We start from the raw sequence: 56127 nt of genomic DNA, 5'->3' as shown, positions 1-56127 counted from the left end.
CGAGGCCCAGCTGCCGACGTCGGGCACCGTGCTCCAGGAGGGCGACCAGCTGACCGTCGCCGTCACCGACGAGATCGCCGGCCGGCTGCACGAGGTCGTGGAGCGCGGTCCCCAGGCAGGCGGTCACTGATGCGGGTCGCACGGGGGAACCGAGCATGAGGGTCGCCATCGTGGGCGCGGGCGCGGTGGGCCGGTCCATCGCCGGGGAGCTGCTGGGCAACGGCCACACCGTCATGCTCATCGAGAAGGACCCCCGCAAGGTGCGCACCCGCGCGGTGCCCGGGGCCGAGTGGGTGCAGGCCGACGCGTGCGAGGTCTCCTCCCTCGAGGAGGCGCAGCTGGCCACGTGCGACGTCGTGGTCGCGGCCACCGGCGACGACAAGGCGAACCTCGTCGTCTCGCTGCTGGCCAAGACCGAGTTCGCGGTCAACCGGGTGGTGGCCCGCGTGAAGGACCCGCGCAACGAGTGGCTCTACACCGAGGCGTGGGGCGTCGACGTCGCCGTCTCCACCCCGCGGGTGCTCGCGGCCCTGGTCGAGGAGGCGGTCACCGTCGGCGACGTCGTCCGCCTCATGAGCTTCCGCAAGGGGGCGGCCAACCTGGTCGAGATCACTCTCGCCGAGGACACCCCGTGGGTCGGCAAGCCGCTGCGCGAGGTCCCGCTCCCCCGCGAGACCGTGCTGACCGCCATCCTCCGCGGCGACCGCGTGATCACCCCCACCCCCGACGAGCCGCTCGAGGCCGGGGACGAGCTGCTGTTCGTCACCCACGCCGAGGTGGAGGAGCAGCTGAAGACGGTGCTCGCACCGGACAGCGCCGACCTCGTCTGAGAGAGGACCCCGGTCCTCCTCACCGCTCGCAGGCTCGCGGCGAGCCCTCTGGACCCGGCCGTTCAGGCCGCGGGGGGCCGCTTCGGCGCCCTGGGGACGTCGTCGCTGCGGTGGCGGTGCAGCCGGGAGACCACCCACAGCGTCACGACGATCTCGAGGGCCGTGACCGGGAGCCCGAGCACCAGTGACACGGTGCCCAGAGCCGTGACGTCGTCCTCCGACATCCGGTACAGCACCCACTGCACGATGCCGCGCAGGGCGAAGACCCCGCCCCACAGCACCGTCAGCCAGCTGTAGGCCCGCAGCATCCGCGGGTCCTCGCGCCAGTGCCGCTCGGGCTCGGGATCGGCGTCGCGCCGGTCACGCTCCCCGCCGGCGTCCTCGCCGCCGGGGTGCAGGACGGCGCGGGCCTGGTCGAACCGCCGGCGCAGACCCGGCAGGGAGTGGCTGGCCATGGCGCCGAGGTGGCTGGGCGCGAGGAACTCGGCGACCACCCCGACCAGGGGCCATCGGAAGGCGATCGAGGCGAGCAGCACGAGGCCCAGGCCGATGTTGCGCACGATGCCCAGCACGAAGAAGTCGCGGGCCTGGCCGGAGGCCGCGGCGATGGCCACGGCGATGGCCACGGCGAACAGCCCGCTCACCGCCTGCTGGGCGCTCTCCCGGCGCACCAGGCGGAGCAGGAATACCAGCAGGGCCGCGCCGAGAGCGGCCCAGATGCCCGTGCGCAGCCCGTCCAGGGAGTTGGCCACGATGAAGGCGACGGTGGGCAGGGTGGCGTCGACCATGCCCCGCCAGCCCCCGAGCTGCTCCAGCACGAGGTGGCGGTCGAACACGAGTGGCGCGTCGTCCGGCTCGCCGTCCGCCACCGGGGGCGTCGGGCGCGCCTCCTCCCCCGGTGCGCTCATGCTCCCCTCTCCCGGTACCTCGGTCGCCGGGGTCTCGCCCCGGGTGCTGTCCACGTCGTCGAGCGGATCAGCCGGCGCCGAGCTCGTACCAGGGGTTGTAGATGACCCGCTTGCCGTCGAAGGCGGCGAACCGGCCGCGAGCGGTGAGCGTACGGCCCGGCTCGATGCCGGGGATCCGCCGGCGGCCGAGCCACACCAGGGTCACCGAGCCGGATCCGTCGAACAGCTCCGCCTCCAGCGTGGGGACGGTCTCCCGGGGCGTGTAGACGACCGACTTGAGCCGGCCGGTCACGGTCACGACGGCGCCCTTGCGGCACGAGACGAGGGGCTGGCAGCCGGCGTTCGCCGACTCGGCGCGCAGCTCCTCCGCATCGATGGCCTGGTCGTCCGCGGTGAGCCGCTGCAGGGTCCGCGACAACCAGCCAGGCGTTCGGGTCTCCGTCACGTGCTCTCCTCGCCGGCGCCCGTCGGCCAGCTGCCGACGGCGCCCTGTCCAGTGCATGACCTCGCAGGCTCGGCCACCGGACCAAGCGTACGGCGCCGTCGGTCGGCGGGGCGGTGGTGTCCCCGCGGATCGCCGGGCGCGTCCCGGCGGCGACCCGCCGGCGGTCACCCGGCCGGCGCCGTGCCCGGCGGTGGGGCGGCGGGCCGGGCGGCCGCCTCCTGCTGCCGGGCCAGCTGCTCGGCCGCCTGCGGGGGCAGGGTCAGCGGGAGCTGCTCGCGGACCGGCATCGGCTCGCTGCCGCGGACGACGACGATGCCGCGGAAGGCCGACTCCAGCACGGCCGCCGCCTCGGGGCTCTCGGCGGCCGGTCCGGTGATCAGGCCGCGGAGGAACCAGCGCGGACCGTCTACCCCGAGGAACCGGGCGGCGCGGCGCACGGGCTGCGGCGGGGTCGCCTGACCGGGCTGCGGCGGTGGCGTGGTCACGATCGTGCCCGCCAGCTCGGGACCGAACGGGCCCTCGACCTCCCGGAGCGAGCCGCCCTGGCCCGATGCGCTCTTCGCGAGGTCTTCGCGGACGCCCTCCCAGATGCCCCCCGCCCGCGGTGCGGCGAACGCCGACACCTGGAGCAGCGAGTCACCCGCCCGCATGGTGGCGCCGACGACCTTCTGCTGCGGGTTGAGTTCCACCCGCAGGTCGGTGCCGGGCAGCGCGGGCAGGCGGATGGCACCGAGATCGATGCGCGTCACGCCGTCGTCGGGGGCGTCCGCGACGTCCCAGGGCCCGGACGTGGGGGCCACCTCCCGCTCCCGGTGCTGCGGCTCCGGCGGCACGCCGCGCTCGCGCAGGCTGCGGTCGATCCGGTTGCGCCGGCGTCCGAACGGCATGTCAGGCCTGTCCTTCCCGGGCCGTGGCGACCCGCTCGTCGGCCGGTGTGCCCGGAGGCCCCTGGGAACGGTCGCCCCCGGGGGGCCGGTCGCCCCCGGTGGGGTGGTTCCCCCCGGTGGGGTGGCCTCCGGTGGACCGGTGGCCCCCGGTGGAGCCGTGCCCGCCGGTTCCGCGCTCGGTGTCGGGCAGCTCGTCGACCGGCACGAACCGGGCGTGCACCACCGGCTGGACGACGAGCTGCGCGACCCGGTCACCGCGGCGCAACCGGAGAGGGCTGACCGGGTCGAGGTTGATCAGGTTGACCTTGATCTCGCCCCGGTAGCCGGCGTCGATGGTGCCCGGCGCGTTGACCAGGCTCAGCCCGAGCCGGTGGGCGAGGCCGGATCGCGGGTGCACGAACCCGGCGTACCCCTCGGGGATGGCGACGGCGACCCCGGTGCCCACCAGCGCCCGCTCGAACGGCGCCAGGTCGACGTCCTCGGCCAGCGAGAGGTCGGCGCCCGCGTCGCCGGGCAGGGCGTAGCACGGGAGGACGGCTTCCGGCGAGGCCAGGCGGACCGGGACGTCCAGCTGCGGAGGGGGGAACTCGGGCACGTCGGCGACCCTATAAGCAGAAGGACCCTGTCCCCCTCATCCCTCGCAGGCTCGGGACGAGCCCCTGGACGGGGCCTGCGGCGGGACCCTGCAGGAGGGCCGGGGTCAGACCGGCGGTCGCGGCGCCCGCAGATCGGCGAGGATCCGCTCGGCGAGGGTTTCGGTCGCGCGGCGGTTGCCCCGCCCGGCGAGGGCGGCGCCGATGAGCAAGGGGGCGGCCGTGGGCACGGCCCCGGCCAGGCGCCGGGTCATCCGGCGCTGCAGGGCCCGGAGCCCCGCACCGCTGAGGAGCGAGCCGAGGCCGGCCACGCCCGCGCCGTCGACCGACCGCTGCGCCGACCAGCTCGCCAGGTAGGCGCCGGCGCGCGCCCGGGCGTCCCCGGCGGCGGGGCGCCCATGGAGCTCGTGCAGCTCGCCGATCAGGACGATCTCGACGCCGGCGACGAGCACCGTCTCGGCACCGAGCTCGAGCGGCAGCGCCAGCAGGGACGGCGGCGCGAACCAGTGCGCCGTCGTGAGTCCTCCGGCCGCCGCTCCGATCGTCGACGTCAGCCGCGCGGCGCGGGCCACGAGGGCGTCGGCGATCTCGTCATCGGAGGCGCCGGGATGGGCCCGCCGGAGCGCCTCGGCGTCCCGGATGGGCAGCCGCGGCGCCGCGGCCGCCAGCACGTCGCCCAGGAGCGCACCCGGTGACCGGTCGCCGTCGGCCCGCGGCGCCGCGGCACCCCGCTCCGGCGCGAAGGCCGCGCCCACCGCTCCCGCCACGGCGGCGACGACGTCGCGCAGGCCGGTGGCCGCCGACCGCAGCGGGGCGCCGGTGGCTCCGTCAGCGCGCGCGCCGGCAGAGCCCACCAGGCCCGCCACCGCGTCGACCACCGCGCGGGCCGCGCGGCCCAGGCCGGTCTCCTCCGGTGCGGTCACCGGGGGCGCCACCGGGCGCGGCGGGGGGACGTCCCGCACCGGTCCGGTGCGGGGGCCGTGCTCGGTCATCGGCGCCCCTTCCGTCGGAGGCCCTTCCTCGGCCCCGTCCCGCATCCCCCCTGAGGGTAGGAAGGGCGGGCCGGGCACCCCCTGCAGGGTCCCGCCGCGAGCCTGCGAGCGGCGGGGGCAGGGCGGCCCCGTCCCGGGTCCCGCCCTGAGCCTGCGAAGGGTGGTGAGGACGGGGTCCTTTCTCAGGCCGCGCAGTCGCGGCAGTAGAGCTGGTCGCCCTTGGTCGCGGCGAGCCGGCTGCGGTGCTGGACCAGGAAGCACCGCGAGCAGGTGAACTCGTCCTCCTGCTTGGGCAGGACGCGCACGGTGAGCTCCTCACCGGACAGGTCGGCGCCCGGGAGCTCCAGGTTCTCGTTGAAGTCGGTCTCGTCGACGTCGACCGAGGCCGACTGCGCCTCGGCGCGTCGTGCCTTGAGCTCCTCGAGCGAGTCCTCACCCAGCTCGTCGGCCTCGTTGCGGCGCGGGGCGTCGTAGTCGGTGGCCATGGGGTGCCCCTCCCTTGGGGTTCTCGCGGGTGTCGTACCCGCTCGTCTGACGCGGCGCAGGGTGTGCGCCGTCGTCCTGGCCGGTCGCGGTGACGACCGGTGGATCGAGGCCGGCAGCCCGCTTCTGGGCTCCCGGTACCGGTGGCGGTCCGGACAGGTCCGGAGCCGGCTCCCGCGGGGACGGGGGACCACCGGATCCGGCCCGGCCGGACAGCCCTCCCGCCGTCCGCCGGACGGCGATCGGGAAGGTCCGGCCACCCCCCAACGCGGCGCGGCGCCGGTTTGTGCCCGCCACCGGAAACGAGTTCCGAGCGGGCCTCCGGGCCGCGGAGCGCCAGAGGTTACCCTGCCGCCGTGGCGACTCCCGTGGGTGCTGATCCAGCCGTCGTCGGGCCGTACCTGGCCTCCGCTCTGGGCGACGAGCGGTGGCGAACGGTGGACATCGAGCTCATCGCCGCCGGCATGTCGAACCTCACCTACGTGGTCACACCCCAGGGCGGCAGCGCGGACGACGCGGTGATCCTGCGGCGGCCGCCGACGGGCGCGGTCCTGGCCACGGCGCACGACATGGCGCGGGAGCACCGGGTCATCTCGGCGCTCGGCCCGACCGACGTCCCGGTGCCGCGCACGCTGCACCTGTGCACCGACGAGTCGGTGCTGGGGGCGCCCTTCTACGTGATGGAGCGCGTGGTCGGCATCCACGTCGTCCGCGGGTTCCCGCCGGGCTACGCCGACGAGCCCGCTCAGCGCCGCGCCGTGGGCGAGCGGCTGGTCGACGTGCTGGCCGATCTCCACTCGGTCGACTTCGAAGCCGTGGGGCTGGCCGATTTCGGCCGCCCGGAGGGCTTCGCCGGCCGCCAGGTCCGGCGCTGGACCAAGCAGTGGGAGGCCACCCGGGACCGCGACCGGCCGGGGCTGGACGCGCTGGCCGCCCGCCTCGCCGAGACGGTGCCCGCCGCCCAGCGGTCCAGCATCGTGCACGGTGACTACCGCCTGGACAACTGCCTGCTCGACCCCGCCGAGCCCGGCCGGATCAAGGCGGTCCTCGACTGGGAGATGTCGACGCTGGGCGACCCGCTCACCGACATCGGGATGATGTTCGTCTACTGGCCCCAGGCCGGCGAGGAACGGGCGTCGACGATGAGCCCGGTGACCACGCTGCCGGGCTTCCCCACCCGGCTCGAGGTCGCCGAGCGCTACGCGCAGCGCACCGGGGCCGACCTGAGCGACCTCAACTGGTACGTGGGTTTCGCCTTCTTCAAGTTCGCGGCGATCATCGCGGGGATCGTCGCCCGCTCGGCGGCCGGGGCCATGGCGGGCAAGGACACGTCGGGCTACGCCGAGCGCATCGACCCGTGCGTCGAGCTGGGACGCGCCGCGCTGGACGACGGTGCGATCTAGGGCCTCCTCCCAGCCCTAAACTCCTGCCGACCGCCCCCTCCCGGCACGCCGCCGGCCGGGTCTCGCCGAGGAGTGACCGTGACGATGCGTACCGAGCGCCCCCCGGTGCGCCCCCGCAGCGGCCGCCGCCCCCTGCCGCCGCTGATCTTCCTCCTGGTGCTGGCCCTGGCCGCCCTGGGTGTGTGGTGGAGCGTGCTGCGCCAGGAGCAGCAGGAGACCGAGGAGCAGGCCGAGGCCTGCGCCTCGGCGTCCGCGTCGGCGCCTCCGACCACGCTCGACCCGGCCGGGATCAACCTGCGCGTCCTGAACGCCACCGACACCGCGGGTCTGGCGCAGACCGTGGCCGACTCCCTGCAGGAGCGCGGCTTCGTCATCGACGAGGTGGCCAACGACTCGAGCGGTCGCGAGGTGACCGGCGTGGGCGAGCTCCGGCACGGGCCCCGGGGCAACGACGCCGCCGAGTACGTGCGGCTGTACGTCCCCGGCGCCGGCGACTACCTCGACACGCGCGCCACGGCCCAGGTCGACGTCGTGGTCGGCCCGGAGTTCACCACGCTGGCCACCGCCGACGAGGTGGCGGCGGCGCTCGCGCCGGCCACCAGCGCCGCCGCCAACTGCTAGCGGCCCTCCTGCAGGGTCCCGCCGCGAACCGGTGAGCGGTGGGGGGCAGGAGGGTCCGTCATCAGCTCCTCCAGCAGCTCCAGGAACGGCCCGGCGATCGACGGGGCGGCGGCGACCGCCATCGGGTCGGCGAAGGGCCGCCCGCCGAGGCCGCTGAGGACGGCGCCTGCCTCGGCGGCGACGAGCGCGCCGGCCGCGTGGTCCCACGGGTTGAGGTCCAGCTCGTAGTAGGCGTCGATCCGGCCGGCGGCCACCGCGCAGAGGTCCAGCGCGGCGCTGCCGAACCGGCGGATGTCGCGCACCCGGGGCAGCAGCCGCGCGACCACCGCGCCCTGGGCCCGGCGCTGCTCGACCCGGTAGCCGAAACCGGTGCCCACCAGGGTCTGCTCCAGCGACACGGGGCTGCTGCCGCTGAGCCCGACGGGCTCCGGGCGCGCCGGCGAGGACAGGTGCGCCCCGCCGCCGGCGGTGGCGGTGAACAGTTCCCCGGTGGCCGCGTTGAGGACCACGCCGGCGCGGATCCCGCCGTCCACCTCCGCCGCGATGGAGACCGCGTAGGCGGGCAGGTCGTAGAGGAAGTTCACCGTGCCGTCGATGGGGTCGACGACCCAGCGCACCCCGCTCGTGCCGTCGCGGGCGGCTCCCTCCTCCCCCAGCAGGCCGTCGTCCGGCCGCGCGGCCAGGAGCCTGGCGACGACGAGCTCCTCGCTGGCCCGGTCGACGGCCGTGACGACGTCGATCGGGCTGGACTTCACGTCCACGGAGGCGGCGGCCGTCGCCCGGCCCCGCGCGACCAGCGCCGCGGCCTCCCGGGCGACGTCGACGGCGAGGGACAGCAGGGCGGCCGGATCGGCGGGCACCGTTCCGGGGGACGTGGTCACGGTCCGATCCTGCCGCAGCGGGTGCGCCGGGGCCCGGCTCACTAGCCTGTCGACGTGCAGGGCTTCGGAGTGGACATCGGCGGCAGCGGCATCAAGGGATGCCTGGTCGACCTCGAGCACGGTCGGCTGATCGGCGAGCGGGTACGCATCGAGACGCCCCAGCCGTCGCTGCCCGATCCCGTCTACGGCGTGGTGGCACGGATCGTCGACTCCTTCGGCTGGACCGGTCGCGTCGGCGTGACCTTCCCGGGCGTGATGAAGCACGGCGTCGCCCACACCGCCGCCAACGTCGACAAGAGCTGGATCGGCACGGACGTCGACGCCGGACTCGACGCCCTCATCCCGGGCACGGTGGAGACGCTCAACGACGCCGACGCCGCCGGCATCGCCGAGATGCGCTACGGCGCGGGCCGCGACCGCGCGGGGGTCGTGCTGATGCTGACGTTCGGTACCGGCATCGGCAGCGCGCTGTTCGTCGACGGCCACCTGGTCCCCAACACGGAGTTCGGCCACATCCAGGTCGACGGCGAGGACGGCGAGCGCCAGGGCGCGGCCGCCGCCCGGGAGCGCGAGGACCTCAGCTACCCCGAATGGGCCCGTCGCGTGGACCGCTACCTCGACGTGCTCGAGGCCGGTCTGTGGCCGGACCTGATCATCGTCGGCGGCGGTGTGAGCAAGAAGGCGCACAAGTGGGTGCCCCTGCTGTCGACACGGACCCCCGTGGTGCCGGCCCAGCTGCAGAACGACGCCGGGATCGTCGGCGCCGCCCTGGCCGCGCACGAGCGTCCCGAGCGGGAACGCCCGGACGGGTGAGCCGGAGGGACCGCGGGGGTGAGCAGCTTCAGTCCCGGGCCTCCGCGGCCGATGCACCACGGTGAGTCACCACCGCCCCGCACCAGCGTGAACACCTCGTCGAAGCGAGGTCCGCGGGTGAGAGACGGTGGAGAAGGCCGGACACGCCGTTACAATGAGAGCGCCCCACCCCGTCGCCCTCCAGCCGGGAGGGATCCCCTGCCCGTCCAGCGGTCAAACGCCGCGCCGGTCTGCCGGGTCCCCTCGCGCTGAACCGGTACGAGGACCGGAGCCGCTGCCCGGGGACCACGAGGCCCTCCGGGGAACGAACCCAGCACGGGAAGGAACCCTGAGTGCCCGCCGACAAGCCAGCACCGGAAGCAGCCGACGCGAGCACCCCGAAGCGCTCCAGGACGGTGGCTGCCGCCACCCGCGCTCCCCGGACCAGCGCCGCGGCGGCCAAGCCCGCGAAGACGGTGACGGCCACCGCGGAGACCGGCGCGAAGCCGGCCACCCGCAAGAAGGCGCCGGCGAAGGCCGCCGGCAAGACCAAGCCCGGCGTCGTCCCCTCACCGGGCGCCGGTGAGGGCACCGTGCTCACCGCGGTCGCCAGCGACGACTCCGCCGTCGCGGTCCTCGACGCCGGCTCGGAGGGCTTGAAGATCGACGAGACGGTCGTGGCCGGTCCCGACGGCGTCGCCGAGCCGGGTGCCGACGAGGAGACCCCGGACGGGGCGGACTTCGAGTGGGACGACGAGGAGGAGTCGGAGGCGCTGCGGCAGGCCCGCAAGGACGCCGAGCTCACCGCCTCGGCCGACTCCGTGCGCGCCTACCTCAAGCAGATCGGCAAGGTGGCCCTGCTCAACGCCGAGGAGGAGGTCGACCTCGCCAAGCGGATCGAAGCCGGCCTCTACGGCGCCGAGCGGCTGCGCCAGGTCGAGGAGGAGGGCCAGAAGATCTCGCCGCAGATGCGCCGCGACCTCAACTGGATCGTCCGCGACGGCGAGCGCGCCAAGAACCACCTGCTCGAGGCCAACCTGCGCCTCGTGGTCTCCCTCGCCAAGCGGTACACCGGCCGCGGGATGGCGTTCCTGGACCTGATCCAGGAGGGCAACCTCGGCTTGATCCGTGCGGTCGAGAAGTTCGACTACACCAAGGGCTACAAGTTCTCGACCTACGCGACGTGGTGGATCCGCCAGGCCATCACCCGCGCCATGGCCGACCAGGCCCGCACCATCCGCATCCCGGTGCACATGGTCGAGGTCATCAACAAGCTCGGTCGCATCCAGCGCGAGCTGCTCCAGGACCTGGGCCGCGAGCCCACGCCGGAGGAGCTCGCCAAGGAGATGGACATCACCCCGGACAAGGTGCTGGAGATCCAGCAGTACGCCCGCGAGCCGATCAGCCTCGACCAGACCATCGGCGACGAGGGCGACAGCCAGCTCGGCGACTTCATCGAGGACTCGGAAGCCGTGGTGGCGGTCGATGCAGTGAGCTTCACGCTCATGCAGGACCAGCTGACCAGCGTGCTGCAGACCCTCTCCGAGCGGGAGGCCGGCGTCGTCCGGCTGCGCTTCGGGCTCACCGACGGCCAGCCGCGCACCCTGGACGAGATCGGTCAGGTCTACGGCGTGACCCGCGAGCGCATCCGCCAGATCGAGTCCAAGACCATGTCGAAGCTGCGCCACCCCAGCCGCAGCCAGGTCCTCCGCGACTACCTGGACTGAGAGAGGGCCCCTTGTCCGGCCTCACTCCCTCGCACGCTCGGGGCGAGCCTCCGGACGGGGCCACGAGGGCCCGGCACGCGATGCGCGCCGGGCCTTCGTCGTTCCAGGAGCCGGCGACGGCTGTCGTGCCGCGTGGGCCCCGGACCGCGCAGGCACGACGCAGCGGCTGGACCCGAGCGGGGGGACCGCGGTGCCGTCCGGGAGCGCTGTGCCATCGCCCGTGAGGGGCAGATTCCGATCGGCCGGTGTACGCCGACACGTGTCGGGTAGACGGCGTAGCGTGGGACTCGTCAGAACAGCAGCGGACCCACGGTCGGGCCGGTAACCACCGGTCCCGGCAGACGACAACCAGCACGTGCACCACCGGTTCCACCCCAGTGACGTCCCCTGCTGAACCCGTTCCACCCTGTCGCCCGACGGTCACGGACTCATCTCTTTCGGCGAGTTCATGGTCCACGGCGATCGGAACGGGAACACGAGGGGCCATCCTGGCGCTGTGCAGGAGGCCGATCCGCAGCCGCGGGTCCGTGCGGTAGAGAGCGAGTGATGAGCCAGATGACCCAGACGCTGACGTCGACCCCGCCCACCGATGACCTCGTCGTTCCGTTCCACTGCGACCGCTGTGGAGCGCTGGCCAAGGTGCGCGTCGTTCTCGCGAGCGGCAGCGATCTCGTCTTCTGCGGGCACCACGCTCGCGAGTACGAGAGCAAGCTTCGTGACATCGCCGTCGACTTCATCGACACAGAAGGCGAGCAGCGCGTAACTGCGTGATGGAGGCGATATCGTCGCGCCCGCGATGACCGCCTCACCCGACGACGCCGCCGCGTCCTCCGTCCCGCCTCGTGCGGGTGGAGGGCCGGCGGCTCCGTCGTTCCCGGGGACCACCGGTCGACGGACACCGGAGGACTCCCCCATGCCCCAGCACTCCCCCGCGCACGAAGAGACCGTGCGGATGCGGCCCGACGGGGCCGACGGCCGGCCGGCTCCTGACGGCAGCCGCCCCGCGCCGGCGGAGGACGTCGACGACACCCGTCCGGTGACGCGGGACTGGCTGATGGGCGCGCCCGACCCGCTGGTCCCCGACCATGCCGCCGGTGCGGGCCCGGCGCCGCTGCCGGCCGGGCCGGACGACGACGACGACCGCAGCACCCAGGCCCTCGACCTGTCCGAGCCCGAGCACCCGGCGACGCCGGCGGAGACCGCCGCCACGGGGGCGGTCCCGGCGACCGTGGCGGAGGTGGCCCCGGCGACCGACCCGGTCCGCCCGGAGGACGAGACCGCGGCATCCGAGACGCCTCCCCCGCCGAGCGACGAGCCACCCGCCGACGGTCCGCGCGGACCCCGGTGGCGGCGCCGCGCGGTGCTCGTGCCCGCCGGGGCGGTCGCCGTGCTCGCCGCGGCCTACGGGGTGGACCTGCTGGCCTCCAGCGGGAGCATCCCCCGGTCCACCGTCGTGGCGGGGGTGGACATCGGGGGCCTCTCCCCCGCGGCCGCCGCCGAGGCGCTCGAGGAGGAGCTGGCCCCGCGGGTGAGCGCCGAGCACCAGGTGCGCGCCGACGACGTCACCGCCCCCTTCTCACCGCTGACCGCCGGCATCAGCCTCGACGTCGACGCGACCATCGACGCCGCCGACGACCAACCGCTCAACCCCTGGACGCGGGTGGCGAGCCTCTTCGGCGATCGTGAGGTCCTGCCCACCTTCACCGGCGAGGAGACGGCGCTCAACGCCGGCATCGACACGATCGCCGCCCAGGTGGACCGGGCCCCCGTCGACGCCTCGATCACGATCGAGGGGACGACGCCGTCGGTCACCGAGCCCGCCGACGGCCGCACGCTCGACCGTGAGGGCGCCCGGGAGGCGGTGTTCGAGGCCCTCCAGTCGGGGGCCGACCCGAGCACGCCCATCGACCTGCCCGTCGAGGTCACGCCGGTCCACGTGGACAGGGCGGAGGCGCAGCGGGTGCTCGAGGAGACCGTCACCCCGGCCCTCTCCGCGCCCGTGGCCATCGTCAGCCCCGACGGCGGCCCCACCGCCGAGGTGTCGGTGGCCGCCATCGCGGCGTCCCTCACCTTCACCCCGCAGGAGAGCGGTGAGCTGACCGTGGGCATCGACGCCCCCGCGCTGCAGACGGCCCTGGGCGAGGAGCTGCAGGCGTTCGGCACGCCGGCCCAGGACGCCCGGTTCGAGGTCTCCGGCGGCACCGTCAGCGTCGTCCCCTCGGTGGACGGCACCGGGATCGACCCCGCCCACCTGGCCGAGCAGCTCCTCCCGGTGCTCACCCAGTCCGCCCCCCGGTCGGTCGAGGCCGAGCTGGGACCGGTCCCGGCGGAGTTCACCACCGAGGAGGCCGAGGCCCTCGGCATCCGCGAGGAGATCGGCAGCTTCACCACCAACATCGGCAACCCGGCCAGCGGGACCAACATCCGGGTGGTCGCGGCGGAGGTCGACGGCGCCATCGTGATGCCGGGCGAGACCTTCAGCCTCAACACGTTCACCGGGCCGCGCGGCACCGCTCAGGGCTACGTGCCGGCGGGCGTCATCAGCGGCGGCCAGTTCACCCAGGCGGTCGGCGGCGGCATCAGCCAGTTCGCGACCACGATGTTCAACGCGGTGTTCTTCTCCGGGCTCGAGGACGTCTACCACAAGCCGCACAGCTACTACATCAGCCGCTACCCGGCCGGGCGCGAGGCGACGGTCTACGAGGGCCAGATCGACCTGCAGTGGCGCAACGACTCCGACACCGGCGTCTACATCGACACCGCGTGGACGCCGAGCACGATCACCGTGACGTTCTACGGCACCAAGCGCTACGAGATCGAGTCGATCAGCGGCCCTCGGACCAACGTGCGCGAGCCGGTGGTGCAGGAGAAGCCGGACGACGGCAACTGCCGCCCGCAGTCGGGCTCGCAGGGCTTCGACATCACCGTGACGCGCGTCTTCCGCAACCTGACATCGGGCGCGGAGATCAAGCGGGAGAACTTCCACACCCACTACGCGGCGGAGCCGATCATCCGCTGCGTGCCACCGGCCGCACCGCCGGCGACCCCGCCCGGCGGCTGACCCCCTCCCGACCGGGGGATTCGTCCCGCGGTCGCCGGCCGGCCCCCCGGTGGGAAGGGTCTCGGGCGTGCACACTGAGCGGGTGAGCACCGTCCTGCCCAGCGGATCCGCGGCGCCCGCCGGGGAACCCGCGGTCGCCGGGGGGACCGGTGCGGACACCATCTCCCCTGCCGTCCCCACGGCCGGCGAGCGCTCCCCGGGCGGCGCCACGCGGCTGCCTCCCCCGGAGGACGAGGACGCCCGCCGGGGAGGTCTCGACCGGTGGCCCGCCCCGGTGCGGGTACCGCTCCAGGTCCTCGGTCAGACGCTGGCCAAGGCCTGGCAGGACCGCATCCTGGGGCTGTCGGCCGAGGCGGCCTTCTGGCAGATCCTGTCGGTGCCGCCGCTGCTGATCGGGCTGCTGGGCTCGCTGGGCTACCTGGCCTCGCTCATCGGTGGCGATGCGGTTCGCCAGATCGAGGACCAGTTGCTCACGGCGTCGGCCGAGGTGCTCACGTCCGACGTCGTGGACGACCTCGTGGCGCCCACCCTGTCAGACATCCTGGGGTCGGGCCGGCTCGATCTGCTCAGCCTGGGTTTCCTGCTGTCCCTCTGGGCCGGGTCCTCGGCCACGGCCACCTTCATGAACACGATCGTGATCGCCTACGACCAGCGGGACGTGCGGGGGCCGATCCGGACACGGCTCAAGGCGCTCTGGTTGTTCGTCGTCGGCATGTTCATGGCCGTCCTCACCCTGCCGCTGCTCGTGCTGGGTCGCGAGGTCCTGGTCGGGCTGCTGCCGCGGGACTGGCAGGCGACCGGGATGGTGCTGGTGAACGCCGTCTACTGGCCGGTCGTGCTGATCGGCCTGCTCCTGGCCCTGACCAGCTTCTACCACGTGGTGCTGCCCAACCGGCTGCCGTGGCGTCGGCACCTGCCGGGCACCGTGCTGGCGGTGGCGTTCTTCCTCGTCGCGGCCCAGCTGCTGCGCGCCTACGTGGCCGACATCCTCGTCACCGCGCTGCCCTACGGAGCGCTGGCGGCCCCGATCGGCGCCCTGCTGTTCTGCTTCTTCTTCGGCATGGCGATCCTGCTGGGCGCCGAGCTCAACGCGACCATCCAGGCCCGGTGGCCGGCACCGCTCCGGCGGCACGACCGGCGGCGCCGCGAGCGCCGGGCGGCGAAGCTCCAGGAGGAGGCCCGGAGACTGGGCCTGCTGTGAACCTCGACGACGACCCTCGACGCAGCCACCCGGCCGCGGTGTCGCCCGGAGGGCGACGGATCGCTCAGCCCTGCGGACCCTTCGGGAGCTGCTCGTAGATCTCCTTGCACGCCGGGCAGACCGGGCTGCCCGGCTTGGGGGTCTTGGTCACCGGGAAGACCTCGCCGCACAGCGCCTCCACCAGGGTGCCCATGACGGCGCTCTCGGCGATCTTGTTCTTCTTCACGTAGTGGAAGACCTCGTTGGCGTTGCCGGTGTCGGCGTCGCGGACGTCCGGCCGCTCGAGGATGTCGCTGCTGCTCACGGTGCACTCCCTGCTCGTCTGCGGTCGGCTGCCGGTCGGCGGTGCCACGGGGCACGGCGGGCGTGACCGGGCCGGCCCTCATGATGACAGGGTGCACCCGCCCACTCCCGAGATTCCCACCGGCGCCGTCCTCTCCCCCGAGGTCGCCGACGCGCTGGCCGCCGGCCGGCCCGTCGTGGCCCTGGAGAGCACCCTGCTCGCGCACGGGCTCCCCCGCCCCGACAACCGCTCCGCCGCCGACGACGTCGAGGGCGCCGTCCGCGCCGGCGGGGCCGTGCCCGCGACGATCGCCGTCCTCGACGGCGTCCCGCACGTGGGCCTCACCGCCGAGCAGGTCGACCGCGTCTGCGCCGACCCCGGCCTGGCCAAGCTCGGGGTGCGGGACCTGCCCGTGGCCGCCGCTCTCGGGCTCAGCGGCGCGACGACGGTCTCGAGCACGGCCCTGCTCGCCGCCACGGCGGGGATCGGCGTGTTCGCCACCGGTGGGCTGGGCGGAGTGCACCGGCAGTCGGTGGAGACCTTCGACGAGTCCGCCGACCTGACGGCGCTGTCGCGCACCTCCCTGGTGGTCGTCTGTGCGGGCGTGAAATCGATCCTCGACGTTCCGGCGACGCTGGAGCGGCTCGAATCGCTGTCGGTCACCGTCGTCGGCTACCGGACGACGACGTTCCCCGGGTTCTACGTCGCCGACTCCGGCTCCACCGTCGACTGGGCGGTGGCCGACCCCACCGAGGCCGCCCGCGTCTTCGCCGCCCGCCGCGGACTCGCGCCCGGCGCGGTCGTGGTGGCCAACCCCCTGCCGGCGGACGAGCAGCTCGACCCGGTCCTGCACGACCGGGTGATCGCCGGCGCCCTGGCCGCCGCCGAGCAGGCGGGCGTCCGCGGCAAGGCGGTGACCCCGTTCGTGCTCGACCACCTGCACCGGGCCAGCGAGGGCGCCACCCTGGCGGTCAACGTGCGGCTGGTGCTGCGCAACGCCGAGCTGGCGGGGCGGATCGCGGCGGCACTGGCCGGCCTGCCGACCACCGCGCCACGGAGTTGATCATCGGCATGTGGCCGGTCGACACCCCGACGCCGCCTGCCGTCCGCCGATGATCGGCGGCGGGACCGGGCGCGAGGTCGTCGTCGTCGGGGACGTCGCGACCGACGTCGTCGTCGTGCTGTCCGGGGAGCCGGCGCCCGGCTCGGACCGACCCGCCTCGATCCGCAGCCGCGGGGGCGGCGCGGGGGCCAACGTCGCCGCGCACCTGGCCGGGCTGGGCACCTCCGTCGTCCTGGCCGGGTGCATCGGTGACGACGCCGCGGGAGCCGGGCTGGCCGCGGAGCTCACCGCCGCCGGCGCGCGGCTCCGGCTCCGGACCGTTCCCGGCGCGCCCACCGGCACGATCGTCAGCCTGGTGGAGCCCGGAGGGCAGCGCAGCATGCTGGCCGACCGCGGCGCGAACCTGCACCTGCGGCCGGAGGACGTGCCCAGCCCTTCACCCGGCGGCCACCTGCACCTGTCGGGCTACACGCTGCTGGACCCCGGGCCCCGGCATGCCGGCCTGACCGCGCTGGCGGCCGCCGTCGCGGCGGGCTGCACCGTCTCGCTCGACCCCGCGTCCACCGGCCCGCTGGGCCGCTACGGCGTGGACCGGTGGCTGGCCGACACGGCCGCGGCCACCGTGCTGCTGCCCAACGCCGAGGAGGCGCGGCTGCTCACCGGCTGCGCGGACGTGGCGGACGCAGCCCGGGCGCTGGCCCGCCGGCACCCGGTCGTCGCGGTGACCTGCGGGGCCGACGGCGCGCTCTGGGCGTCCGGCGACCTGCTCGTGCACCGGCCGGCCCACCCGACGGAGGTCGTGGACACCACCGGCGCGGGGGATGCGTTCGCGGCCGGGTTGCTGGCCGTCTGGCTGGCCTCCCCCGGCGTCGATCCGGGCGACGCGCTGGACGCGGGGCTCGCGCGCGCGGCCGAGGTGGTGCGACGGCCCGGCGCGCGCTGAGCGGTCAGCCCTCGATGATGCGGGCGGGCCGGGACTCCAGCACGCGGTCGGGGCGGGCGTCGTACCGGTTGACGTGCAGCTTCTTCTTCGGGGGCCGGTCGTTCGCCATGATGACCGCGATCCAGGGCAGCACGGTCCCCAGGACGGCGCAGATCAGCATGAGCCAGACGACCTGGTAGAAGGACGCCGCCAGCACGATGAAGACCACGCGGATGCCCATGGTCAGGGCGTAGCGCTTCTTCCGGGCCGCGTGCTGCTCCGCCATGCTCGGCTGGGCCTCGGTGATCAGCACCGGCTCCGGCCCGCGGGACCGTGGGAACTGCTGGCTCGAGGCCACGGGCTCCATCCCCTCCGCTGACCGTCCGGCCGGGGACCGCCCCGGCCTCCTCCGGTCCGCGCCCCATGGTGCCACCGCGCGGAGGGTGATGCTCGTGCCTCCGTCCTACGGCTTCGCCACGGGCTGGCGCGCCTTGGCCGCCTGCTTCTGCTCCTGCTTGAACGCGCGCACCTCGGCCAGCGACTCGGGCCCGGTGATGTCGGCGACCGAGCGGCGCGACCCCTCCTGGCCGTAGTCCCCCGCCGCCTCGCGCCAGCCCGGGGGCGTGACGCCGTACTGCTTGCCGAGGAGGGCGAGGAAGATCTTCGACTTCTGGGCGCCGAACCCCGGCAGGTCGCCCAGCCGCCGCAGGAGGGTGGCGCCGTCGGGTGCGTCGGCCCACAGGTTCTCCGGCCGCCCGCCGTAACGCTCGACCAGCAGGCGGCAGAGCTCCTGGGTGCGGCCGGCCATCGAGCCCGGGTACCGGTGCAGCGCCGGCGGCCCCTGGAAGACCCGGGTCAGCTCCTCGGGGTCCACGGACGCCAGCCGGGCGGCGTCCAGGCTCTCTACGCCGAGCCGGTCGGCCAGCAGCCGCGGAGCGGCGAAGGCCCGCTCCATGGGGAACTGCTGGTCCAGCAGCATCCCGATCAGGAGCGCGAGCGGGTCGCGGCCGAGCAGCTCGTCGGCCGCGGGGTCCTGGGCGATGCGGAGGCTCGGCACCGGGGCAGTGTGCCGTACGGGATCGGCGGCAACGCCCGGTACCGCCGCGGTGCTCGCCCACTTCCGGGACCGTCGCAGCTGGCCTCACCGGCGTCGTGGGACGACCATTTTCGGCCCTGATCTGCCCCGCGGTCGCCTCGGGCTCGTCGCTCGACGGCCAGATCGAGGGCCAGGAAGGGAACGCTGGCGAGCAGCCCCAGGTGCACGGCGCCCTACAGCCGGGACGGTCGGGCCGGGCCGACGCGCCGACCGCCTTCATGCGCGAGTCCCTGCAGCGGGCCGCTCTGATCGAGCCTTGACCGCGGTCGGCGCGGGCGACGTAGCGATCCCGCGCTATCCGCGCTCGGGTTCACCCTCCGCGCTCCTGGGGGACGGGGGCGCTCCGTCGTCGGGCTCCGGCCGCGGGAAGACGCCATCGATCCCCGCCAGCCGCAGCGCGCGGTCGACCTGGTGGGAGGCCGCCCGCAGCACCGGGCGCCGGCCGGCCGCGACGGAGGCCTCGGCCCAGAGCAGCATGAGGGCGATTCCGGAGGAACAGATGAACGTCACACCACCGGCGTCGATGGCGTCGACCGGGACCCGCTCCCGCCGCTGCGAGCTGGTGAACCGCGTCGCGACCGCGGTGTCCACGTCCCCGCGCAGGCACAGCACCCGTCGATCGGCACCCTCGCGCTCGATCGTGATGACCCCGGCAGGAGGCTGCAGGGCCTGATCCGCGTCCATGTTCGCCCCCCAGCCGCCGAAGGTGGCCGACGAAATGAGGAAGCCGCCGGTATGGGCTTCGCACCACGGGTTCGTGACCGGGACGCTACGCCGCCCCCCGCCGGGGAGGATGACAGGGTGCGCGCAGTGGTGAGCAGGGTCGGTACAGCCGCTGTAACCGTCGACGGGGAGGTGGTCGGCGAGATCGGTCGCGGACTGCTGTCACTGGTCGGGGTACGCCATGCCGACGACGCCGTCGCGGCCCGCACCATGGCCCGCAAGATCCACGAGCTGCGCATCTTCCCGGGGCCGGGCGGCGAACTGTCGGCGGCCGACCTGCGGCTTCCCGTGCTGGTAGTCAGCCAGTTCACCCTCTACGCGGACACCCGGAAGGGACGTCGTCCCTCGTGGGCGGAGGCCGCCCCCGGCGAGGTTGCCGAGCCGCTGGTCGGTGAGGTGGTCGACGAGCTGCGGCGCCGCGGCTGCCCGGTGGCGACCGGGGTCTTCGGCGCCCGCATGCAGGTCTCGTCGGTCAACGAGGGCCCGATGACCCTCCTCCTGGAGACCTGAGACGACACCGGCGTATTTCGGTCCGACGGGGGTATGGGGGGCGGTGACCGAGGACACTCCCTGTCGATTTGCTGTGAACGACCTAATCGTGGAACACGGAGCACGGTCCTGACCGTTGTGGAGGGCGTACCACATCGGACAGAAGAGCACGGAGCCAGGTCGGGTCACCCCGGGGCTCCCACACTTGACGCCTGGACGCACCGACGTCGCCAGCGACGACACGCCGGATGCATCCGAACCGAAGGCAAGGACGAAGACCCATCGTGACGCTGCTGCAGTCTTCCCCCAACGACACCCTCGGGGTGCGCTCACCGCGGAGTGAGCCCGACGCCAGCGGTCTGGTGTCCACCGACCTCGTGCGTGTCTACCTCAACACCATCGGCAAGACCGCGCTGCTCACCGCCGAGCAGGAGGTCGAGCTGGCGAAGCGGATCGAGGCCGGTCTCTACGCCGAACGGCTGCTGGCCGAGAAGCAGGGGCTCTCCCCCGCTCGCCAGCGCGACTACAAGACCCTCGCCGTCGACGGCAAGGCCGCCAAGGCCCACCTGCTGGAGGCCAACCTCCGGCTCGTCGTCTCCGTGGCCAAGCGGTACACCGGCCACGGCATGACGTTCCTGGACCTCATCCAGGAGGGCAACGTCGGCCTGATCCGCGCGGTGGAGAAGTTCGACTACACCAAGGGCTTCAAGTTCTCGACCTACGCCACGTGGTGGATCCGGCAGGCCATCACCCGCGCGATGGCCGACTCCGGGCGCACCATCCGGCTGCCCGTCCACCTGGCCGAGCAGGTCAACAAGGTGGTCCGCACCCGCCGGCGCATGCACCAGGAGCTCGAGCGGGAGCCCACCGCCGAGGAGCTGGGTCTCGAGCTCGACATGCCCGAGGAGCGGATCACCGAGCTGCTCGAGTACAGCCGCGACCTGGTCAGCCTCGACCAGACCGTCGGTGCCGACGAGGAGTCCCGGCTCGGTGACTTCATCGAGGACGCCGACGCCGCGGTCGCCGAGGACGCGGTCGCCTTCCAGATGATGAAAGGCGACGTCCGCAACGTCCTGGAGACCCTCGAGGAGCGCGAACGCGACGTCGTCGTGCTGCGCTTCGGCCTCGACGGCGGCCAGCCCCGCACCCTGGAGCAGATCGGCAAGCAGTTCGGCCTCTCCCGCGAGCGGGTGCGGCAGATCGAGCGCGAGACGATGGCCAAGCTCCGCGACCCGGAGCGGGCCGACGCCCTGCGCGACTACCTCGCCTGATCGCAGCAGTCCGAGCCGGGTCGCCTCCGCGAGGAGGCGGCCCGGCTCGCTCGTTCCTGCGGTGTTCCACCAGCTCGTGCGGTGGGGCAACCCCGCAGGAGCAGCGGGAGCACCGCAGGAACGACGCCCTTCAGACCGGTGAGCGCATGCGGCGTGGGCCGGGGTCGACCCGGGCGGTCGGGGGGCCGACGAAGCCCCGGGCCCCGGCCACCACGAGCGAGCGCCCACCGTGCCAGGGGTTCGGCGGGCCGACGATCACCGGCTCGAGCGTCAGACCGAGCACCTCGGGCAGGTCGTCGGCCAGCCGGGCCACCCGGAGCAGCAGGTCCTCGAGCGCGGCGACGTCGACCGGCTCCGAGCCGCGGTAGCCGTCGAGCAGCGGGAAGGCGCGCGGCGAGCGCACGAGCTCGGCGGCGTCCAGGTCGGTCAGCGGCAGGGTGCGGTAGGCGCGGTCGCCGAGCAGGTCGGTCGCCACTCCCCCGAGGCCGAAGCTGACCAGCGCGCCGAAGGACGGGTCGTCGACGATCTCCACCACGGTCGCGACACCGGGCGCCGCCATCTCCTGGACGATCACCGGGTCGCCCGAGGGGATCGCCGCGAACGCCGCACGGACGGCGTCGGCGTCCCCCAGGTCCAGCCGCACCCCGCCGAGGTCGGAGCGGTGCCGCAGCCAGGGCGCGGTGGACTTCAGCACGACCGGGTAGCCGATCTCCTCGGCGGCGGCGACCGCGGCCTCGGCGTCGGTGACCGTCCGCGTCCCCAGCAGCGGCACCCCGTAGGCCGCGAGCAGGGCGATCAGCTCGTCGTCGGTGAGGTCCCGGCCGGCCGGCGTCTCGGCCAGCACCTGCCGGACCAGTGCCTTGCCGGTCGCCTCGTCGACGTCGGGCAGCTCGGGCACCACACCGATCGGGCGCCGCCGCCAGCGGGCGTACTCGGCCCCCTTCGCCAGCGCGATGACCGCCCGCTCCGGGGTGGAGTACGACGGCACGGAGCCGCGGGCGGCCAGGCCCTCCTCGTCGAGCACGGCGAGCTCGTCGGGCACGCCCTCGGTGGAGAGGAAGCTCGCCACGACCGGCTTGGCCGATCCCCGGGCGACGTCGCGGAGCGCCGCGCCGAACTCCTTCGAGCCGGCCATGAGAGGCGGGAGGAAGACGGCCACCACCGCGTCGACGTCGTCGTCGTCCACGGCCTCCTGCAGGGCGGCGCGGAAGTCCTCGGGCGTGCCGCCGGCGCCGATGTCCACCGGTTCCTCGTGCGCGAGCTCCAGCCCCTCGTCGAGGACGGCGTCGGCGACCAGCCAGCCGATGGCGGTGGAGTTGCCGACGATCCCGACCCGCGGTCCCTCCGGCAGCGGCTGGTGGGCCAGCAGCATGCCGACGTCGAACATCTGCGCCACGGTCTCCACGCGGATCACGCCGGCCGAGGCGAACAGCGCCGCGACGGACTGCTCGGGGACGGAGACCGAGGTGCCGGCCAGCCCGCGGGTGACCTGGACGTGCCGGCCGCTCTTGACCGCCACGACCGGCTTGGTGCGCCCGACGGTGCGCGCCAGCCGGGCGAACTTCCGGGGGTTGCCGAAGCTCTCCAGGTGCAGGAGCACCACCTCGGTGCCGGGATCGGTGGACCAGTACTGGAGCAGGTCGTTGCCGCTGACGTCGGCGCGGTTGCCGGCCGAGACGAAGGTCGACAGCCCGAGGTTGCGGCTGCGCGCCCGTTCGAGCAGAGCGACTCCCAGCGAGCCCGACTGCGCGAAGAAACCCACCCGCCCGCGGGCGGGGATCATCGGCGCCAGACTCGCGTTGAGCCGCACCTCGGGGTCGGTGTTGACCACGCCCAGGCAGTTCGGCCCGACCACCCGCATGCCCGAGGCCCGGGCGGCGGCGACCAGCTGCCGCTCGGCGGCGCGGCCCTCCGGCCCGGTCTCCCCGAACCCGCCCGAGACGACCACCAGGCCGCGGACCCGCTTGCGGCGGCAGGCCTCGACCACTCCGGCCACCTCGTCGGCAGGAACGGCCAGCACGGCGAGGTCCACGTCGTCGGGGATGGATTCGATGTCGGCGTAGGCGGGCACGCCCCGCACGTGCCGGGCAGCGGGGTTGACCGGGTAGACCGGCCCGGCGAACCCGTAGTCGAGCAGGTGCCGGAGCAGAGCGTTGCCGATCTTGCCCTCGTCGTTGCTGGCCCCGACGACGGCGACCGACGAGGGCTTGAGCAGCCGGGCGATGGACCGGGACTCGCTGCGCTGTTCGCGCTCGTAGGCGACGGCCAGCGCGTCCTCGGTCTGCTCGATCGGGAACGTCAGGTGGACGACGCCCTCCTCGTAGGTGCGTTCCGCCTTGTAGCCGGCGTCCTGGAAGACCCGCACCATCCGGCTGTTCTGGGCCAGCACCTCGGCGACGAAGTTCTTGATGCTCCGCTCCCGGCCCGCCGCGGCGAGGTGCTCGAGCAGCACCGAGCCCAGACCGCGGCCCTGGTGCGCGTCCTCCACCAGGAAGGCGATCTCGGCGTCGTCGGTCCCGGGGTACCGGTCGAAGCGGCCGACGGCGACGATCTGGTCGCCCAGGAGCACCACGAAGGCCACCCGGTCCGCGTGGTCGACGTGGGTGAACCGGTACAGGTCGCGGTCGGAGAGCCGCTTCATCGGGCCGAAGAACCGGTAGTACCGGGTCTGGTCGCTGCTCCGTTCCATCAGCCCGACGAGACCCTCGGCGTCCTCGGGGCAGATCGGGCGCAGGTGGACCGTCCCGCCGTCGGCCGCCACGATGTCGGCCTCCCAGTGCGGGGGCGGTGGCGGGGGGTTCTCCGGGACGTCGGGGGTGCTGTCGGGCTGTGCGGTGGTGTGCTCAGTCACGGGGATCGTCCGGATCGAGGCCGAAGTAGGGGAAGGTCGCGCGGCGGGTGCGCATCACGGCCCGGTCGACCCGGGACTCGGTGAAGGGATCCCACCGGGAGAACCCGGTGTACCCGCCCTCGGTCATGTGGGTGGGCGGCCGGGCACGGAGGCCGCGCCGGACGACGTCCTCCCGCCAGGACTCGGGGATCTCCGTCGCGGGGTCGAGCGGCGCGCCGGCCACCTCGGCGAGCAGGTGGGTCCAGGCCCGGGGTACGCACCGCACCAACCCGTACCCACCGCCACCGAGGACGACCCATCTGCCCTCGCAGATCTCGTGGGCCAGCTCGTGCATGGCGCGGTAGCTGGCGCGCTGCCCGTCGACGGTCAGCGCCAGGTCGGCGAGCGGGTCCTCGTGGTGGGCGTCGCAGCCGCACTGGGTCACGAGGATCTGCGGCTGGAAGGCGCGCAGCACGCTGGGGACGACGGCGGTGAACGCGCGCAGCCAGGCGGAGTCGTCGGTGCCGTTGGGCAGCGCGAGGTTGACGGCGCTGCCCAGGGCCTTGTCGGCGTCGCCGGTCTCCTCCGGGAAGCCGGTGCCCGGGAACAGGGTGAGCGGCGTCTGGTGGATGCTCACCGTGAGCACCCGGGGGTCGTCGTAGAAGGCGGCCTGGACGCCGTCGCCGTGGTGGACGTCGAGGTCGACGTAGGCGATCCGCTCGTATCCCCGGCCCAGCAGCCAGGCGATGGCGATCGCCGCGTCGTTGAAGACGCAGAACCCCGACGCCGCGTCGCGCATCGCGTGGTGCAGCCCGCCGGAGATGTTGACCGCGTGCTGGGCCCGCCCCTCGTGCACCTGCCGGGCGGCGAGGACGCTGCCGCCGGTGATCAGGGCGGCGGCGTCGTACATCCCCTCGAAGATCGGGTTGTCGGCGGTACCGAGACCGTGGCCGACGCCGGGGTCGGCGGGGGCACGGCGGACCGCCTCCAGGTACGCCGGGTCGTGCACCAGGGTGAGCAGGCCCTCGTCGGCCGGGGCGGGCTTCAGCACCTCGAGCCGGTCGGTGGCGAGTACGCCGAGGCTGTCGGCCAGCCGCATGGTCAGGTCGAGCCGGACCGGGTGCAGGGGGTGGTCGCCGCCCATCGTGTAGCCCAGCAGCGCGTCGTCCCAGACCACGGCGATCGAGTCGCTCACGAGCCCTCCTCGCGCTGCCCCGGCGGACGTGGGTCGCACGTCCACACCCCGCGCCGGACGCTACCCGGTGCGCCTCTCGGCGGAGCTGGTGGCGGAGCTCGTGGCGGAGCTGGTGGTGGAGCTGGTGGTGGAGCTGGTGGTGGAGGTCGTGGCGGAGCTGGTGGTGGAGGTCGCCCGCGCCACCCTTCCGGCTGACCGTCGAGGCCTCGCCACCCCCGTAGACTTGCCCCGACACGGAGGAGTACCTGTGAACGACCTCATCGACACCACGGAGATGTACCTCCGGACGATCTTCGAGCTTGAGGAGGAGGGGATCGTCCCGCTGCGCGCGCGCATCGCGGAGCGGCTCCACCAGAGCGGCCCGACGGTCAGCCAGACGGTGGCGCGGATGGAGCGCGACGGCCTGCTGACCGTGGAGGGCGACCGCCACCTGCAGCTGTCCGAGGAGGGCCGCCAGCTGGCGACCGCCGTCATGCGCAAGCACCGGTTGGCCGAGTGCCTGCTCGTCGACGTGATCGGCCTCGACTACGCCGACGTGCACGAGGAGGCCTGCCGCTGGGAGCACGTCATGAGCGAGGCGGTGGAGCGCAAGCTGCTGACCCTGCTCGGCAACCCGTCGGTGTCGCCCTTCGGCAACCCCATCCCCGGCCTCGACGCCCTCCGCGGGGAGGACTCGGTCGGTGGGGAGACGTCTGCGGTGCTCGACTCCCTCACGTTGCTGAGCACCACGGCGACCGTCGAGGGCCGTCCGGTGGTGGTCCGCCGGATCAGCGAGCAGCTGCAGGAGAACACCGAGCTGCTGCGCCTGCTCGCGGAGCAGGGGGTGCGCCCCGGGGCCACCATGACCGCGCGCCTGGTCGAGGGCTCGGTGAGCCTCGACGGGAACGTGCTGCCGCTGGGGGTGGCGCAGCACGTGTTCGTCAGCGCCGTCGACGAGGAGCTCACCCCGCTGGAGGCCGCGCCCCGGCTCTGAGCCGGTTCCCGCCGTTCGCCGCCCGGTGGCCGGCCTGTGGTCGCCGCCGGCCGGCGTGGCCGCGGGAGGACTTCGCCCCCCGACCCGGCGGCGTTCCCGGACCGGTGGAGCCGGTGGCCTGCGGCGTCGGTCCGGCGGGGGCCGCCTCACTACTGTGGGGCCGCCCCGCGCCCGCCACACCCGCCACCCCGGAAGAAGGCCCCGGTGAGCCCGTCCGCCCCTGCATCCGACGCCTCCTCGACGTCCCCGGGCGGCAGCGCCTTCGCCGACCTCGCGGCATTCGTGGCCCTGCCCCGTCTCGGGGGTCTGGCGCTGTCCGCCGACGGCTCCCGGCTGGCGGTGTCGGTGCAGACCCTCGACCCGGAGGGCAAGAAGTGGCAGTCGGCGCTCTGGGAGGTCGACCCTGCCGGGAACCGCCCGGCGCGGCGGCTCACGCGCAGCGCACCGGGTGAGTCGTCCCCGGTCTGGTCTCCGGACGGATCGCTGCTGTTCACCTCCGCCCGCCCGGAGCCCGGCGCCAAGGAGCAGACGGAGCCGAAGGCCGGGCTCTGGAGCCTGCCGGGGGACGGCGGCGAGGCCCGACTGGTGCTGACCCGCCCGGGAGGCATCTCGGGGGTGGCCGTCGCGACCGGCACCGGCGAGGTCGTCGTGGCGGCCGCGACGATGCCCGGGGGTTCCGACGCCCGGGCCGACGAGCAACGGCGGACCAGGCGCACGGACGCCGGGGTGTCGGCGATCCTGCACGAGACCTATCCGGTGCGGTATTGGGACCACGACCTCGGGCCCGCCTCCCCGCACCTGTTCTGGGCCGGCCGGCTGCCCGTGGACGAACCGGCCACCGGCGCCGACCCCGTGGAACTGCGGGACCTGACGCCCGACGCCGTCCCGCCGAGCGGTGCCGACGGGTCGTTCACGCTGTCCCCGGACGGCCGGTTGCTCGCCCGGGTCGAGGAGGTGCCCGACGGCCCGGCCGCCCGGCGCGACCGCGTCGTGCTCATGGACACGGCCGACGGCAGCACCCGGCCGCTCGTCGACGACCCGTCGGCCGACGTCTTCGCGCCGGCATTCTCGCCCGACGGCAGCGCCTTGGTCTGCGTGCGCCAGGCGATGTCGACGTACGCCGAACCGCCGGACCACACGCTGCTGCTGGTCGAGGTCGCCGACGGTGCGGTCCGGGAGCTGACCGAGGGCTTCGATCGGTGGCCCAGCGCTCCGCAGTTCAGCGCCGACGGCACCGCGGTCTACTTCCTGGCCGACGACGACGGACGGCACGCGGTCTTCCGCGTGCCGGTGGACGGCGGCCCGCCGCTGCGGCTGACCGGGGACGGCGCCTACAGCGATCTCCAGGTGGCCCGGGACGGCAGCGCCCTCTACGCGCTGCGGTCGGCCTACGACTCCCCTCCGGTGCCGGTGCGGCTCGATCCCGAGACCCCCCTGCAGGATCCGCCCGCCCTGCCCGCCCCTGGCACCCTCGACCGCCTGCCGGGCACGCTGCACGAGGTGGCCGCAACCGCCTCCGACGGCACCCGGGTGCAGTCGTGGCTGGTCCTCCCGGAGGGTGCGTCGGTGGAGACCCCGGCGCCGCTGGTCCTGTGGGTCCACGGCGGGCCGCTGATGAGCTGGAACTCCTGGTCCTGGCGGTGGTGTCCCTGGGTGCTGGCCGCCCGGGGGTACGCCGTCCTGCTGCCCAACCCCGCCCTGTCGCAGGGGTTCGGCCAGGACTTCGTCCGGCGCGGATGGGGTGAGTGGGGCGGAGCGCCCTACACCGACCTGATGGCCGCGGTCGACGCGGTGGAGCAGCGCCCGGACATCGACGCCTCGCGCACGGCGGCGATGGGCGGGTCGTTCGGCGGCTACATGGCCAACTGGATCGCCACGCAGACCGACCGGTTCCGCGCGATCGTGACCCACGCCAGCCTGTGGGACCTGGACTCCTTCACCGGCACGACCGACCTCGCCTACTACTGGCAGCAGGAGTGGGGCGACCCGCTGCGCGAGCCCAAGCGCTACGAGCAGAACTCGCCGCACCGGTACGCGGACGCCATCCGGACCCCGATGCTGGTGATCCACGGCGACCGGGACTTCCGCGTGCCCGTCGGCGAGGCGCTGCGCCTCTGGTACGACCTGCAGAAGCGCGGGGTCCCCTCCCGGTTCCTGTACTTCCCCGACGAGAACCACTGGGTGCTCACCCCGGGCAACAGCCAGATCTGGTACGCGACGGTCCTGGCGTTCCTCGCCGAGCACGTGCTGGGCGAGGCGTGGCAGCGTCCCGAGCTGCTGTGAGCGCGGCACCGGTCAGTCCACCGGCCCGTGTACGGCCTCGGCGATGAGCGCCCGCAGCGCGGCGGGGTGCATGCACGCTGCCAGCGCCTGCACCAGCAGCCGGGCGAGCGCGTAGCCGGGCTCGCTCGCCAGCGCCCGGCGCAGGGCGACGTCGGCCATCGCGCCGTCGCCGCGCAACCACGCGCTGACGGCCAGCAGCGTCGCCGGCGCGGCGTCCAGCGGCCCCGGTGCCCGCCGGGTGCACTCGGTCCACAGCTGCTCGGCCGCTGCGGCGTCGGGTCCGAGGGCCAGCTGCAGCGCGCGGTCGCGCACGGCCCGGTCGCGCAGGCCCCACACGACCCGTGCCAGCTCGGGGTCGGTCAGCCGGGAGCCTGCCGCCGAGGCCCCCGGGCGCGACCGGGCGAGGGCGTCCAGGATCGCCGTCCAGGACCGCTCGGCCACCGCGTGCCACCCGGCCTCGGAGATGCTGTCGGCGCGCGCGGCGGCGAACTCCGCGCAGGCCGCCGCCATCGCCTGCCGCGCGGACGCGTCGGGCGGCGCGATCCGGGCGCCGAGGCCCTCCCGGTCCGGCTCCACGACCACTCCGGTCGCGACCGCGGCGACCTCGAGCTCGGTCACCCCGGTCGGCAGCGGCGTGCCCCGGCCCGGCGCGCAGCAGGCGTCCGCGCAGTCGTAGGACCACCACCGGCCGGAGCGCACGAGGACGGCCTCGTCGACGGCGACGGCGTGCCGGGTCAGCGCCAGAACCAGCTCGTGCACCAGCGCACGGTGCGGCAGCCCGTCCACGGCGTCCGGCTCGTCGGACACGACGGCCAGCACGGCGCCGCGGGGCCGGTCCGTGAGGACCCGGCGGGTCAGTGCCGCCGCCAGCGCCCCGGCGTGCTCCGCCGGCGGGATGTCGGCACGCATGGTCAGGCCGACCCGCCCGCCGCTCGGTCCGGTCAGGCTGACGAGGACGACCGATTCACGCGGTCGGAAGCCGAGGAGGTGCGGGATGGACGCCGCGAGGTCACCCAGGTCGGTGAGCCGGACATCGATGCGCCCGGGAGCCGGGGGGACGGGCGGGCGGGGGTGTGCGTCCATGACCCGAACCCTGACCGCGTGGGCGGCGCGGCGGGACCGGCTCGGAACTTCTGTGGACAGTGATGATGCCTGTGCATGATCAGCGCCGCTGCGGGGTCTGACCCGTCTGTGGACTGGCCGGTGTGCCTTTCACGCGAACTGTCGGCCCGGCAGCGGTGCCCCAACACGCGCAACAGCCGGACGAACGTGACCTCATAGGAGCCTGGCTAGAGGCCCCGTCACTGTCCTGTCCGCCCGTCCGGCCGCGCGTGCCATTCCACGTCAGGAGTCATGGCACATGACCACGATCGCAGTCCAGACGCGCACTGTCACCGTTGGCGTCGACACCCACGAAGACACCCACGTAGCCGCCGTGCTCGACGACGTCGGCCGGATGCTCGGCAGCTGCGGTTTCCCTACCGACCCGGAGGGCAACGCCGCACTGATCCACTGGGCCGAGGAACACGGCCAGATCACCAAGATCGGGGTTGAGGGCACTGGCTCCTACGGCGCCCAGCTGTGCCGCGACCTGCAACAAGCCGGCTATCACGTCATCGAGGTCGACCGCCCCGACCGCAAGGCGCGCCGTCTGCACGGCAAGGACGACCACCTCGACGCCGAGGCAGCCGCCCGCGCGGTCCTGTCCGGCCCGGCGGCCACCATTCCCAAGGCTCGTGATGGCCAGATCGAGGCGATTCGTGCGCTCCGAGTGGCCCGGCGCAGCACCGTGGCCCGGCGCAGCACCGTGGCCCGGCGCACCACGGCACTGAACCAGCTCAAGGCACTGCTGCTCAGCGCCCCGCGGAACCTCCGCGAGCAGCTGCGCGGTCTGTCCTCGACCCAGCTCATCACCACCGCAGCACGGCTGCGCCCCGGTGAGGACCTCGCAGATCCGGCGAACGCCACGAAATACGCGATGCGCGAGGTCGCCCTGCGCCACCAATTCCTCACCACCCAGCTCAAGCGGCTAGACCTCACGCTGCGGCCGCTGGTCACCGCCGCCGCCCCCGCCCTGGTGGCCCGCTTCGCAGTCGGCACCGACACCGCCGGCGCGCTGCTCGTGGCCGTGGGCGACAATCCCGGCCGGCTCCGCGACGAAAGCTCGTTCGCGCACCTGTGCGGCGTCGCCCCCTACCTGCCTCCAGCGGCAAGACCAGCGGTCGCCACCGCCTCAACCGCGGTGGTGACCGCCGTGCCAACAACGCTCTCTGGCGGATCCTCCTGGTCCGAACGGGAACCGACCAGCGGACCCGGGACTACGTCACCAGGCGCACCACCCAAGCCATGAGCAAGCCAGAGATCATGCGCTGCCTCAAGCGCTACGTCGCCCGCGAGGTCTACGCCGCCCTCACCCACCCCGGGACTTGACGAGCAATAGGAGCTTCGCGCCCACGGCCTGTGGACGAGCCGTACGGGACGGGTCCGGCCGACCGCGTGGGCCGGGACGGCACAGGCCGGCCCGGCCAGCCCGGTGAACGCCGCGGCGTCCGGTGCGGCCGTGCGCCAGGAGCAGACCTGGTACCGGTCAGACCTTGTACTGGACCGCGCTCCGGGCGGCCAGCCACGGGCGCACGTGCTCGGCGAGGACCGAGAGGTGCACCGGGTCCTGGGCGTAGCGGTAGAAGGCCTCGACGTCGGGGAAGTCCGCGATCAGGACGGTGTCGGCGTTGCCGTCGGACAGCCCCGCGTCCTCCGCGACCACGAGCGACGTCATGCCGCCGACGTCCTGGCGCAGCCGGCGCAGTGCCTGGAGGGTCGTCGCCCGGCGCTGCGCGTCGGCGGCCGGCGACCAGGTGAAGACCACGACGTGACGGATCATGGGTGCACCTTGCCAGGCGGCGCCCCTTCCCCCGGACGAGTGGCCCCGGCGGCGCGGTTACCGGCTGGTAGCCGGGCCCGGATTTCCCGCTGGTTAGAGTCCGGAGCATGGGACGGTCGTTGCGCATTGCACTGCTGTCCTATCGCAGCAAGCCGCACAGCGGCGGCCAGGGCATCTACGTGCGGGCGCTGTCCCGGGAACTGACCGAGCTGGGGCACCGGGTCGAGGTGCTCAGCGGCCAGCCCTATCCCGACCTGGACGCCGGCGTGCCCCTGACCCGGCTGCCCAGCCTGGACCTGTACCGGGAGCCCGATCCGTTCCGCACCCCGCGACCGTCGGAGCTCCGCGACTGGATCGACGTGGCCGAGTGGGCGGTCATGTGCACCGCCGGCTTCCCCGAGCCGATGACGTTCAGCCTGCGGGCAGCGCGCCACCTGCTGCCCCGGGCCGGCGGGTCCGGCCCGCGGGAGTTCGACATCGTCCACGACAACCAGTCCCTGGGGTGGGGCCTGCTGCGCCTGGTCCGGGCCGGCATCCCGACCGTCGCCACGGTGCACCACCCGATCGCGATCGACCGGGAGCTCGAGCTCGCCGCCACGCGTTCGCTGCGCCGCCGGCTCACCCTGCGCCGGTGGTACGGCTTCACCACGATGCAGGCGCGGGTGGCCCGTCGCCTCGACGGCGTCACCACGGTCTCCGAGAACTCGCGACGCGACATCGCCACCCACATGGGCCTGCCGGCCGAGGGTGTCGACGTCATCCCGGTCGGCATCGACCCCGACGAGTTCACCCCGCCACCGGCCGGGCAGCCGCGGGACCCCGACTCGATCCTGGTCATCACCAGCGCCGACGTCGCGCTCAAGGGCCTGGTCCACCTGCTGGAGGCGCTGGCCAAGCTGCGCACCGAACGGCCGGCGCGGCTGACGGTGGTGGGCAGCGCCCGCCCGGGCGGCCCGGCCGAGGCCGCGCTCGACCGCCTCGCCCTGCGGGACGCCGTGCGGTTCACGGGTCCGGTGCCCCAGGAGGAGCTGGTCGACCTGCTGCAGCGCGCGTCGGTGGTGGCGATCCCGTCCCTCTACGAGGGCTTCTCCCTGCCGGCGGTCGAGGCCATGGCCTGCGCGACCCCGCTGGTCACCACCGACGCCGGGGCGCTGCCGGAGGTCGTCGGGACGAAGGCGGGGCTGCGCGTCCGCGCCGGCGACGTCGGCGAGCTGACCGCCGCGCTGCAGCTGGTGCTGGACTCCCCCGCCCTGGGCGAGCAGCTGGGCCGGGCCGGACGGCGGCGGGTCCTGGACACCTTCACCTGGCGATCGACGGCGCAGCGCACCGCCGACTGGTACGCCGACATCCTCGACCGCAGGGGGACGCCGTGAGGGCCGGAACGGGGGCCGCAGTGGGGGCCGCCGTGGGGGCCGCCGTGGGGGCACAGTGCTGACCGTCGACTACGACCTCCTGGACCTGCGGCCGGGGATGACCGTCCTCGATCTGGGCTGCGGCGAGGGCCGGCACGCCTTCGAGGCCTACCGCCGGGGCGCCTCCGTGGTCGCCGTCGACCGGGGCGCCTCCGAGGTGGAGACGACGAAGCGCTGGCTGGGCGCCATCGCCGGGGCGGGCGAGGCACCGGAGGGTTCTCGGTACGAGGTCGTGCGCGGCGACCTGCTGCACCTGCCCTTCCCCGACGCGAGCGTGGACCGGGTCATCGCCTCCGAGGTGCTCGAGCACATCCCCGACGACACCGCCGCGATGGCCGAGATCTTCCGGGTGCTCACGCCCGGCGGGCGCGTGGCGGTCACCGTGCCCCGCTACGGGCCGGAGCGCATCTGCTGGGCACTGTCGGACCAGTACCACGCCAACGAGGGCGGGCACGTCCGCATCTACCGGGCCGACGTGCTGCGGACCCGGCTGGCCTCGGTCGGCCTGAGCCCGGGCGAGAGCCACCACGCGCACGCCCTGCACGCGCCCTTCTGGTGGCTCAAGTGCGCGGTCGGAGTGGATCGGGACGCCGCGGTCGTCCGGGCGTACCACCGGCTGCTGGTCTGGGACCTCACGACCCGGCCGTGGCTGACCCGCACCGCCGAACGGCTGCTGGACCCGCTGTTCGGCAAGAGCTTCGTCGTCTACGCCGACAAGCCTGCGGCCGCGCCCCGGCAGGACGCCGGGGCCGGCGGTCCGGCGCCCGCGGAGCGGGAGCAGACCGCTGCCGCGCAGTGACCGGACGGGGACGGTGCCGGAGCTGCCGGGCGTCCTGACCGGGGACCAGGTGCGCGGCACGGTCGCGTGGATAGCCGCCCAGCAGGGTCACGACGGCGCCCTACCCTGGTCCCGCGGCGAGCGGCTGGATCCCTGGGACTCCGTCGAGGCGGCCATGGCCCTGGACATCGGCGGCGCCCACGACCGCGCCGCCGCCGCCTACCGCTGGCTGGCCTCGCGGCAGCGGGCCGACGGCTCCTGGGCCGCGGAGTACCGCGCCGGAGCGGAGTCCGCGCCGGGCGCGGAGAGCAACCACGCCGGCTACCTGGCCGTGGGTGCCTGGCACAGCTGGCTGGTCACCGGCGACGAGCGCCTGGTGGCCGAGCTGTGGCCGGCGATCCGCGGCGGCCTGGAGCTGGTCACCCGGATGCAGCTGCCCGGCGGCGCGATCGGCTGGGCGCTGCGACCGGACGGCACCGCGGACGACACCGCCCTGCTGACCGGCAACGCCAGCCTCTTCCAGGCGCTGCGCTGCGGCATCGCGCTCGCCGGTCTGCTCGGGGAGGCCCAGCCCGACTGGGAGGTCGCCGTCGCGGACCTCGGCACGGCGCTGCGCACCCGGCCCGGCGCCTTCGCGGACCGCTCCCGCTACTCGATGGACTGGTACTACCCGGTGCTGGGCGGTGCGGTCACCGGGCCCGCCGCCCGCGACCGGCTCGCGGGCGACTGGGACCGGTTCGTCGTCCCCGGGCTGGGTGCCCGCTGCGTGTCCGACCGGCCGTGGGTCACCGGCGCCGAGACCTGCGAGCTGGCGCTCGCGCTCGCCGCCGCCGGCCAGCGGGAGGCCGCGACCGAGCAGGTCGCCGCCATGCAGCACCTGCGCGACGACGACGGCTCCTACTGGACCGGGTACGTCTTCGCCGACGACGCGCGCTGGCCGGTCGAGCGGACCACGTGGACGGCGGCGGCGGTGGTGCTGGCCGCCGATGCGCTGTCGGGCGCGACACCGGCGTCGTGCCTGTTCACAGACCCGTGGGCGCTCCCGGAAGCCGGGATGCCGATCGAGCCGGAATCCGCCGGTTCGCTGACGGGAGGTGCGGGCACGGTGCTCCCGTGACCGCAGCTCCCGAACCCTCCTCCGCTTCCTCCGACGTCACCGTCGTGGTGGCCAGCCGCGACCGCCGGGCCGACCTGCTCGCCACGCTGCCGCGTCACGAGGCCCCGGTGATCCTGGTCGACAACGCTTCCTCCGACGGCACGGTGGAGGCCGTGCGCGAGGCCCACCCCGAGGTGACCCTGCTGGCGCTCGACCGCAACCACGGTGCCCACGGCCGGACGCTCGGCGTCGCGCGGGCCGGCACGCCGTTCGTCGCGTTCGCCGACGACGACTCGTGGTGGGCGCCCGGGGACCTCGCCCGCGCCGTGGAGATCATGCGGGCGCACCCCCGGCTGGCGGTGCTCAACGCCCGCATCCTCGTCGATCCCGAGGAGGAGCTGGACCCGGTGTGCGCGGAGATGGCCCAGAGTCCGCTGGGCGCGGCCGAGGACCTACCCGGCCCCTCCCTGCTGGGCTTCGTCGCCTGCGCGGCCCTCGTGCGGACGGAGGCGTTCGAGGCGGTCGGCGGTTTCGACCCCGTCGTGCGGTTCCCCGGCGAGGAGGAGCGGGTGGCGCTCGACCTGGCCGCAGCCGGCTGGGGCATGGCCTACGTCGACTCCGTCACCGTCCACCACCACCCCTCGAGCCGGCGCGACGACCCGGGGCGCCGGCAGGCGGGCATCTGGCGGGCCCGGGTGCTGACGGCCGTCATGCGGCACCCCGTCCCCGGGATCGTGGAGGTCGTCCGGACCGCGGTCCGGACCGGCCGGCCGGGGATGGAGGGGCTGCTCCGCGCGGCCCCGGACCTGCCGGCGGCCCTGCGCCGCCGCCGGCCGATCCCGGAACAGGTGCGGGCCGACCTGCGGCTGCTGGCCGGAGAGCCGGCGTGAGGACGGAGACCCCTCCTGCCCACCGCCCGGAGGGGGACGCCGTGCTCCCCACCCCTCTCCCGCTCGGGCCGGCACCGGGGGCGGGGCCGGCGACCCCGCAGGCGGGCCGGCCCGATCCGCGGGTCGCCGTCGTGGTCATCACGCACCAGCGCCGGAACGAGCTGCTGCTGGCACTCGACCGCCTGCTCGCCCTTCCCGAGCAGCCGCGGGTCGTGGTGGTGGACAACGGGTCCACCGACGGCACGACCGACGCCGTCCGCACCCGGTTCCCCGAGGTCGAGCTCGTCGCCAGCCCCGAGAACCTGGGCGCCGTGGGCCGCAACGTCGGCGTCGCCCTCCTCGACACTCCCTACGTCGCCTTCTGCGACGACGACACGTGGTGGGAGCCGGGCTCGCTGACGGCCGCTGCCGACGCCCTCGACACCCACCCCCGGCTGGCGGTGGTCACGGCGCGCATCCTCGTCGAGCCGGGCGGCACGGAGGACCCGATCGTCCCGGAGCTGCGCGACTCCCCCGTCCGCGGCGCCGACTGGCTGCCCGGACCGGCGCTCGGGTCGTTCCTCGCCGGCGCCTCGGTGGTGCGCCGCGAGGCGTTCCTCGAGGTCGGGGGCTTCTCCGAGCGGCTGTGGCTCGGGGGCGAGGAGGAACTGATGGCCGGCGACCTGGCCGCGGCGGGTTGGGAGCTGTGCTACCTCCCCGCGCTCACCGTGCACCACCAGGCCAGCACCGCCCGGGATCCGCACCGGCGCCGCCGCGACGGCATCCGGAACACCCTCTGGACGACGTGGCTGCGCCGTCCCCTGCGCCCGGCGCTGCGCCGGACCGTGCACCTGCTGCGCACGGTGCCCCGCGACACCGTGACCGCGCGCGGCCTGCTCGAGGCCGTCCTCGGCATCCCGTGGGTGGTGCGCGAGCGGCGGGTGCTCCCCCCGCACGCCGAGGCCCGGTTCGCCGCCCTGGAGGACGCCCAGCGCAGGTCCGCCGCCCGGCGCTACGTCAGCTGACCTGTGACCGGCGGCCGTCGCCGACGACGCCCCGACCAGGCGGGCTGACGCCCGGCGTGGATCCGTCCCTACCCGGTCACGAAGACGCGGCTCCGTCACGCCTCGTTACCAGGCATCAGGCACAGCGGTCACGCCCACCGCGCGGCGGGCCTGGGAGCGCGTCCGACCCATGGTCGTCCCCCGGTGCGACCGGCCTCGACGCTCGTCAATGGGTGGACCACCTGCCGACCGGCGCGGAATCTCCCGGCAGGTGCCATTCCGGAAGAGACGACGACGTCATTCGTGCAGTCCTTCCCTGAATGGTGCTGTCGGCACACATCGGGGCACGGGCACCACTCCGCGAGCGGCCCATACCGCAGTCCGGCCTCCTCACGGTTCGTAGTCGAACGTGGGCCTTCCTCCACGAGGGAGGTACCAACCACCGCGCCGACCTGGCTGTGGTCACGCTGAGTTTGAAGGAGTGTGCTCGTCACGGACCTCGACGGTGACGCTGCGTAGTTGCTCGCTCGGGTATCGGCCAGGATTTGTCAGCCATTCGGTGGAATGCCGGACTTTCGAATTGCTGAGCGTCACGGCCGACTCTCCACTCGTTCCGGATGCCGCCTGCGCTCCGGAGGACCGTTCGAACTCTCTCCGGAACCGCATTGGCGGCGCCTTCGGGGAGAGAAAGGAACGACATGGACGACACGACGCCGCCGCGGCGGGGGACGACGAGGGGACGTGGCACGGCGACCGCCGTGATCGCTCTGGCAACCGCCGGAATGGTGGGCGGGGCGATCCCGGCCTCCGCTACACCGCCGGGCAATGGGCACGACAAGGTGACTCTCTGTCACGCAACAGGGTCGGCGAACAACCCCTACGTCAGGATCACGGTGGACGCCTCCGGCGCCTACAACGGTCACTACGGCCAGCACGCCGACAACGGTGACGGGGACGTCATCCCGCCGTTCACCTACGAGGGGCAGACGTACTCGCTGAACTGGGACGCCGACGGCCAGGCCCTGCACGCCGCGGGCTGCAAGGCCGACCACGGCAACCCCGGCAACCCCGGCGGCGGCAACCCCGACCACGGCAAGCCCGGCAACCCCGGCGGCGGCAACCCCGACCACGGCAAGCCCGGCAACCCGGGCGGCGGCAGCCCCGGCGGCGGCAACCCCGACGGCGGCGACGACAAGGTCACCCTCTGCCACGCGACCGGATCACGGACGAACCCGTACGTGCAGATCACCGTCGCGGCGGCCGGCGCCTACAACGGCCACTACAGCCAGCACGCCGACAACGGCCTGGGCGACATCATCCCGCCGTTCACCTTCCAGGGGCGGACGTACTCGCTGAACTGGGACGCCGACGGCCAGGCGACGTTCGCCGCAGGCTGCGTGACCACCACGCCGCAGAACCCGGGACCGCAGAACCCCGGCCCGCAGAACCCCGGCCCGCAGAACCCCGCGCCGCAGAACCCCGCGCCGCAGAACCCCGCGCCGCAGAACCCCGGCGTCCAGAACCCCGGCGTCCAGAACCCGGCGTCCCAGGTCGGCACGGCGGCGGCCGCCGCGCCGAAGGCACCGGCGGTCGCCGGTGAGCAGGCGTCGACGGGGCCGATCCCGGTCGCGGCCGACGCGGGACGGCAGCTCCCGGGCGACAACTGGCAGCTGCTCGTGGGCGGGGCTCTGGCCCTGGCGGGAGCGCTGGGCGCCGGTACCGCGTGGTTCCGCCGCGCGGCCCGCTCGCGCTGAGGCTGGTCGCCCGTGTTCCGGTCGGCGACCATCGCGCTCAACGCGGCGCTGCTGCTCACCGGTCTCGCGCTGGTCGCCCACCACGGGGCGGGGGCCGCGTCGCCGGACCTGCAGCTGGCTCCGGGCGGGGCGTCGGCCGAGCACCGGGCGCTGTCCCCGGCGGAAGACTCGATGCTTCCGCCGGGGACGCACCAGCCGGGCATCCCCGTCCGGCTGCAGATCCCGTTCCCGAGCACCCATCACCCGCAGGGCGTGACGGCCGAGGTGTCGGCCGACCCGCTGACCCCCGAGGGGAACCTCTTCGTGCCGCCGGACCCGCGGACGGTCAGCTGGGCCCGCGAGGACGCCGCGCCGGGCGCCGGCCGGGGAACGGCGATCCTCACGGGTCACGTCAACTACGTGGTCGACGGCGAACTGGTCGTCGGAGCCCTGTCCGACCTGGCCGAGTACGCCGTCCACCGGGTGGGGCAGACCTTCACCGTCGTCCTGGCCGACGGCCGGGAACTCGCCTACCGGATCACCGGTGGGGAGCAGTACGACAAGGACGAGCTGGCCGCCCGGCCCGAGCTCCGGCAGGAGCTCTACGACCAGGCGAACGCGTTCGGCGAGGGGACCGGCCGGCTCGTGCTGGTGTCCTGTGGCGGCGCCTTCGACAGCCGCACCGGCAACTACGAGGACAACGTCTTCCTCTTCGCCCTCCCGGTGACGTGAGCTGCGCGGATGCACCCGCGCCGTCTCAGCGGGCGCAGTCGACGCAGGTCCGGGCCGCGGGCCGGGCGGCCAGGCGTTCCGGCGCGATCGGCCGGCCGCAGGTCTCGCACATGCCGTAGCCCCCGGCCACCCGGCGGGCCAGGGCGGCCTCCACGTCGGCGAGCCGGCGGCGCGCCTGCTCCAGCAGCGCCACGAGCTGCTGCCGCTCGAAGGCGATGGTCGCCCCCTCCGGATCGTGCTCGTCGTCGGCGTTGGACGCCCGGGAGGCGGCGACCACGCCCTCGAACTCGCGGGTCAGCGCCTCGATCTGTGCCAGCGCCGCCGCCCGCTCGTCGAGCAGCGGATCCGGCTCCGACCCGAGACTCATGCCGAGCGGGCGAGGGGTGAGGGGGACGGGGTCCTCGTACGGCGCAGCAGCCGCAGCGAGCCGGTCCCCGGCAGCTCCTCGAAGTCGCCCGAGGCGAGCACGCGGGTGTAGACGCCGAACGGCGCCTGCCCGCCGTCGGCCGGGTCGGGGAAGACGTCGTGGATGGCGAGTGTGCCGCCCACCGACAGCTTGGCGACCCACGCGTCCTGGTCTCGGCGGGCGGACTCCTCGGTGTGGCTGCCGTCGAGGAACAGCAGGGCCAGGGGTGTGGTCCAGAGCGGGGCGAGGATCTCCGACCGGGTGACGACCGCGACGACGACGTCCTCCGCACCGGCGTCCGCGATCGTTCGGCGGAAGTGCGGGAGCGTGTCGATGCGGCCCACGAGCGGGTCGACCAGGGACGGGTCGTGGTACTCCCACCCGGGCTGGTGCTCCTCGGACCCGCGGTGGTGGTCCACGGTGACGACCTGGCGGCCGGTCTCGCGCGCCGCCGCGGCGAGGTAGAGCGCGGACTTCCCCATCCAGCTGCCGACCTCCAGCAGCGGGCCCGGAACGCCGACCCGGCGCGCGGCCTCGTAGAGCGCGCGTCCCTCGTCGTCGGGCATGAAGCCGGGGGCGGCCTGGGCGGCGCGGAGCAGTGGAAGGACCCCGTCCTCCTCCCGCCTCGCGAGCTCGGCGCGAGCCTCGGGACGGGGCCGGTGAACGGTCATCGGGCGAACCTAGCCCGCAGGGCGGTCATCCGGCGCTCGGTCGCCGCGCCGGCCTCGGTGTCGGCGGCCTTGGCGAAGAACGCGCCGGCCGCCGTGGTCACGGGGACGGCGAGCACGAGGGCGATCGCGCCGACGAGGGTGCGGATGACCTCCTCCGCGAGGACGGAGCTGGTGACCGTGGTCCACAAGGGCTGCGGGGAGAGCTCGAAGGTGAGCAGCAACGGCAGGGCGGCGCCGGCGTAGGCGAAGACGATCGTGTAGACGGTCGAGGCGATGTGGTCACGGCCCACCGCCATCCCCCGCGAGTACAGCTCGCGCCAGGTGATGTCCGGCGACACCTCGTTCAGCTGCCAGATCGCCGAGGCCTGCGTGATCGTGACGTCGTTGAGCACACCGAGCCCCGCGACGACGATGCCCGCGAGCACGATCCCGGAGAAATCGAGAGTCGGGTCGTAACCCTGCAGTCTCACCGTCTCCTCGCTGGTCAGCCCCGTGAGCCGCGCGGCGGAGACGGCGATCGACCCCAGCACCGCCACCAGCGTCAGCCCGAACAGCGTGCCCACGAGGGCCGTCGTCGTCCGCGCGGAGAAACCGTGGGCGAGGTAGAGGACGACGAACATGATCGCCGCCGAGCCCACCAGGCTGACCAGGGTCGGGTACTCCTCCGCCAGCAGCCCCGGCAGGACGAACTGCAGCAGGACGACGAACGCGAAGGCCAGGCCGAGCAGCGACGCCAGACCGCGCAGCCGCGCGACCACACCGACGACGACGGCGAACAACAGGGCCAGGACGATGATCGGGGTGTCCCGCTCGTAGTCGAAGAAACCGTACGAGGGCCCGCCCTCGGCCCCGGCGTCGCGGGTGAGCACCAGCGTGTCCCCCTCGGCCACGCCGGCCGCGACGACCTCCGGTGGCAGCTCGACCTGCTGGAAGTCCCCGGTGCCCGGCCCCTCGAGGATCTCCGTGACGGCGTTGGCGCAGATCTGCGGAACTGCGGGGTCGAGGCCGCACTCCACCGTCTGGACGGAGACGACCCGGGCATCGGGATAGGTGGTGCCGGCCGGCTGGGCCGTCGCGGCGGCCCTCTCGGCACGCGTGGGCTCGCCGTCGGGCCAGAGGAGGACCAGGCCGACGACCGTCGCCACCCCGACCGGGACGAGCAGCAGGAGCATCAGCCAGACGGCCCGCCGTCGCCTGCCCAGCGCCTGCTCGCTCGGCGGTGGGGCGTCGGGATCGGGCCCGTGGCTGTGGCTGTGGGTACTGGGTGGCACGCGGTCAGGCTAGGAGCCGGACCGGTCGGGCACCGGTCGACACAGCGGCCGGGTCAGGACTCCGGGACGGTGGTCTCGATGGGGAACCGGTGCCAGAGGCCGCTCAGCTGGAGCGGCCGGACCACGGCGGGGGTCGGGTCGACCAGGACCACGTCGATACCGCGGGGCGCGGCCAGGCGCTGGACCTGCACCAGGACCGCCATGCCCGCCGAGTTCATGAACGTCACGGCGGAGAGGTCGAGCCTGACCCGCGCCGGCCCGGGCTGGGTCAGCAGGAGGTCGGTGAGCACGCGCACGAGCGGCCGACGGGCCGCGTCGGTGAGCTCGCCGGTCAGGGTCAGGTGCGCCGTGCCGTCCTCGAGCCGGTGGGTGACCTCGGGCTCGGCGTCGCCGCTGGGCGTGGGGCTCGCATCCGTCACCTGGACGCACTTCCCCGCCGGCGCCGACTTCACGCGCGGTCGGGGCGCGCATCGTCGCCGCCCTCCGCGAGGTCGGCATGCGGGGAGACCGTGGGAATATTCGTGCGCCGAGCATGTTTACGTAGGTGTCCGCGTGAGGTAATCTCTAGCCGCCACTAGAGGTTTACCCCTCGGGCAACGAACTCGCTGACCACAAGTCCACAGTTCCCCAGGAGGTTGGAGAGCCATGGCCATGCTGACCGCGTACGACCCGTTCGCCGCCACGTCCGCCGCGTTCCGCGCACTGGACCAGCTGACCGGTCGCGCGGGCTCGACCACCGCCCGCGCGCTCTCTGGCATGCCGATGGACGCCTACCGGGTCGGTGACAACTTCGTCGCCCACTTCGACCTGCCCGGTGTCGACCCCGGCTCCATCGACCTGTCGGTCGAGGGCAACACCCTGACCGTCAGCGCCGAGCGCTCGGTGCCGCAGCTCGAGAACGCCGAGTGGACCATCGCCGAGCGGCCGTTCGGCAGCTACACCCGGCAGCTCGTCCTCGGCCGCAGCCTGGACACCGACCGGCTCGAGGCCAGTTACCACGACGGCGTGCTGACCGTCAGCATCCCCGTCGCCGAGAAGGCGAAGGCGCGCAAGATCCAGGTGACGCGGGCCGACGTACCCGCCGCCGTGGCGGGCCGCACCATCGAGGGCGAGTCCCAGCAGCAGGAGGCCAAGGCGGTCGAGAGCTGATCGACCGCTCCACAGGGGCCGGGACCCGTTGGCGGGCCCGGCCCTTGTGCATCCGACCGAGCCGACAGGAGGGACGGCGATGACCACCGACTCCCAGGACACGGGCACGCACGGCACCGACCCGCTGAGCCGGCTCGACGACCCCGACTACCCGGCGCTCACCATGAGCCAGGCCGCCCAGTTGCTGGGCGTCCAGGCCGCCTTCCTGCGCAGCCTGGACAGCTCGGGCGTCCTCCGGCCGCACCGCTCCCCCGGCGGCCACCGGCGCTACTCCCGCCAGCAGCTCACCCTTGCCGCCCGCATGCGCGGCCTCCTCGACGACGGCCACTCCCTCGCCTCGGCGGAGACCATCGTCGGCCTGCAGGACGAGCTCGCCTCTGCCCGCGCCGACGCAGAGCGCCTCAGGACGACCGCGGACCGGCTGCGCTCCGACGTCGACCGGCTCCGCCTCGACGCCGCCGGCCGGGACGGCGGCCCACCGGCTCTGGGCGAGTAAACCCTAGGGGGGTATAGTTCCCACTGTGCCGCGGCCGCCGAGGCCGGCAGGAGGGAACGACATGGAGACCGTCGACCAGGGCGCACCCGCCCACGACCACCAGCACGGGTACATCCACCGCAAGGACGACTACCTCAAGCGGCTGCGCCGCATCGAGGGGCAGGCCCGCGGTCTCCAGCGCATGGTCGAGGACGAGAAGTACTGCATCGACATCCTCACCCAGGTCTCGGCGATGACGAAGGCACTGCAGTCGGTCGCCCTGGGCCTGCTCGAGGAGCACATGAGCCACTGCCTCGTGGAGGCAGCGGCGGCCGGCGGCCGCGAGGCCGACGAGAAGGTGCGCGAGGCCTCCGAGGCCATCGCGCGGCTCGTCCGCTCCTGACCCCACCCCCATCTCCCGGAGGACCCCCATGAGCACCACCACCTACACCGTCGTCGGCATGACCTGCGGCCACTGCGTCAACGCCGTGACCGAGGAGGTCTCCCAGGTCCCGGGCGTCACCGCCGTCAACGTCGACCTGGCCAGCGGCGGGCTGACCGTCACCAGTGACACCCCGGTCGACGAGAGCGCCGTCCGGGCCGCCGTCGAGGAGGCCGGGTACGAGGTGGCCGGCCGCTGACGCGGCCGCGCCCTCGGTGATCGGCTCGCCATGAATACAGCTCTCAAGCTCGCCGGCTTCGGCCTGGGTCTGCTCGCCGTCTTCGGTGCCGCCACGGGTATCGGTGCGGCGGCGGGCCCGGTGACCGAGGAGCCCTCCGCGGCCGAGCGCGACATGACATCGGGCACGGGGCCGGCGGAGGAGGGCGACGCCGCGCACGGGGACGATGCGCACGGGGACGATGCGCACGGGGACGATGCGCACGGCGGGCCGGCGGCGCAGGCCTTCACCGGCCTCCAGGTCTCCGAGGACGGGTACACCCTCGCCCTCGCCGACCGCGCGCTGCCGGCCGGGCCCGCGACGCCGGTCGCCTTCCGGGTGCTCGCCCCCGACGGGCACCCGGTGACCGACTACACGGTCAGCCACGACGAGGACCTGCACCTGATCGCCGTCCGCCGCGACCTGGCCGGCTTCCAGCACGTGCACCCCGACCTGGGCCCCGACGGGGTCTGGTCGGTGCCCCTCGACCTCTCCCCCGGGACCTGGCGGCTGTTCGCCGACTTCACCGCCACCGCCGACGGGGAGAACCGCACCCTGGGCGCCGACCTCGCCGTCGCCGGCGACTACACGCCCGCTCCGCTGCCGGAGCCGTCGCGCACCACCGAGGTGGACGGGTACACCGTGACCCTCGACGGCGACCTCCTGGCGGGTGAGGAGGCCGACCTCACCCTGTCGGTCAGCCGGGGCGGCGCGCCGGTCACCGACCTCGAGCCCTACCTGGCCGCCTTCGGGCACCTCGTCGCGCTGCGCGACGGCGACCTCGCCTACCTGCACGTCCACCCCGCCGGCGAGCCCGGTGACGGCGTCACCGCACCCGGTCCGGACATCACCTTCACGACCACCGCCCCCTCCGCCGGCACCTACCGCCTGTTCCTGGACTTCCGGCACGGTGGTGTGGTCCGGACGGCGGCGTTCACGGTGGTCGTCGACACGCACGAGGAGCACGGGTCATGACCAGCGCCCCCAGCGGGCCGCGCACCGACGTCGAGCTGCTGATCGGCGGCATGACCTGCGCCTCGTGCGCCGCGCGCGTGGAGAAGAAGCTGAACAAGCTCGACGGTGTCACCGCGACGGTCAACTACGCGACCGAGAAGGCGAAGGTGAGCTTCGGCGACGGCGTCACGACCGACGACCTCATCGCCACCGTCGAGAAGACCGGCTACACGGCGTCGCTCCCCCGCCCCCGTCCCGAGGCTCTCCCCGAGCCGGCGAGCGGTGAGGAGGACGGGGTCCGCCGACTGCGGCAGCGGCTGCTGGTGTCGACGGTGCTGACCGTGCCGGTCATCGCGATGGCGATGGTGCCCGCGCTCCAGTTCGAGTTCTGGCAGTGGCTGTCGCTCACCCTCGCCGCGCCGGTCGTCGTGTGGGGCGGCGCCCCGTTCCACCGCGCGGCCTGGACCAACGCCCGCCACGGCGCGGCGACCATGGACACCCTCGTGTCGCTCGGCACCCTCGCGGCGTTCGGCTGGTCGCTCTACGCGCTCTTCCTCGGCACCGCGGGCGAGCCCGGGATGACCCACCCCTTCGAGCTGACGATCGCGCGCACCGACGGCAGCGCGAACATCTACCTGGAGGCCGCCGCGGGGGTGACCACGTTCATCCTGGCCGGCCGGTACTTCGAGGCGCGGTCCAAGCGGCAGGCCGGCGCGGCCCTGCGGGCCCTGCTCGAGCTCGGGGCCAAGGAGGTCTCGGTGCTGCGCGGGGGCGTCGAGCGGCGGGTGCCCGTCGAGGAGCTCGCGGTCGGTGACCTGTTCGTCGTCCGGCCGGGCGAGAAGATCGCCGCCGACGGCGAGGTCACCGAGGGCTCCTCCGCGGTGGACGCCTCGATGCTCACCGGGGAGTCCGTGCCGGTGGAGGTCGGGCCGGGCGACACCGTGGCGGGGGCGACCGTGAACGCCGGCGGCCGGCTGGTCGTGCGCGCCACCCGTGTCGGCTCGGAGACCCAGCTCGCGCAGATGGCGCGGCTGGTCGAGGAGGCGCAGAACGGCAAGGCGGAGGTGCAGCGCCTCGCCGACCGGGTGTCGGGGATCTTCGTGCCGGTCGTGCTCGCGCTCACCGTGGCCACCCTCGGCTTCTGGATCGGCGCGGGCGCCGGGCTGCCGGCGGCGTTCACCGCCGCGGTGGCCGTGCTGATCATCGCCTGCCCGTGCGCGCTGGGGCTCGCGACGCCGACCGCGCTCATGGTGGGCACCGGCCGTGGCGCCCAGCTCGGCATCCTGATCAAGGGCCCCGAGGTCCTCGAGCAGACCCGCCGAATCGACACGGTCGTCCTCGACAAGACCGGGACCGTCACCACCGGCCGGATGACCCTGCTCGACGTCGTGCCCGCCGAGGGCGAGGACCCCGACCGGCTGCTGCGGCTGGCCGGCGCGCTGGAGGCGGCGTCGGAGCACCCGATCGCACAGGCGGTCGCCCGCGGCGCAGCCGAGCGAGTCGGCGCGCTGCCGCCCGTCGAGGGCTTCACCAACGTGGCGGGGCTGGGCGTCCACGGGCTGGTCGAGGGCTCGGCGGTCGTCGTCGGGCGCCGGCGCCTGCTGGCCGACTGGTCGCTGGAGCTGCCGCCCGCGCTGGAACAAGCCGCCGCGGACGCGGAGGCCGCCGGCCGCACCGCGATCACCGTCGGGTGGGACGGCGCCGTGCGGGGGGTCCTGATCGTGGCCGACGCGGTGAAGCCCGGCTCCGCCGTCGCCGTCCGCCAGCTGCGCGACCTGGGGCTGCGGCCGGTCCTGCTGACCGGCGACAACGCGACCGTCGCCCGGACCGTCGCGGCTGCCGTCGGCATCGACCCGGACGACGTCATCGCGGAGGTGCTGCCGCAGGACAAGGTCGACGTCGTCCGCCGGCTGCAGGGCGAGGGCCGGACGGTGGCCATGGTCGGCGACGGAGTCAACGACGCACCGGCGCTCGCGCAGGCCGACCTGGGGCTGGCGATGGGCACCGGCACCGACGTCGCCATCCAGGCCAGCGACCTGACCCTGGTCCGGGGGGACCTACGGGTGGCCGCCGACGCCATCCGGCTGTCCCGTCGCACGCTGACGACGATCAAGGGCAACCTGTTCTGGGCCTTCGCCTACAACGTGGCCGCCCTCCCGCTCGCCGCTGCCGGCCTGCTCAACCCGATGATCGCCGGCGCCGCGATGGCGTTCAGCTCCGTGTTCGTCGTCACCAACAGCCTGCGGCTGCGCGGGTTCGCGCCGCTGGCGGAGAACCGCGACGCGACGACCGCCGTGCCGGCGGGGCTCCCGGCCCACGACCGCGCACCCCAGCAGGCCTGACCCAGCGGGGCGCGCTGCGCACAACCTCTGTCTCTGCCCACCATGGTGGGCAGAGACAGAGCGTGAGCCGAGCGCCCCGTACGGACTGGAGGACGTCGATGACCGCACGCGCCGACGCTCGACGCCGGGCGCTCGCCCGGCTCCTGGCCACGCTCGGCGTCGCCGGCGGGATGGCGTTGCTGACCCGGCCGCAGGAGGTCGTCGACGCCCTCGCCCCCGGGTTCCCGAAGGAGCGACTCTGGCTGGCCCGCCTGCTCGGCGCGCGGCTGCTCGCGCAGCACGCGGCGGTGCTCGCCGCTCCCCGCCGGGGACTGGTCCGCGCGGGATCGGCCGTCGACCTGCTGCACGCCGCGAGCATGGTGCCCTTCGTCGCCTCCCCCCGTTACGGCCGGGCGGCCCGGATCAGCGGCGGCCTGGCGGCGGGATACGCCGCGGTCGCGCCGGCCCTCGCCCCGGACGACCGGTCAGAACGCGGGTAGCAGCAGCAGCGCCGTCGGCAGCAGGAGAAGCAGTTCGGCCGACGTCAGCGCCGCCCACCGGGCGGCCACCGGGAGGGGTGACGGCGGCTCCAGCAGCCGGACCACCCGCGACGCCGCGACCCCGCCGGTGACCGCGAGGGCGCCGCTGGGCACGCCCGCTCCCCCGGCTCCCCCGACGGCGGCCACGATGGCCCGGGCCAGGGTCCGCCGGGGCGCCGACCCGGAGAGCGACGCGAGGGCGACGTCGTCGGCGCGCATCTCGACGAGCTCGCGGACCGCCGCGTGCGCCCGGGCGGCCGCCGGCAGCACCGGCAGCGCCGCCTCCCAGGCGACGAACGGCAGCAGCAGCAGGTGGTGCCGTTCGCGCAGGTGCGCGCGCTCGTGGGCGACGACGGCGGCGAGCTGGTCCTCGTCGAGCTCGGCGACCATGCCGGAGGAGAGCACCAGCAGCGGCCGGGCGCCCGGGATGCAGAACGCGACCGGTGCGGGGTGCTCCAGGAGCCGGGTGTCGGGCAGCTCCGCCGACGGCTGGACGACCAGCTCGAGCAGCTCCCGGTGCCGGCGCCGGGTCCGCGCGGTCCGGAGGCCGGACAGCACGAGGACCCCGAGGAGCTCGGAGGCGAGCACGCCGGCGAGGGTCAGCGCCACCCAGTGGTCACCGCGGACCGGCTCCCCGGCCGGGGAGCCCGCGGCCAGCGACCACGCGGCCTCGGGCAGGGAGTGACCCCAGGGCGCGAGGCCGTGCACGAGCAGCGCCCCCACCATCGACAGGCCACCGGCCAGCCCGATCGCCTGCCAGCAGACGAGCGCGACCAGCGGATCGCGGCGCGGCCAGCGCGCCCGCGCCAGCAGCGCCGGCACCGGCCAGGCCAGGAGCGCGGCCAGGACGGCGAGCGCGACCGCGGTGGCGGGCAGCACGGGTGTCGGGTGCGCTTCGGGATCAGCGGGCGGCGTCGTCGGCGCCGGCCAGCAGCTCCCGCAGCAGGCGCGCCTCGTCGGCGTTCACGCTGCCGACGAACCGCGCCAGCACGGCCTGCCGGTCGCCCGCCTGCCCGAGGACCTCGTGCATCAGCTCGGCGGCGTGGTCGGCGCGGCTGGCGCGGGCGGAGAACCGGCGGGGACGCGCGTCGTCGTGGACGACGAAACCCTTCTGCTCCAGCCGGGTGAGCACGGTGTGCACGGTGGTCAGCGCGATGCCCCGCTCGGCCAGGCCGTCGCGCAGCGCGGTCGCCGGTACCGGACCGCCCGCGGCCCACAACCGCTCCATGACGGCGCGCTCCAGCTCTCCCAGCGAGGCCATCGACCCTCCTGTCGTCCGTCTCACACGACACTCTTCTACAAGCGGTAGAAAAACTCTTCTACTCGGCGTAGAAAGAACGTGTCGATAGTACGTCGGCTCGGGCGACGAGGGGACAGGTGCCGTGGACGTCCTGGACGTTGACACGCTGGACATCGCGCGCTGGCAGTTCGGGATCACGACCGTCTACCACTTCCTGATGGTCCCGCTGACCATCGGCCTGGGGATCCTGGTCGCGGTCATGCACACGATGTGGGTGCGCACCGACAAGCCCGAGTGGCTGCGCATGACCCGCTTCTGGGGCCGGGTCTACCTGATCAACTTCGTCCTCGGCGTGGCGACGGGCCTGGTGCAGGAGTTCCAGTTCGGCCTCGCCTGGAGCGAGTACTCCCGTTTCGTCGGCGACGTCTTCGGCTCCCTGCTGGCCCTCGAGGCGCTGCTCGCCTTCTTCCTCGAGTCGACGTTCCTCGGCCTCTGGATCTTCGGCTGGGGCCGCATCCCGAAGAAGGTCCACCTCGCCACGCTCTGGGCCGCGGTCGTCGGCTCGGTCGTCAGCGCGTACTTCATCATCGCCGCGAACTCGTGGATGCAGCACCCGGTCGGCGTCGTCACCGACGACGAGACCGGCCGGCCGCTGCAGGTCGACTTCCTCGCCGTCCTCACCAACAACACCGCGCTGGCCGCGTTCAGCCACGCGATCGTCGCCGCCCTCATGGTCGCCGGTGCCCTGCTGGTCGGCGTCGGTCTGTGGCACCTGCGGCGCCGGAAGCTCGCGGGGCAGCCGGTCACCGACGTCGACCACGCCGTCTGGCGCCGCTCCGTGCGCGTCGGCGGGTGGGTCTCCCTCGCGGCGTTCGTCCTCGTGGCCCTCACCGGCGACTGGCAGGGCAAGCTCATGTACCAGCAGCAGCCGCTGAAGATGAGCTCCGCCGAGGCGCTGTGCGAGACCGAGGCGCCGGCGTCCTTCTCGATCCTCGCCTGGGGCAAGCTCGGCTCGAACGAGTGCGACGACGTCCACTCGATCACCGTCCCCTACCTGCTCTCCTACCTGGCGCACGGCGACTTCTCGACCGCCGTGCCGGGCGTGAACGAGCTGCAGGAGGAGTACGCGGCGGTCTACGGCGCCACCTATCCCGACGACCCGTCGTTCGGCGACAAGGCCGGCGAGCCCATCGACTACACCCCCGTGCTGGCGGTCACCTACTGGAGCTTCCGGCTGATGATCGGCATGGGGGCGGTGTCGGCGGCCGTGGCGGTCTACGCGCTGTGGGCCACGCGCAGGGGGCGGGTGCCCACCTGGCGGATCGGCGTGTACGGCTCGCTGCTGGCCGTCGCGGCACCGTTCATGGCGAACGCCACCGGCTGGATCTTCACCGAGATGGGCCGCCAGCCCTTCGTCGTCCACCCGAACCCCGACGTCCCGGTCGAGGACCAGGTGTACTTCTTCACCGCCCAGGCGGTCTCCCCCGGCATCTCCGCGGCCGAGGTCTGGGCGTCCCTGATCGCCCTCACCCTGGTCTACGGCGCGCTCGCGGTCGTCGAGCTGTGGCTGCTCACCCGCTTCGTCCGCCGGGGCGTCACCACCGGGGACGGCGCGCCCGTACCGGGGCCCACCCCCGACGGCACCCCGGACGACGACCTGCCCGGCGGCCGCGACCGCGACGACGTCCTCTCCTTCGCCTACTGAGCTGGAGCACGCCATGGACCTGCAGACCCTCTGGTTCGCCGCGGTCGCGCTGTTGTGGACCGGGTTCCTGCTGCTCGAGGGCTTCGACTTCGGCGTGGCGGCCCTGCTGCCGCTGCTCGGCCGCCGGACCCCCGACCGCCACCTGATGCTGCGCACCATCGGCCCGCTGTGGGACGGCAACGAGGTGTGGCTGATCACCGCCGTCGGCGCGGTGTTCGCCGCCTTCCCCGGCTGGTACGCCACCTGGCTGCCGGCGCTCTACCTGCCGTTCGTGCTGGTGCTGTCCGGGCTCATCGTCCGGGCGGTGGCGTTCGAGTGGCGGCACTCCCACCACACGCCCGCGTGGGACTCGAGCTGGAGCTGGGTCATCACCACGGGCTCGCTCATCGCGGCGCTGGGCATCGGCGCCGCCCTGGGCGCCACGACGCTCGGCCTGCCGATCGCCGCCGACGGCAGCAGGGTGGGCGGCGCCTTCTCCGGGCTGGGCTGGCCGGCGCTGCTCGGGGCGGTCGCCGTGCTGGCGTTCTCACTGGTGCACGGCGCGATGTTCCTGGCCCTGAAGACCGACGGCCCGCTCCGCGCCGCCGCCCGGGCCGTCGCCCGCCGGTGGGCCCCGGTCGCCGCGCTCCCGCTGCTGGCCTGGGCCGGCCTGGTGCACCTGCGCCACGGGACGCCGGTCACCGCGGTGCTGTGGCTGGTCGCCGCGCTCGCCGTCGCGGTGGCCTGGGCGCGCATCTCCGTCGGGCGGGAGGGTCAGGCCTTCGCCGCCTGGGGGGCCATGCTCGGCGCCGCCGCGGCCACGATCTTCGGCGCCGCGTACCCCGTCGTCGTCCCGTCGACGATCGACGCCGCGTTCGACGTGACGATCGCCGACGCCTCGGTCAGCGACTACACCCTCACGGTGATGACCTGGGCCGCCGCCGTCGGGCTGCCGGTGGTCCTCGCCTACCAGGCCTGGACCTACTGGGTGTTCCGGAAGCGGCTGACCGCCGAGCCGGTGCACGAGGTCGCCGCATGACGGCAGAGGTGGCTCCGATGGCGTCCCGGGGTCGCGGGCCGCTGGGCGCGCTCGCCGGCGTGCCGGGACTGACCGGCGCGCTGGTCCGGGCGGCGCTGGCCGCGCTCGCGCAGACGGCCGGCCTGGTGCTGCTGGCCGCCGGGCTGGCGCACGCCGTCGCCCGCGCCGTGGGCGTCGCCGACGGGATCCCGGGAACGCCCCTGGCCCTCGCCGCGGCCGGCGTCTCGCTGCGGGCGGTCGCCGGCTCGGCCGGCGAGGTGCTCGCCGCCCGCGCCGCGCGCCGAGCCGAGGACCGGCTGCGCCGCGACCTGCTCGACCGGCTCGCGGTGTCCCCCGCCGCGGTCGACGCCGCGGGTGGCCCGGGCCCGGCCGCGGTGCTCGCGACGACCCGGCTGCACGACCTCGGCCCCGCGCTCACCACCTACCTCCCGGCGCTGGCAAAGACCCTCGTCGTCCCCCCGGCGCTGCTGCTCGCGCTCGCCTGGACCGACCTTCTCTCCGCGGTCCTGGTCGGGGTGACCCTGCCGCTGGTGCCGGTGTTCATGGTGCTCGTCGGCCGGTACACGCAGGACGCGACGGCGGAGTCCGCCCGCGCGCTGGACCGGATCGCCGCGCACGTCGCCGAGCTGGTGCGCGGCCTGCCGGTGCTGGTCGGCCTCGGGCGTGCCGCCGACCAGGCCGCGGCGCTGGCCCGGCTCGGGACGGCGCACCGCAGGCGCACCCTGGCCACCCTGCGGATCGCCTTCCTGTCGGCCCTGGTCCTGGAGCTCATCGCCACGCTGTCGGTCGCGCTCGTCGCGGTGACGGTGGGACTGCGGCTGGTGCACGGGGACATGGCCCTGGCCGTCGGGCTGACCGCTCTGCTGCTCGCGCCCGAGGCGTTCGCACCGCTGCGCGCCCTGGGAGCGGCCCACCACGCCTCCGAGGACGCCGCGCTGGCCGCGGCGCAGGCCCGGGCGGTGCTCGGCGCCCCCGTGCCCACCCGGGCGACCCCGGCCGTGGACGACGACCCGCGCGGAGCCGACGTCGCCCTCGCCGGTCTGGCCGTGCGTCACCCGGGGCGGGCGGTGCCGTCCCTGCCGCCCCTCGACCTCGCCCTCCGCCCCGGCGAACTGGTGGCGCTGCGGGGACCGAGCGGATCGGGCAAGTCGACGCTGCTCGCCGTCCTTGCCGGCGTGGTCCCCGCGGACGCCGTCGTCACCGGGACCGTCACCGGCCTGCCCGCCGCCGTCGCGTACGTGCCGCAGTTCGCGCGCACCACCGGTGCCACGGTCGCCGACGAGCTGCGCCGGCACGCCGGGTCCGAGGCCGGGATCGACAAGCTCGTCGGCGAGGCGTACGTGGTCGAGTCGCTGGCCCGCGTCGGCGCGGCCGGGCTGGCCGGCCAGGCGCCGGCGTCCCTGTCGCCCGGTGAGCTGCAGCGGGTGGCGCTGGCCCGGGCGCTGGTGGGGGTGCGCCGCGGCGCCCGCCTGCTGTTGCTCGACGAGCCGACCGCCCACCTCGACGACGAGGCCCGCGCCCTGGTCGCCGAGGTGCTGCTCGGGCTGCGCGGCACGGTCACCACGCTGCTGGTGACCCACGACCCGCTGCTGCGCGTCCTCGCCGACCGGACCGTCGACCTCCCCACCCCCGCTTCCGGTACGGAAAGCTGCCCGGCCCCGTCCGGCTTTCTGTACCGGAAGCTGGAGGAGCCGGTCGAGGAAGGCGCCCCCCAGGAGAGCGCCCCCGAGGAGGCCGCGCCGGTCCGGCCGGCACTGCGGCGGGCGGTGGTGGCGGGCACGCTGTCGTCGGGCGCGGGGATCGCGCTCACCGCGGTCTCGGGCTGGCTGATCGTCCGGGCCGCGGAGATGCCCCCGATCCTGACGTTGTTGGTGGCGATCGTCGGCGTGCGCTTCTTCGGGCTCGGCCGGGCGCTCCTGCGCTGGCTCGAGCGGCTGACCGTGCACGACGCCGCCCTTCGGCAGGCCGCCGCCACCCGCGTCCGGATCTGGTCGGCGCTCGCGGCGCAGGGCATCGCGGCCGAGCGGACACCGGGAACGGCGCTGGCCCGCGTGGTCGGGGACGTCGGCGTCGTCCAGGACCTCACCGTCCGCGTGCGCCCGCCGATGCTCGTGGCCGGACTGGTCACCACGGGCACGCTCGCCGCCCTCGCGCTGGTCGACCCCGCCGCCGCCGGAGCCGTCGCGCTGGTGCTCGGCATCGCGGTCGGCCTGGTCCTGCTGGTGCACCGCCGGGTGGACGCCGGGGCAGCACGGGCGGAGACCCAGCTCCGGGTGGCCGCGCTGCGCGAGACGACGACGGTGCTGGAGGGCCTGCCCGACCTGCGGGCGCACGGGCTCGCCGGCCGGGCGGCCACCGACCTCCACGGGCCGGCCGACCGGCAGGCCGCCGCCGCCCGCACGGGCACGCTCGCGGCCGCGATCGGCACCGGCCTGGTCGTCCTGGGCACCGGGCTGGCGGCCGTCCTGGCGACAGCGGCGGGCGCCCGGAGCGGTCTGGACGGGCCGGCGCTGGCCGTTCTCGCCCTCGCGCCGCTCGCGCTGGCCGAACCGCTCGCCGGGCTGGTTCCCGCCCTGCAACGCCGCGGCGCGCTCGCCGACGCGCAGGCCCGCATCGACGCCGTCCTCACCGCGCCGGTGCCGGCCGACCCGGCCGATCCCCTGCCCGTGCCGGCTCCCGCGCACGAGCTCCGGGTGGACGCGCTCGCGGCCGGGTGGCCGGGCGGCCCCGACGTCCTGCGCGGCCTGGACGCGCGGGCACGGGCGGACGACGGCTGGCTGGTGGTCCGCGGCCCGTCCGGCTCGGGCAAGTCGACGTTCCTCGCCGTGCTCATGGCCGCCCTCCGACCCCGGACGGGCACGTACGCGGTCGACGGCGTGGACACCGCCGGGCTCGCCGGCGACGACCTGCGGGCGCGGATCGCCTGGCTGCCGCAGGAGGCGCACGTCTTCGCCTCGACGATCCGCGCCAATCTCGCGCTGGCCGCGCCCCGCGGGGAACTGGACGGGGCGGGTGGCGAGGCGCAGATGCGCGCGGCGCTGATCGCGGCCGGGTTGGGCCCGCTGCTCACGACGCTCCCTGACCGCCTGGACACCCCGGTCGGCGCCGGGGGCACGGCGTTGTCCGGCGGCGAGCGTCGCCGGCTCGCCGCCGCCCGGGCACTGCTGGCCGACCGCGACGTCGTGCTGCTCGACGAGCCGACCGCGCACCTGGACGCCCCGACCGCCGCCGCGCTGGTCGACGACCTGCGCGGGGCGCTGGCCGGCCGGGTGGTCGTCTGCGTGACCCACGACGACGACGTCGAGCGGCCCGGCGACACCGTCGTCCGCCTCACCGCCGCGCCGGCGAGGGTCTGAATGGTCGTACCGGTGCGCCAGTGTGCCGGTCATGGACGCTTCCTTCACCGGATCGGTATTCCTCGGCATGAGCGTCGACGGGTTCATCGCCCGCCTCGACGGTGACCTCGACTGGCTCACCGGCGGCCAGGACGCCAACACCGCCCCGGACGACGGCGCGGGCGGCGACTTCGGCTTCGCCGACTTCGTGTCGGGCATCGACGCCGTCGTCATGGGCCGCAGCACCTACGACGTCATCACGCCGTTCGGGAGCTGGCCCTACCAGGGCAAGCCGGTGCACGTGCTCAGTACGACGCTGGTTCCCGGCGCCGACCCGCGCATGACCGTCCACGCCTCCTTCGACGAGGCCGTGGCGGCGCTGAGCGCGGCCGGATACCGACGGGTGTACGTCGACGGCGGCCGGACCGTGCACCAGTTCCTTCGGGCCGGCCTCATCGGCGACCTCACGCTCTCGCGGGTGCCGATCCTGATCGGCACCGGGCACACCCCGTTCGGGGAGCTGGCAGCAGACGTGCCGCTCGAGCGCGTGCAGACCCAGACGTTCCCGAGCGGCATGGTGCAGACCACCTACCGGGTGCGCCGGAACGCCTGACCCGCCGGCCCCGTCCGGGGCGCCGCCCCGATCCTGCGAGGGCGGGTGGCCCCGTCCAAGAGCTCCCCGCGAGCGTGCAAGCGGTGGGGGGGTGGGGGGACGGGGTCCTTTCCGGGGTTCTTCCTCAGGCCGCGGCCGTGTGTGGCCGGGCGCGCACGATCTCGAATCCGGGGAACGCAGGCAGCTCGGCGTCGACCACGAGCGGGATCGCGGGCGATCCGAGCAGGCCCCGCTCCTGGAGGAGCGCCCGCTCCGCAGGGTCGAGCTCGGCGAGGATGCAGTGATAGACCTCCGGGCGCACCCGGATCTCGCGCGGCTCTGCGGCGGCGGGGCTCCAGGCGGTCGCGAGGATGTCTCCCACAGGGTCCGGCCGGCCCCAGTGCCGGTGCTGTCCGGCCCGGTTCGGCGACGGTTCCTGACGAATGGTGTCCTCGTCCATGACGGCCCTCCTGTGCGGCCCTCCGTGCCAGGTTCAACGCGGGGGAACCCCGTGTTGATGTCTATCTTCGGGAGGGAGAGTCCCACCGGGTAGAGACACTTCGACGGGAATCTCCGGGCCCAGACGGGTGCCCTGCAGCAGCTGGAGGTCGTCGCCCGACCAGAAGCTGCCGGGGTCGTAGGCGTTGAGCGGCCGGTCGTCCGGGAGCAGCCCCATCGCGGTGTAGGTGGCGGCGACCAGCTCCGCGCAGAACACCGTCTCGGCCGAGGTCCGGCGCCGAAGCCGGCCGTTCACCCAGCCGCGGACCAGGCCCCGGGTGGTCGGAAAAGGCCGCCCGTCGAGGCGGGCGACAGTGCGCAGCACGGCGTCCTCCATCGCCGGGGTCACCCCGCCGTCCTCGCTGGGCCCGATCAGCTGCCGCAGCCACGCCCGCTGCCCGTACCGACGGCGCCAGGTGAGAACCGCGTCCCGCAGGTCGTGCAGCTGGACACCGCGCTGGTGCTGCCCGCTCCAGGCATCGGGCAGCGACCTGCCGAGCTCGGCGTGCCAGAGCAGCGGCGGCAGGTCCTCCAGGACGACGGCCATGCCGACGTGGTTCACCGGGGCGTTGGTCAGCGCCCGGATCGCGCGGTCGGCCAGCGACGGTCCGCGGAAGACCCACACGTCGCCGGTGCGCGTGAGGTCCACCGCCTCGTCCAGGGAGAGCTGGGGCACGGGCAGCTAGGTTACGGACCGTGCGCCTATGGAAGCTCCTCGGACTGGCCGGACTCGCAGGCGTCGCGGCCGGGAGCGTCGTGCTGGCCCGCAACGAGCGCCAGCGCCGCGCCTACACGCCCGACGACGTCCGGGCCCGGCTGCACGAACGGGCCGCGGCG

Annotated in this window: 57 protein-coding genes and 1 pseudogene (1 of these 58 cut by a window edge); 35 read left to right on the top strand and 23 right to left on the bottom strand. The window is 74.5% G+C overall.

Going from position 1 to position 56127, the window contains the following annotated elements; translation table 11 throughout:
• A protein-coding gene (locus ACFSHS_RS21480; RefSeq protein ID WP_376880660.1) for a potassium channel family protein crosses the window boundary here: on the top strand, window positions 1-130 show its 3' portion. Its footprint begins 539 nt before the window's first position; 130 of the gene's 669 nt are visible here — the last part of the coding sequence; its start codon lies beyond the left edge, outside the window; the stop codon is at window positions 128-130.
• A gap of 25 nt (window positions 131-155) precedes the next feature.
• Window positions 156-830, top strand: a complete 675-nt coding sequence (locus tag ACFSHS_RS21475) for a potassium channel family protein (RefSeq protein WP_376880658.1) — start codon at window positions 156-158, stop codon at window positions 828-830.
• A 62-nt stretch (window positions 831-892) separates the two neighbouring features.
• Here the strand turns inward: ACFSHS_RS21475 and ACFSHS_RS21470 are convergent, their stop codons facing one another.
• From ACFSHS_RS21470 to ACFSHS_RS21445, 6 genes are all read right to left on the bottom strand, one after another.
• Window positions 893-1738, bottom strand: a complete 846-nt coding sequence (locus tag ACFSHS_RS21470) for a DUF3159 domain-containing protein (RefSeq protein WP_376880656.1) — start codon at window positions 1736-1738, stop codon at window positions 893-895.
• Window positions 1739-1805: 67 nt separating this feature from the next.
• Window positions 1806-2183, bottom strand: a complete 378-nt coding sequence (locus ACFSHS_RS21465; RefSeq protein WP_376880654.1) for an OB-fold nucleic acid binding domain-containing protein — start codon at window positions 2181-2183, stop codon at window positions 1806-1808.
• Between the two features lie 164 nt (window positions 2184-2347).
• Window positions 2348-3070, bottom strand: a complete 723-nt coding sequence (locus ACFSHS_RS21460; RefSeq protein WP_376880652.1) for a DUF3710 domain-containing protein — start codon at window positions 3068-3070, stop codon at window positions 2348-2350.
• Between the two features lies 1 nt (window position 3071).
• A complete protein-coding gene (dut, locus tag ACFSHS_RS21455) occupies window positions 3072-3665 on the bottom strand; it encodes a dUTP diphosphatase (protein ID WP_376880649.1) in 594 nt (197 codons plus the stop codon).
• A gap of 105 nt (window positions 3666-3770) precedes the next feature.
• On the bottom strand, window positions 3771-4655 hold the full coding sequence (locus tag ACFSHS_RS21450; RefSeq protein WP_376880647.1) for a hypothetical protein: 885 nt from the start codon (window positions 4653-4655) through the stop codon (window positions 3771-3773).
• Window positions 4656-4837: 182 nt separating this feature from the next.
• Window positions 4838-5140, bottom strand: a complete 303-nt coding sequence (locus ACFSHS_RS21445) for a DUF4193 domain-containing protein (protein ID WP_089335018.1) — start codon at window positions 5138-5140, stop codon at window positions 4838-4840.
• Between the two features lie 354 nt (window positions 5141-5494).
• Between ACFSHS_RS21445 and ACFSHS_RS21440 the strand changes: the two genes are divergently transcribed.
• Together ACFSHS_RS21440 and ACFSHS_RS21435 are read left to right on the top strand one after the other, a co-directional pair.
• Window positions 5495-6541, top strand: coding sequence for a phosphotransferase family protein (locus ACFSHS_RS21440; RefSeq protein ID WP_376880644.1), 1047 nt, complete (start codon window positions 5495-5497; stop codon window positions 6539-6541).
• A gap of 84 nt (window positions 6542-6625) precedes the next feature.
• Window positions 6626-7162, top strand: a complete 537-nt coding sequence (locus tag ACFSHS_RS21435; protein ID WP_376881139.1) for a LytR C-terminal domain-containing protein — start codon at window positions 6626-6628, stop codon at window positions 7160-7162.
• Here the strand turns inward: ACFSHS_RS21435 and ACFSHS_RS21430 are convergent.
• Entirely contained in the window at window positions 7159-8043 is an 885-nt protein-coding gene (locus tag ACFSHS_RS21430) for an inositol monophosphatase family protein (RefSeq protein WP_376880642.1), read from the bottom strand. The genes ACFSHS_RS21435 and ACFSHS_RS21430 overlap by 4 nt on opposite strands.
• A gap of 54 nt (window positions 8044-8097) precedes the next feature.
• Here ACFSHS_RS21430 and ppgK point away from each other — a divergent pair, with 54 nt between their 5' ends.
• The 5 genes from ppgK to ACFSHS_RS21405 all read left to right on the top strand — a co-directional run bounded on the left by ppgK (window position 8098) and on the right by ACFSHS_RS21405 (window position 14824).
• On the top strand, window positions 8098-8856 hold the full coding sequence (gene ppgK / locus ACFSHS_RS21425; RefSeq protein ID WP_376880640.1) for a polyphosphate--glucose phosphotransferase: 759 nt from the start codon (window positions 8098-8100) through the stop codon (window positions 8854-8856).
• 332 nt (window positions 8857-9188) lie between these two features.
• On the top strand, window positions 9189-10562 hold the full coding sequence (locus tag ACFSHS_RS21420; RefSeq protein WP_376880638.1) for an RNA polymerase sigma factor: 1374 nt from the start codon (window positions 9189-9191) through the stop codon (window positions 10560-10562).
• 546 nt (window positions 10563-11108) lie between these two features.
• Window positions 11109-11333: a DUF7455 domain-containing protein gene (locus ACFSHS_RS21415; protein ID WP_376880636.1), complete on the top strand. Its 225-nt coding sequence runs from the start codon at window positions 11109-11111 to the stop codon at window positions 11331-11333.
• Between the two features lie 142 nt (window positions 11334-11475).
• The gene (locus tag ACFSHS_RS21410; RefSeq protein ID WP_376880633.1) at window positions 11476-13623 is read left to right on the top strand and encodes a VanW family protein; all 2148 of its coding nucleotides are present in this window, start codon (window positions 11476-11478) and stop codon (window positions 13621-13623) included.
• Window positions 13624-13705: 82 nt separating this feature from the next.
• Window positions 13706-14824, top strand: a complete 1119-nt coding sequence (locus tag ACFSHS_RS21405; protein ID WP_376880631.1) for a YihY/virulence factor BrkB family protein — start codon at window positions 13706-13708, stop codon at window positions 14822-14824.
• A 64-nt stretch (window positions 14825-14888) separates the two neighbouring features.
• Here the strand turns inward: ACFSHS_RS21405 and ACFSHS_RS21400 are convergent, their stop codons facing one another.
• On the bottom strand, window positions 14889-15128 hold the full coding sequence (locus tag ACFSHS_RS21400) for a DUF3039 domain-containing protein (RefSeq protein ID WP_376880629.1): 240 nt from the start codon (window positions 15126-15128) through the stop codon (window positions 14889-14891).
• A 91-nt stretch (window positions 15129-15219) separates the two neighbouring features.
• Here ACFSHS_RS21400 and ACFSHS_RS21395 point away from each other — a divergent pair, with 91 nt between their 5' ends.
• Window positions 15220-16170 carry a pseudouridine-5'-phosphate glycosidase gene (locus ACFSHS_RS21395; RefSeq protein WP_376880627.1) on the top strand — a complete coding sequence of 317 codons (951 nt, stop codon included), beginning with the start codon at window positions 15220-15222 and terminating at the stop codon, window positions 16168-16170.
• Between the two features lie 10 nt (window positions 16171-16180).
• Window positions 16181-17113 (top strand): carbohydrate kinase family protein, encoded by a 933-nt coding sequence (locus ACFSHS_RS21390; RefSeq protein ID WP_376880624.1) that lies wholly within the window; start codon window positions 16181-16183, stop codon window positions 17111-17113.
• Window positions 17114-17117: 4 nt separating this feature from the next.
• On the opposite strand, the gene ACFSHS_RS21385 is transcribed toward ACFSHS_RS21390, so the two are convergent.
• The 3 genes from ACFSHS_RS21385 to ACFSHS_RS21375 form a co-directional block, all read right to left on the bottom strand.
• Window positions 17118-17459, bottom strand: a complete 342-nt coding sequence (locus tag ACFSHS_RS21385) for a DUF3099 domain-containing protein (RefSeq protein ID WP_376880622.1) — start codon at window positions 17457-17459, stop codon at window positions 17118-17120.
• 96 nt (window positions 17460-17555) lie between these two features.
• Window positions 17556-18149 (bottom strand): HhH-GPD-type base excision DNA repair protein, encoded by a 594-nt coding sequence (locus ACFSHS_RS21380; protein WP_376880620.1) that lies wholly within the window; start codon window positions 18147-18149, stop codon window positions 17556-17558.
• A gap of 333 nt (window positions 18150-18482) precedes the next feature.
• Window positions 18483-18872 (bottom strand): STAS domain-containing protein, encoded by a 390-nt coding sequence (locus tag ACFSHS_RS21375; RefSeq protein WP_376880618.1) that lies wholly within the window; start codon window positions 18870-18872, stop codon window positions 18483-18485.
• Between the two features lie 117 nt (window positions 18873-18989).
• Between ACFSHS_RS21375 and dtd the strand changes: the two genes are divergently transcribed.
• Both dtd and sigB read left to right on the top strand, forming a co-directional pair.
• A complete protein-coding gene (dtd, locus tag ACFSHS_RS21370) occupies window positions 18990-19421 on the top strand; it encodes a D-aminoacyl-tRNA deacylase (protein ID WP_376880615.1) in 432 nt (143 codons plus the stop codon).
• 263 nt (window positions 19422-19684) lie between these two features.
• Window positions 19685-20671, top strand: a complete 987-nt coding sequence (gene sigB / locus ACFSHS_RS21365; RefSeq protein ID WP_376880613.1) for an RNA polymerase sigma factor SigB — start codon at window positions 19685-19687, stop codon at window positions 20669-20671.
• Window positions 20672-20801: 130 nt separating this feature from the next.
• Here the strand turns inward: sigB and ACFSHS_RS21360 are convergent, their stop codons facing one another.
• Complete coding sequence (locus ACFSHS_RS21360; protein WP_376880611.1) at window positions 20802-23522, bottom strand: bifunctional acetate--CoA ligase family protein/GNAT family N-acetyltransferase; 2721 nt, start codon at window positions 23520-23522, stop codon at window positions 20802-20804.
• Window positions 23515-24696: an acetoin utilization protein AcuC gene (locus tag ACFSHS_RS21355; protein WP_376880608.1), complete on the bottom strand. Its 1182-nt coding sequence runs from the start codon at window positions 24694-24696 to the stop codon at window positions 23515-23517. Before ACFSHS_RS21355 ends, ACFSHS_RS21360 begins: the two co-directional genes overlap by 8 nt.
• A gap of 67 nt (window positions 24697-24763) precedes the next feature.
• On the opposite strand from ACFSHS_RS21355, the gene ACFSHS_RS21350 reads away from it, so the two are divergent.
• Together ACFSHS_RS21350 and ACFSHS_RS21345 are read left to right on the top strand one after the other, a co-directional pair.
• Complete coding sequence (locus tag ACFSHS_RS21350; protein WP_458199565.1) at window positions 24764-25669, top strand: metal-dependent transcriptional regulator; 906 nt, start codon at window positions 24764-24766, stop codon at window positions 25667-25669.
• 204 nt (window positions 25670-25873) lie between these two features.
• Window positions 25874-27952, top strand: a complete 2079-nt coding sequence (locus ACFSHS_RS21345) for a S9 family peptidase (RefSeq protein WP_376880605.1) — start codon at window positions 25874-25876, stop codon at window positions 27950-27952.
• Between the two features lie 12 nt (window positions 27953-27964).
• Here the strand turns inward: ACFSHS_RS21345 and ACFSHS_RS21340 are convergent, their stop codons facing one another.
• Window positions 27965-29035 carry a DUF4192 domain-containing protein gene (locus tag ACFSHS_RS21340; RefSeq protein WP_376880603.1) on the bottom strand — a complete coding sequence of 357 codons (1071 nt, stop codon included), beginning with the start codon at window positions 29033-29035 and terminating at the stop codon, window positions 27965-27967.
• A gap of 277 nt (window positions 29036-29312) precedes the next feature.
• On the opposite strand from ACFSHS_RS21340, the pseudogene ACFSHS_RS21335 reads away from it, so the two are divergent.
• Both ACFSHS_RS21335 and ACFSHS_RS21330 read left to right on the top strand, forming a co-directional pair.
• Window positions 29313-29768 (top strand): annotated as a pseudogene (locus ACFSHS_RS21335) (IS110 family transposase); the annotation flags it as partial.
• Between the two features lie 362 nt (window positions 29769-30130).
• Entirely contained in the window at window positions 30131-30382 is a 252-nt protein-coding gene (locus tag ACFSHS_RS21330) for a transposase (RefSeq protein WP_376880600.1), read from the top strand.
• 157 nt (window positions 30383-30539) lie between these two features.
• Here ACFSHS_RS21330 and ACFSHS_RS21325 read toward each other — a convergent pair whose 3' ends face one another.
• Window positions 30540-30833: a Dabb family protein gene (locus ACFSHS_RS21325; RefSeq protein ID WP_376880598.1), complete on the bottom strand. Its 294-nt coding sequence runs from the start codon at window positions 30831-30833 to the stop codon at window positions 30540-30542.
• Window positions 30834-30940: 107 nt separating this feature from the next.
• Between ACFSHS_RS21325 and ACFSHS_RS21320 the strand changes: the two genes are divergently transcribed.
• From ACFSHS_RS21320 to ACFSHS_RS21290, 7 genes are all read left to right on the top strand, one after another.
• Window positions 30941-32206, top strand: a complete 1266-nt coding sequence (locus ACFSHS_RS21320; RefSeq protein ID WP_376880596.1) for a glycosyltransferase family 4 protein — start codon at window positions 30941-30943, stop codon at window positions 32204-32206.
• A 55-nt stretch (window positions 32207-32261) separates the two neighbouring features.
• On the top strand, window positions 32262-33044 hold the full coding sequence (locus ACFSHS_RS21315; protein ID WP_376880594.1) for a class I SAM-dependent methyltransferase: 783 nt from the start codon (window positions 32262-32264) through the stop codon (window positions 33042-33044).
• Window positions 33045-33057: 13 nt separating this feature from the next.
• Window positions 33058-34140: a prenyltransferase gene (locus tag ACFSHS_RS21310; RefSeq protein ID WP_376880592.1), complete on the top strand. Its 1083-nt coding sequence runs from the start codon at window positions 33058-33060 to the stop codon at window positions 34138-34140.
• The gene (locus ACFSHS_RS21305; protein WP_376880590.1) at window positions 34137-35009 is read left to right on the top strand and encodes a glycosyltransferase family 2 protein; all 873 of its coding nucleotides are present in this window, start codon (window positions 34137-34139) and stop codon (window positions 35007-35009) included. The genes ACFSHS_RS21310 and ACFSHS_RS21305 overlap by 4 nt, the downstream gene beginning before the upstream one ends.
• 41 nt (window positions 35010-35050) lie before the next feature.
• The gene (locus ACFSHS_RS21300; RefSeq protein ID WP_376880588.1) at window positions 35051-36013 is read left to right on the top strand and encodes a glycosyltransferase family 2 protein; all 963 of its coding nucleotides are present in this window, start codon (window positions 35051-35053) and stop codon (window positions 36011-36013) included.
• An 872-nt stretch (window positions 36014-36885) separates the two neighbouring features.
• A complete protein-coding gene (locus ACFSHS_RS21295; protein ID WP_376880586.1) occupies window positions 36886-37746 on the top strand; it encodes a hypothetical protein in 861 nt (286 codons plus the stop codon).
• Between the two features lie 12 nt (window positions 37747-37758).
• The gene (locus ACFSHS_RS21290; RefSeq protein WP_376880583.1) at window positions 37759-38457 is read left to right on the top strand and encodes a class F sortase; all 699 of its coding nucleotides are present in this window, start codon (window positions 37759-37761) and stop codon (window positions 38455-38457) included.
• Window positions 38458-38482: 25 nt separating this feature from the next.
• Here the strand turns inward: ACFSHS_RS21290 and ACFSHS_RS21285 are convergent, their stop codons facing one another.
• Genes ACFSHS_RS21285 through ACFSHS_RS21270 form a run of 4 tightly spaced genes read right to left on the bottom strand, consistent with a single transcriptional unit; the run spans window position 38483 to window position 41224 of the window.
• Window positions 38483-38824: a TraR/DksA family transcriptional regulator gene (locus ACFSHS_RS21285; protein WP_376880580.1), complete on the bottom strand. Its 342-nt coding sequence runs from the start codon at window positions 38822-38824 to the stop codon at window positions 38483-38485.
• A complete protein-coding gene (locus ACFSHS_RS21280; protein WP_376880578.1) occupies window positions 38821-39534 on the bottom strand; it encodes a class I SAM-dependent methyltransferase in 714 nt (237 codons plus the stop codon). Before ACFSHS_RS21280 ends, ACFSHS_RS21285 begins: the two co-directional genes overlap by 4 nt.
• Window positions 39531-40805, bottom strand: coding sequence for a YibE/F family protein (locus ACFSHS_RS21275; RefSeq protein WP_376880576.1), 1275 nt, complete (start codon window positions 40803-40805; stop codon window positions 39531-39533). The genes ACFSHS_RS21280 and ACFSHS_RS21275 overlap by 4 nt, the downstream gene beginning before the upstream one ends.
• 53 nt (window positions 40806-40858) lie before the next feature.
• The gene (locus ACFSHS_RS21270) at window positions 40859-41224 is read right to left on the bottom strand and encodes an STAS domain-containing protein (protein ID WP_376880574.1); all 366 of its coding nucleotides are present in this window, start codon (window positions 41222-41224) and stop codon (window positions 40859-40861) included.
• A gap of 226 nt (window positions 41225-41450) precedes the next feature.
• On the opposite strand from ACFSHS_RS21270, the gene ACFSHS_RS21265 reads away from it, so the two are divergent.
• The 7 genes from ACFSHS_RS21265 (at window position 41451) to ACFSHS_RS21235 (ending at window position 46863) form a co-directional block, all read left to right on the top strand.
• The gene (locus tag ACFSHS_RS21265) at window positions 41451-41954 is read left to right on the top strand and encodes an Hsp20/alpha crystallin family protein (RefSeq protein WP_376880572.1); all 504 of its coding nucleotides are present in this window, start codon (window positions 41451-41453) and stop codon (window positions 41952-41954) included.
• 79 nt (window positions 41955-42033) lie between these two features.
• On the top strand, window positions 42034-42450 hold the full coding sequence (locus tag ACFSHS_RS21260; protein ID WP_376880570.1) for a MerR family transcriptional regulator: 417 nt from the start codon (window positions 42034-42036) through the stop codon (window positions 42448-42450).
• 61 nt (window positions 42451-42511) lie between these two features.
• Window positions 42512-42832 (top strand): metal-sensitive transcriptional regulator, encoded by a 321-nt coding sequence (locus ACFSHS_RS21255; RefSeq protein ID WP_376880567.1) that lies wholly within the window; start codon window positions 42512-42514, stop codon window positions 42830-42832.
• 28 nt (window positions 42833-42860) lie between these two features.
• On the top strand, window positions 42861-43070 hold the full coding sequence (locus ACFSHS_RS21250) for a heavy-metal-associated domain-containing protein (protein ID WP_376880565.1): 210 nt from the start codon (window positions 42861-42863) through the stop codon (window positions 43068-43070).
• A 30-nt stretch (window positions 43071-43100) separates the two neighbouring features.
• Entirely contained in the window at window positions 43101-44063 is a 963-nt protein-coding gene (locus ACFSHS_RS21245; RefSeq protein WP_376880562.1) for a hypothetical protein, read from the top strand.
• Window positions 44060-46384, top strand: a complete 2325-nt coding sequence (locus tag ACFSHS_RS21240) for a heavy metal translocating P-type ATPase (RefSeq protein ID WP_376880560.1) — start codon at window positions 44060-44062, stop codon at window positions 46382-46384. Before ACFSHS_RS21245 ends, ACFSHS_RS21240 begins: the two co-directional genes overlap by 4 nt.
• Window positions 46385-46482: 98 nt before the next feature.
• Complete coding sequence (locus ACFSHS_RS21235; RefSeq protein ID WP_376880558.1) at window positions 46483-46863, top strand: hypothetical protein; 381 nt, start codon at window positions 46483-46485, stop codon at window positions 46861-46863.
• On the opposite strand, the gene ACFSHS_RS21230 is transcribed toward ACFSHS_RS21235, so the two are convergent.
• The gene (locus tag ACFSHS_RS21230; RefSeq protein WP_376880556.1) at window positions 46849-47781 is read right to left on the bottom strand and encodes a M48 family metalloprotease; all 933 of its coding nucleotides are present in this window, start codon (window positions 47779-47781) and stop codon (window positions 46849-46851) included. The genes ACFSHS_RS21235 and ACFSHS_RS21230 overlap by 15 nt on opposite strands.
• 22 nt (window positions 47782-47803) lie before the next feature.
• Window positions 47804-48163 carry a BlaI/MecI/CopY family transcriptional regulator gene (locus tag ACFSHS_RS21225; protein ID WP_376880554.1) on the bottom strand — a complete coding sequence of 120 codons (360 nt, stop codon included), beginning with the start codon at window positions 48161-48163 and terminating at the stop codon, window positions 47804-47806.
• A 121-nt stretch (window positions 48164-48284) separates the two neighbouring features.
• On the opposite strand from ACFSHS_RS21225, the gene ACFSHS_RS21220 reads away from it, so the two are divergent.
• Genes ACFSHS_RS21220 through ACFSHS_RS21205 form a run of 4 tightly spaced genes read left to right on the top strand, consistent with a single transcriptional unit; the run spans window position 48285 to window position 54813 of the window.
• Window positions 48285-49847 (top strand): cytochrome ubiquinol oxidase subunit I, encoded by a 1563-nt coding sequence (locus ACFSHS_RS21220; protein WP_376880552.1) that lies wholly within the window; start codon window positions 48285-48287, stop codon window positions 49845-49847.
• Between the two features lie 13 nt (window positions 49848-49860).
• Window positions 49861-50865 (top strand): cytochrome d ubiquinol oxidase subunit II, encoded by a 1005-nt coding sequence (gene cydB / locus ACFSHS_RS21215; protein ID WP_376880549.1) that lies wholly within the window; start codon window positions 49861-49863, stop codon window positions 50863-50865.
• A gap of 17 nt (window positions 50866-50882) precedes the next feature.
• The gene (gene cydC / locus ACFSHS_RS21210; RefSeq protein ID WP_376880546.1) at window positions 50883-54221 is read left to right on the top strand and encodes a thiol reductant ABC exporter subunit CydC; all 3339 of its coding nucleotides are present in this window, start codon (window positions 50883-50885) and stop codon (window positions 54219-54221) included.
• A gap of 31 nt (window positions 54222-54252) precedes the next feature.
• Window positions 54253-54813, top strand: coding sequence for a dihydrofolate reductase family protein (locus ACFSHS_RS21205; protein ID WP_376880543.1), 561 nt, complete (start codon window positions 54253-54255; stop codon window positions 54811-54813).
• 124 nt (window positions 54814-54937) lie between these two features.
• Here the strand turns inward: ACFSHS_RS21205 and ACFSHS_RS21200 are convergent, their stop codons facing one another.
• Entirely contained in the window at window positions 54938-55252 is a 315-nt protein-coding gene (locus tag ACFSHS_RS21200; RefSeq protein WP_376880541.1) for a hypothetical protein, read from the bottom strand.
• 33 nt (window positions 55253-55285) lie between these two features.
• Entirely contained in the window at window positions 55286-55966 is a 681-nt protein-coding gene (locus ACFSHS_RS21195; protein ID WP_376880538.1) for a hypothetical protein, read from the bottom strand.
• Window positions 55967-56127 lie beyond the last annotated feature (161 nt).

The organism is Blastococcus deserti, assembly GCF_042682525.1.
Lineage (GTDB): Bacteria > Actinomycetota > Actinomycetes > Mycobacteriales > Geodermatophilaceae > Blastococcus_B > Blastococcus_B deserti.
This window is presented reverse-complemented; position numbering and strand designations above follow the sequence as displayed.

Bases quoted from the DNA above. Each gene is read 5' to 3' on its own strand.
- ACFSHS_RS21225 (WP_376880554.1), bottom strand. From the start codon at position 48,163: ATGGCCTCGCTGGGAGAGCTGGAGCGCGCCGTCATGGAGCGGTTGTGG.
- ACFSHS_RS21200 (WP_376880541.1), bottom strand. From the start codon at position 55,252: ATGGACGAGGACACCATTCGTCAGGAACCGTCGCCGAACCGGGCCGGA.
- ACFSHS_RS21250 (WP_376880565.1), top strand. From the start codon at position 42,861: ATGAGCACCACCACCTACACCGTCGTCGGCATGACCTGCGGCCACTGC.
- ACFSHS_RS21470 (WP_376880656.1), bottom strand. From the start codon at position 1,738: ATGAGCGCACCGGGGGAGGAGGCGCGCCCGACGCCCCCGGTGGCGGAC.
- ACFSHS_RS21280 (WP_376880578.1), bottom strand. From the start codon at position 39,534: ATGACCGTTCACCGGCCCCGTCCCGAGGCTCGCGCCGAGCTCGCGAGG.
- ACFSHS_RS21460 (WP_376880652.1), bottom strand. From the start codon at position 3,070: ATGCCGTTCGGACGCCGGCGCAACCGGATCGACCGCAGCCTGCGCGAG.
- ACFSHS_RS21435 (WP_376881139.1), top strand. From the start codon at position 6,626: ATGCGTACCGAGCGCCCCCCGGTGCGCCCCCGCAGCGGCCGCCGCCCC.
- ACFSHS_RS21450 (WP_376880647.1), bottom strand. From the start codon at position 4,655: ATGACCGAGCACGGCCCCCGCACCGGACCGGTGCGGGACGTCCCCCCG.
- ACFSHS_RS21265 (WP_376880572.1), top strand. From the start codon at position 41,451: ATGGCCATGCTGACCGCGTACGACCCGTTCGCCGCCACGTCCGCCGCG.
- cydC (WP_376880546.1), top strand. From the start codon at position 50,883: ATGGCGTCCCGGGGTCGCGGGCCGCTGGGCGCGCTCGCCGGCGTGCCG.
- cydB (WP_376880549.1), top strand. From the start codon at position 49,861: ATGGACCTGCAGACCCTCTGGTTCGCCGCGGTCGCGCTGTTGTGGACC.
- ACFSHS_RS21385 (WP_376880622.1), bottom strand. From the start codon at position 17,459: ATGGAGCCCGTGGCCTCGAGCCAGCAGTTCCCACGGTCCCGCGGGCCG.
- ACFSHS_RS21325 (WP_376880598.1), bottom strand. From the start codon at position 30,833: ATGATCCGTCACGTCGTGGTCTTCACCTGGTCGCCGGCCGCCGACGCG.
- ACFSHS_RS21410 (WP_376880633.1), top strand. From the start codon at position 11,476: ATGCCCCAGCACTCCCCCGCGCACGAAGAGACCGTGCGGATGCGGCCC.
- ACFSHS_RS21475 (WP_376880658.1), top strand. From the start codon at position 156: ATGAGGGTCGCCATCGTGGGCGCGGGCGCGGTGGGCCGGTCCATCGCC.
- ACFSHS_RS21255 (WP_376880567.1), top strand. From the start codon at position 42,512: ATGGAGACCGTCGACCAGGGCGCACCCGCCCACGACCACCAGCACGGG.
- ACFSHS_RS21375 (WP_376880618.1), bottom strand. From the start codon at position 18,872: ATGGACGCGGATCAGGCCCTGCAGCCTCCTGCCGGGGTCATCACGATC.
- ACFSHS_RS21340 (WP_376880603.1), bottom strand. From the start codon at position 29,035: ATGGACGCACACCCCCGCCCGCCCGTCCCCCCGGCTCCCGGGCGCATC.
- ACFSHS_RS21445 (WP_089335018.1), bottom strand. From the start codon at position 5,140: ATGGCCACCGACTACGACGCCCCGCGCCGCAACGAGGCCGACGAGCTG.
- ACFSHS_RS21415 (WP_376880636.1), top strand. From the start codon at position 11,109: ATGAGCCAGATGACCCAGACGCTGACGTCGACCCCGCCCACCGATGAC.
- ACFSHS_RS21205 (WP_376880543.1), top strand. From the start codon at position 54,253: ATGGACGCTTCCTTCACCGGATCGGTATTCCTCGGCATGAGCGTCGAC.
- ACFSHS_RS21320 (WP_376880596.1), top strand. From the start codon at position 30,941: ATGGGACGGTCGTTGCGCATTGCACTGCTGTCCTATCGCAGCAAGCCG.
- ACFSHS_RS21260 (WP_376880570.1), top strand. From the start codon at position 42,034: ATGACCACCGACTCCCAGGACACGGGCACGCACGGCACCGACCCGCTG.
- ACFSHS_RS21245 (WP_376880562.1), top strand. From the start codon at position 43,101: ATGAATACAGCTCTCAAGCTCGCCGGCTTCGGCCTGGGTCTGCTCGCC.
- ACFSHS_RS21235 (WP_376880558.1), top strand. From the start codon at position 46,483: ATGACCGCACGCGCCGACGCTCGACGCCGGGCGCTCGCCCGGCTCCTG.
- ACFSHS_RS21285 (WP_376880580.1), bottom strand. From the start codon at position 38,824: ATGAGTCTCGGGTCGGAGCCGGATCCGCTGCTCGACGAGCGGGCGGCG.
- ACFSHS_RS21240 (WP_376880560.1), top strand. From the start codon at position 44,060: ATGACCAGCGCCCCCAGCGGGCCGCGCACCGACGTCGAGCTGCTGATC.